Origin of the sequence: Mesorhizobium sp. M1409 (genome assembly GCF_040317535.1) — a bacterium.
GTDB lineage: Bacteria > Pseudomonadota > Alphaproteobacteria > Rhizobiales > Rhizobiaceae > Mesorhizobium.
On record NZ_JAMYKV010000023.1, the window covers coordinates 56,589 to 98,268 of the forward strand.

A 41,680-nucleotide genomic window follows, 5' to 3' on the forward strand; every position below is an offset into this window, starting at 1 on the left:
GCCTTCCGAGCCAGCCTGTCAGCATGGCCAGCGATATGGCGAAGACGCCATAGAGGAAGGAATAATTGTGCGCGACACGGAAGATCGACTGTTCGAAACCGGATTTGCGGATTTCGAGCTGCGCCGAGCTTTCCTTGATGAACAGGCCGCTCTTGAACAGGAAGGCGCGCGCCTTGTGGGTGCCGACCGGAACATTCGGCGCCAGCCTGACGGTGGCGCGAAACAGGTTCTGCGACAGGAATTGCACGCCGCCGACATTCTCGCTGTAGAGGCCGGTCGCCGACTTGCGCTCCCGCAATGCAGCGGTGAATTCCTCGATCGTCGCCGGGCTGTCGCCGGCATCGGCGGGCTGCATGTAGAGGTTGGAGGCGCCGAGCGACAGCTGCTTGTAGCTGTTGGGTTCGGTGATGTCCTGCAGCGGTCGCGTCGTCGCCACCGAATAGGACATCGGGACGTTCTCGAAGGTCTCGGAGTCCAGATTGACCCAGACGCCGAGCACTCGGTCCTTGCGGCGCACCACCACCGGTTTGGGCGGACCTTCGAGCACGACGATGACATCGTAACGGCCCTGGCGCGCGACGAATGGATCGGGATTTTCCAGCGAACCGAAGATGGTCAGGTCGGCGCCGGAAAAGCCGGCGGTGATCGAGACATTGTCGGTGGAGAGCCCGATCTGAATGCCTTCCGTCAGCGGGATCTGTGCCTTCGCCGGCATGGTGGCCGCAAGCAAAGACAGGAAAATGGCGGTTGCGAACGCGTTCGGAGCCCTCATCAGTTGAGGCCCGTGGCGGACAGCGAATAGAGATTGGGCGGGGTGACGAAAAGATCGATGGCCAATCGTATCGCCACCGCCAGCACCAGCAGCGCCAGCAAGGCCCTGAGCTGCTCGCCGCGCAGCCTCTGGCCGGCCTTGGCGCCATATTGCGCGCCGGCGACGCCGCCCGCCATCAGCAGGAAGGCCAGCACGACGTCGACCGTCTGGTTGGTGGTGGCATGGACGAGCGTCGTGTAGGCGGAGGTGAAGATGATCTGGAACAGCGAGGTGCCGATGACGACATTGGTCGGCACTTTCAGGAGGTAGATCAGCGCCGGCACCATGATGAAGCCGCCGCCGACGCCCATGATCGACGATAGGAAGCCAATGCCGGCGCCAAGGCCAAGCACCGGGATGACGCTGACGAACAGTTTTGATGCCCTGAAGCGCATCTTCAACGGCAAGCGATGGATCCAGTTGTGCTGTCCGGATTTCTTCAGCACCGGTGCCGCGCCGCTGCGCGTGGCGCGTAGCGCATTGACGCTTTCGACCAGCATCAGGCCGCCGACGGTGCCGAGCAGCACGACGTAAAGCAGCGAGATGAACAGATCGAGCTGGCCGAGGCGGCGCAGGAAGGCGAAGACGTAGATGCCGCCGGTGGAACCGATGATGCCGCCGGCCAGCAGCACGCCACCGAGCTTGAAGTCGAGCGTCCCCCGCTTCATGTGCGAAAGGACGCCGGAGACGGAGGAGGCGATGACCTGGTTGGCGCCGGTGGCGACCGCGATCGCGGGAGGTATGTTGTAGAAGATCAGCAGCGGCGTGATGAGGAAGCCGCCGCCGACGCCGAACATGCCCGACAGGAAACCCACCGCCGCACCCATGGCCAGCAGGACGAAGACGTTGACGGAAATTTCCGCGATCGGGAGATAGATGCCCACCCGTCAGTCTCGATCAGTTCTGCCTGTCGGTGAATGCAACCGTTGCGGGCATCTTGGCCCGACAAGCCAATTCGTTCTTGCGCCGGAGGTGCCGCGAAGTCAAACCACGCTACGCCGCCGAAACAAAAAACATCTCAATCAGTTAACAGGCAAATGTGTGGCAAGGGCGTCGTGGAAGCGACGCCTCTGCCGTTATTTGCGCGCCAGCAGCGCCTTGACCAGTTCTTCATCGACCTCGCCGGTCGCCGGCATCTTGTTGTCGGTCTGGAAAGCCATGATCGCGGTCTTCGTCTTCTGGCCCATCTTGCCGTCGGTGCCGCCGGCATCGTAGCCATTCTTGTTGAGAATGCGCTGGATGTTCTGGACGGCCTTCTTCATGTCGATACTGGCCGTCGTCTGCGGTGCGCCGTCCTGCCAGGATTCGGGAACGTCGGCCGAATTGGCCGCCGCGTCCAGCGGCTTGGGCTTCCACAGTTCGACTGCGGCGCGGGCGCGTTCGAGCTGCTCGGGCCGCAGCGCATTGGCGATCTCGTCACGCTTGGCCGCCGCATCCTTGTCGCCGGTCTTGGCGACGAGCGCGAACCATTTGTAGGACTCTTCGAGGTTCTGCTTCATGCCGACGCCCTTGGCGGTGAGGATGCCGAGATTGAACTGGCTGTCCTTGACGCCGACGTCGGCCGCCGCCTGGAACCAGTGCGCCGCCGATTCATTGTCGGTCACGCCGTCCGCGGCCATGGCGAACAGCACGGCCAGATTGTGCATGCCGCTGGCGTTGCCCTGCTCGGCGGAAAGCTGGTACCAGGTCTTCGCCTTCTTGATGTCGCGCGCGACACCGATGCCCTTTTCGTAGAAATTGCCAATGCGATATTCGGCCGGCGCGAAGCCGAGTTCCGCCGACTTCTCGTACCATTTGGCAGCTGCCGCCATGTCTTCCTTGACGCCGCGCGACTCGGCATAGCGCGAGCCGATCTCGAACAGCGCCTTGGCATCGCCACTGGCGGCGGCATCGCGCAAGGCGACCGGGCCGGCGTCAGCGGGAATGTCGATCTTGGCCGTGGTCGCCGCCGGCGAAGCATCCGTTGGCGGAACCGCGCCCGTGGTGTCCTTGGCGGCGGCCGGCTGGGCCGTCATCGGCTGGGTGCTTGTGTCGGCATCGCTCGTATCCGTGGCGGTTGAAACAGTGGGGCCCGGGGCAGTCGTGGCCGGCGCGGTCGAAGCTGTCGTGTCGGCCGTCGCCGCGTTGGCATCGGCGGGCGTAGCCGAAGCGACGGAGGCGGGAGCCGGCTCGGCTGCCGGCGCGGCATCCATCGACGGCTCGGCGCCCGGCGGCGTCGCCATCGTGCCTTGCGCCGCCATGTCGTCATTGATTGCCGGTTCGGACGGCTCGGCCTGTCTCACGGTACGATCCGGCGCGCTTTCCACTGCCGCGGGCTGAACGTCTGTCCGTGGCCGGCCAGCGGCGTCGAATGAGGCGGTTTTCACCGGCTGCGAGGCGACGATCGGCGCGACGTCGTTGCTCGCCACCTGGGCGGGATCGGCGAAGAAGGCCTTGCTCAGTTGCAAGGCGCCCAGCGCCAGCAATATCGCGGTTGTCCCCATCAGGATCGGCTTGCGCCGTGCCTTGAGCAGCTCGCCGATCCGCAGCGCCTTCACCGGTCCGGTTATTGTCGACTGGCGCTTCACCGCGTCGGCCTCGGCGGCGGCTGCCTGCGCCGCGCGCCGGGCCGCGGCGATGAAATCCGATTTCGCGGCATCGGTGTCGCTGGGCTTGGCCGGCTGGCCGCGCTCGTCGCGCACACGCTTCATGATGGCGTTGAGGTCAGGTGCGCCGGAGCCGGGCTCCAGCGGCCGGTTGGCCATTTTCGGATCGAGCGGCTCGTCGAGATCGACACTCGGTACAGGGGCACTCGGCGCCGAGCCGGCCAATGGCGGAATGTCCGCCTCCTTCTTGCCCTTGAATGCGCGGGCCAGGCCGCCGAACATTGATTTGCGGCCGCCCGCCTGTTCGCTTTTCTCGGCAATCGGGTCGGAGCCGAGCGCCGCCATGGCCGCAGCAGCGGCGGCCTCGGCGGGCGTGCGAGTGCCCAGGCCCAGGCCGCTGCGAGCGCCCGGCTCGTTGCGGGGGATCGCGGCGGCGCGGCCATCGAGATCGGCCATGTCCCCAGTCAATGGCAAGGGCTGATCGATATCCATCGACGGCGGCTCGACGGCCATCTTGGGTCGCCGGGCGCCGCGCCAGTTGCTCGGTTCGGCCGGTGCCGTATCCAGCAATTCGCTCATCGCCTCGATTGGCTCGCTGGGTTCCAGCGAACCCAGCCGGTCGACGATCTTGAGCAACGTGTCGTGGATGGCCTCGAACGTTCGCGAATTGCGCTCGTCGGAGCGGCGCGTCAGCGTTTCAAGCGTCTTCAAATCCTGTGCAAGGCCGGAAACGGCGGTCGTGTTGGCACTCGAACCGGCCAGCGATCGCACCGCGTTCTCGGCCGCTTCGCGCGCCGCGCCGAGGATGGAATCACGGGTTCCGGCCAGCGACTTCTCGATTTCGTTGAGGCGCGGGCTGATGTCCTCGAATTCCGGCAGCGGCGTGCTGGGCCTGGAAAGATGGGCGGACAGGCCGGCGACCTGCGCCTCCAGGCTGCGGATCAGCGCCGGATCGATGCCGGCCACCTGCGCGGCCGACGCATCCAGCCGGCTTGAAATGTCTTCGAGCCGGCTTTCCAGGCCGCGGATCGCCGCCTCGCCGGTGGGATCGGGAACACGCGTTTCCATGCGCTTGGCCAGCGCGGTGAAGCGGGCATCGATGGCATCCATGATGCCGGCGCTATCGATTTGCGGCATCCGCTGGTCAAGCCTGTCGGCAACCTCGTCAAGCCGGCGTTCGAGATCGCGAAACAGCATGTTGCCCTGTTCGATGGCGTCGCCCTGTCGGCGTTCCATCATGCCCGACAGCACGTCGAAGCGTTGCTCCAGCCCGTGGAAGATGTAGTCGGCGTCAGGCATGGCGGGCGCCTGGTCGATCTTGTCGGCGATGAGTGCGATCTGCTTGGCTAGGCGCTCCATTGCCTGCTCGGGCAGATTGGCACGGCCAGCGAGCTCGTCGACCCGGCTCGATAGGGTGCTCAGCCGGTCCATGACCGCGTTATCGGGCCGATCCTGCGCCACTTCCTCGATCTGCCGGGCAAGCGAGTCGATCCGCTTCTCGATGCGCTCGAAGGCCTCGTGGTCGAATGAATTGGCTTGCGCAGCGACCGTCGATGCAACGATGGCGCGGGAAATCTCGTCCAGCCGCTCGTCGATCATGCCAAGCGTGTCGCTGCCGCGATTGTCTTGCTGGCTGGCGAAGTGATCGACGGCGCCGGCAAGCGTGCGCACCTTTTCCTCCAGCGAGCGTAGCGACAGCGATTCCGGCAGGTTGTTGACGGCGTTGCTGATCTGCTCCAGCCGGTCGGTCAGCATCGACAGGCCTGGATCGTCCGAGCGCTTGCGCTGATCGGCGTCGACGCGGTCCTCGAAAGCCGTCCAGCGACGATCGAAATCGTCCCAGCGGCGGTCGACCTTCTGCACGCTCTCTTCACGTGCCAGCGTGTCGATCGCGGCTTTGACCTGTTCGAGCTCGAGTCGCAGCATGTTGACGCTTCTGTCGCCGCTCTTTTCGGCCAGCGTCTGGATGGCGCCGGAAAGCCGTTCGAATTCAAGGCCGAGTTCGGCGCTGCCCTTGGCCGAGGCGCCGGGCCTGGCGCCCGACTGGAAAGCCCGCTCGATGTCCTTGCGCAGTGCTTCGAATTCACGCTGCAGCCCGGCGGTCATCTGGTGGCGCAATTCCTCGCGCATGCCGCGCAACTCGCCGGCGATCTTGCCAACCATGGCAACGCCGTCTTCCTGACCGCGCACGCGATCGATGTCGCGGGCAATGGCCTGGTAATTCTGCCCGAAAGCGGCGGCTCCCTGCATCGGGGTCTTCGGGCGCGGCGCGGCCTGCGGATCCTCATACCAGCGCTGCTGGCTGGCGGGTCGGGCGGCGGGATAACGTGCATCGGCGCCATATTGACGGGGATCGGGACGTGCCATCGGGTCCTCGCGCGTCCGCTCCAGCCGCTGCTCCAGCGTTTCCAGCGACCGGTTCAACTGCTCAAGCGTGGTCTGCGGCCTGCGCTGCCTGCCGGCGTTGAGTGTGTCGAGATAGGACCGCTTGCTGTTCATAGGTGCGTCCGTCTTTCAGAATGGCTGGCTCGCGGCCAGTTCCCTCAAGTCCCTGTCGGAACGAGGCGACCGGCGGCTATGCCGCGGTGGAAGACGAGCTTCCCGGGTTCTCACCCGCGCTCCGAAAAACCGTGAAAAATTCGATACAGGATAAACACGGGTAGCCGACGCGCTCACATTTCCCCCAACGTGGTAAACAACGCGTTAACCAAACTTAAGAAATTGAAAGGATGTTGGCTCCGCCTGACGGTGCGGCATAAAGTTCGGACTCGGAACGCCCTTGCGCCATGAGGCGGCAATCGGTATAGAATTGACGTAAACGTAAAAGGCGCGTCGAGCGTGCTTTTTTGCGATTTGTTTGTTGAAACCACGACTGGAAGCAGGCCCCCGCTTCCAGTCAGGCGACACACGGTCTAGGACCGCGACGCCATCAGACGGGGAAAGCCAGTGACTATGAAGCTTATCTCGGCCGGCGAGACCGCGGCCAATACCAATATGTCCGTCGAAGCCGGCGAGGACCTTGTCCGCATCGGCGAGATGGCAAAAAAATACGGAGTGACACTGCGCACGCTGCGTTTCTACGAAGACAAGGGCCTGCTCAACCCGCGGCGTGACGGTTCGACCCGTCTCTACACGCGCCGCGACAAGGCTCGGCTGAAGCTGATCCTGCTTGGCCGCAAGGTCGGGTTCTCGCTGCGCGACGTCAAGCAGATGATGGATCTTTACGATCCGACCGGTTCAAACACCAAGCAGCTGCGGCTGGCGTTGGACAAATCGGAAAAGCAGCTTGCCCGCCTGCAGAAGCAACGAGCGCTGATTGACGACGCCATCAACGAGCTGAGCGGCTCGATGTCGGCAGTGCGCCGGATGCTGGCCGAGCGGTCCGCACCGCAGGCGAGCGCCGCCAGCTAAAGCAATTCCAGGAAAAGTGTGAATCGGTTTTCCCGGGAAAGCGCGTAGCGCTTTACCTTCGGAATTGCGTCAAGCTGGTAAGTCATCCGCCTGAATGTCTGATTATCAAAGCCGCGCGGCCCCGCCGCGCGGCTTTCGTTATCTTCGCAAGCGCTGCCATGCCGCTACGCTCATTGCTGCAATGAGCGGGAAATCTCGTCGCATCGAAAAAATTGACGTTTACGCAAACGTCAATTTTTGCTATCCCGCTCTCAACATCGGTCCGCATGCCGCCCCTGGCTGTCATCGGGGCGTTCGGACCGGGTTCGCAGGGTGGAGAAAACGCATGCCGACATACAGGGCTCCCGTCCAGGATACGCTGTTCGTGCTCAACGAGGTGCTGGGCTACCAGCGCTATTCGAACCTTCCCGGATTTTCCGACGCCACACCCGATGTGCTCGAGGCGATCCTCGCCGAAGGCGCCAAGCTCGCCGAAAACGTCATGCACCCGTTGAACCGTGTCGGCGACATGGAAGGCTGCGTTCGTCATGACGATGGTTCGGTGACGACGCCGAAGGGCTTCAAGGAGGCCTTCAACCAGTATCGCGAGGGCGGCTGGATGGGACTGGCCGCACCGGTCGAGTTCGGCGGCCAGGGCCTGCCCTACGCTGTACACACTGCAGTCTCCGAATACATGGTCTCGGCCAATATGTCGCTGATGATGTATCCGGGCCTGACGCAAGGCGCGATCGCGGCGATCATCACCCACGGCACCGACGAGCAGAAGGCCCAGTGGCTGCCCAGGATGATCGAAGGCGCCTGGACCGGCACAATGAACCTGACCGAGCCGCATTGCGGCACCGATCTCGGCCTGCTGCGCACCAAGGCGGTGCCGAACGGCAATGGCACCTACAAAATATCAGGCCAGAAAATCTTCATTTCCGCCGGCGAACACGACATGTCGGACAACATCGTCCATCTGGTGCTGGCCCGCATCGAGGGCGCGCCGGAAGGCGTCAAGGGCATCTCGCTGTTCATCGTGCCGAAGCTCATGCTCGACGCATCGGGCAATCCGGGCGCCAGGAACACCGTCTCCTGCGGCTCGATCGAGGAGAAGATGGGCATCCACGGCAATTCGACCTGCGTCATGAACTATGACGAGGCGCAAGGCACGCTGCTCGGCGAGGCCAATGGCGGCCTGAAGGCGATGTTCACGATGATGAACGAGGCGCGCCTCGGCGTCGGCCTGCAAGGGCTGTCGCTTTCTGAGATCGCCTACCAGAACGCTGTCGCCTACGCCAAGGACCGCCTGCAGGGCCGCTCGCTGTCGGGGCCGAAGGCGCCCGACAAAAAGGCCGACCCGATCATCGTCCACCCCGATATCCGCCGCAGCCTGATGACCATGAAGGCCTTTAACGAGGCCGGTCGCGCGCTGGCGCTGTGGACGGCGATCAAGTCCGATATCGCCCACCGCTCCGGTGACGACAAGGACCGCCAGGCAGCCGACGACTACACCGGCCTGATGACGCCGGTGATCAAGGGCGTGCTCACCGACAAGGGCTTCGACCACGCGGTGATGGCGCAGCAGGTGTTCGGCGGTCACGGCTACATCGAAGAGCATGGCATGAGCCAGTTCGTGCGCGATGCCCGCATCGCCATGATCTATGAAGGCGCCAACGGCATCCAGGCGCTCGACCTCGTCGGCCGCAAGCTCGGCCTGAATGGAGGCCGCGCCGTGCAGGCCTTCTTCAAGGAGGTCGGCGAATTCTGCGAGGAGAACCGCGCTAACGATAAGATGGCGCCGTTCACCAAGGCCTTGAAGAAGGGTCTCAACGATCTGCAGGCGGCGACCATGTGGCTGGTGCAGAATGGCATGGCCAAGCCCGACAATGCGGGCGCCGCCTCGACCGACTATATGCATCTCTTCGGCCTTGTCGCGCTCGGCTACATGTGGGCGCGGATGGCCAAGGCGGCTCTTGGTAAGACGGGCGCCAATGGCGTCCAATCCTCTTATGAAAACAACGTAGCCTTCTACGACAACAAGGTCGTGACGGGGCGCTTCTTCATGGAGCGGATCATGCCGGAGACATCAGCGCATCTCGCCCGCATTTCGAGCGGCGCCGACACGCTGATGGCACTGCCGTCGGAAGCGTTCTAAAGTTAGTTTCCCTCCCCGTGAGGGGAGAGTGGCCCGAAGGGCCGGGTGGGGTCCTGCGTAAAGCGCGCCGACCTCAACTCTGAAGATGCGCTCTGGGAGGAGTATCATACAGCATGACCAACCCAGCCGAAATCCTTGGCCTTCCCAAGCCCGCCTGGGCGGCGGACGAGGTCGGCATGCTCTACGACATGGCGCACCGCTTCATGTCGGAAGAGATCGCGCCGCGCTACGACGAGTTCGAAAAGAACGAGATGGTCGACCGCGAAAGCTGGCTGAAGGCCGGTGCGGCTGGCCTGCTCTGCGCCTCGATGCCGGAGGAATATGGCGGCTCTGGCGGTACCTTCGCGCATGAGAGTGCCATCATCGAGGCCATCGGCCATGTCGGTGTCGATGGTTTCGGCATCGGCCTGCACAATTCGATCGTCGCTCCTTACATCCTCCATTACGGCTCCGAAGAGCAGAAGAAGAAATGGCTGCCGAAGCTGGCGACAGGCGAACTGATCGGCGCCATCGCCATGACCGAGCCCGGCGCCGGCTCGGATCTGCAAGGCGTCAAAACGCGGGCCGAGAAGGATGGCAACCAGTACAAAGTCAACGGTTCCAAGACCTTCATCACCAACGGCCAGCTGGCAAACTTCATCATCATCGTCACCAAGACCGATCCGGAGAAGGGCGCCAAGGGCACCTCGCTGATCGTCGTCGAGACCGACGAGGTCGAAGGGTTCCAGCGTGGCCGCAACCTCGACAAGATCGGCTTGAAGGCCAACGACACATCGGAGCTGTTCTTCAACGACATGCGCGTGCCGACCTCCAATCTGCTCGGCCATGAAGAGGGGCAGGGCTTCGTCCAGCTGATGCAGCAATTGCCGCAGGAGCGGCTGCAGATCGGCACCGGCGCAATCGCCATGATCGAGCGGGCGCTGGCGCTGACCATCGACTACGTCAAGGAGCGCAAGGCGTTCGGCAAGGCGATCATCGATTTCCAGAACACCCAGTTCAAGCTGGCCGAGCTCAAGACCGAGGCCACCATTGGTCGTGTCTTTTATAACGACTGCGTCACTCGCCACATCAATGGCGGCCTCGATCCCGTGACCGCATCGATGGCCAAGTATTGGCTCAGCGACCTGCAGGGAAAAGTCGTCGACGAATGCCTTCAATTGCATGGCGGCTATGGCTACATGAATGAATATCCGATCGCCCGCATGTTCCGCGACGCCCGCGTCCAGCGCATCTACGGCGGCACCAACGAGATCATGAAATTGCTGATCGGACGCTCGCTCTGAGCAGCGTCGGATAAACCAAGGAGCAAGAGATGGCCGAAGCTTATGTCTATGACGCCGTGCGGACGCCGCGCGGCAGGGGCAAGAAGGACGGATCGCTGCACGAGGTGCCGGCGGTTCGGCTTGCCGCCAAGACGCTCGAAGCGCTGCGCGACCGCAATGGGTTGGACACCGGCACTGTCGACGACATCATCTTCGGCTGCGTCGATCCGGTCGGCGAGGCGGGCTCGGTCATCCCGCGCGCCGCCGCCTTCGAGGCCGGCTACGACACCAAGGCGCCCGGCATGCAGATCTCGCGCTTCTGCGCTTCCGGGCTCGATGCCATCAATTTCGGCGCCGCCAAGATCGCGCAGGGCGCCGACGAGATCGTCATCGCCGGTGGCGTCGAATCGATGTCGCGCGTCGGCATGGGTGCCTCCGGTGGCGCCTGGTTCATGGATCCTTCGGTCGGCCTGCCCGGCTGGTTCGTGCCGCAAGGCATCTCCGCCGACCTGATCGCCACCAAATACGGCTTCAGCAGAGACGACGTCGACGCCTATGCGGTCGAGAGCCAGAAGCGCGCCGCGAAATCCTGGGCCGACGGCCGCTTCAAGAAGTCCGTCATTCCGATCAAGGACCAGAACGGCCTGACCATCCTCGACCATGACGAGCATATGCGCCCGTCGACCGACATGCAGTCGCTGGCCTCGCTCAACCCGTCCTTCATCATGCCTGGCGAGATGGGCGGCTTCGATGCTGTCGCCGTGCAGAAGCATCCTGAGGTGGAAGAGGTCAACCACGTCCACCATGCCGGCAATTCATCCGGCATCGTCGACGGCGCGGCGGCCGTGCTGCTCGGTTCGAAGAAGGCCGGCAAGGCGATGGGCATCAAGCCGCGCGCCCGCATCCGCACCTTCGCCAACATCGGCTCCGAACCGGTGCTGATGCTGACCGGCCCGGTCGACGTCACCGAGAAGCTGTTGAAGCGCGCCAAGATGAAGCTGTCCGACATCGACCTGTTCGAGCTCAACGAGGCCTTCGCCTCGGTGGTGCTGCGCTACATGCAGGCGTTCGACATTCCGCATGACAAGATCAACGTCAATGGCGGCGCCATTGCCATGGGCCATCCGCTCGGCGCCACCGGTGCCATGATCTTGGGCACGGTGCTGGACGAACTCGAGCGCCGTGATTTGAACACCGCCTTGGTGACGCTGTGTATCGGTGCCGGCATGGGCACCGCAACGATCATCGAACGCGTCTGACGGGGAGAGAAACAATGAGCTACACTAATTTCACGGTCGACGTCGACGCCGACGGCATTGCGCTTGTCACCTGGGACATGCCTGGCCGATCGATGAATGTCTTCACCGAAGAAGCGATGCGGGAACTGAACGCCATCGTCGATCACGTGACGGGTGACGCCGCCATCAAGGGCGCGGTGATCACATCCGGCAAGGACACGTTCTCCGGCGGCGCCGACATCACCCTGCTGCAGAAGATGCTGACGACCTTCGCCGCTGAAAAGGGAAAGGACGCCGAAAAGGCCACCAAGGCGTTGTTCGACAATGCCGGCATCATGACCGGCCTGTTCCGCAAGCTGGAGACTTGCGGAAAGCCGTGGGTGTCGGCGATCAACGGCACCTGCATGGGCGGTGCCTTCGAACTGTCGCTGGCCTGCCACGGTCGCGTCGCCGCCGATAGCGACAAGGTGAAGATGGCGCTTCCCGAGGTGAAGATCGGCATCTTCCCGGGCGCCGGCGGCACCCAGCGCGTGCCGCGGCTGACCGATCAGCAGCAGGCGCTGCAGATGCTGACCTCCGGCCAGACGCTGTCGCCGCAAAAGGCCAAGTCGATGGGCCTGATCCATGAGATCGCGGAGCCGGCAAGGCTGGTCGATACCGCCAAGGCGATGATCAGGAATGGCCTTAAGCCGGTGGCGCCATGGGACGAGAAGGGCTTCAAGCTGCCCGGTGGCCAGATCTATTCGCCCGCCGGCTTCAATCTGTGGCCGCCGGCCATCGCGATACTGCGTCGCGAGACCTACGGCAACTATCCGGCCGCCGCCGCGATCCTCAAATGCGTCTATGAAGGCCTGCTGGTGCCGTTCGACACCGCCTTGCGCATCGAGCAGCGCTATTTCACCGAGATCATGCGGACCAGGGAAGCGGCGGCGATGATCCGCTCGCTGTTCGTGTCGCTGCAGGAACTGAACAAGGGCGCGCGCCGCCCGGCCGGCGTACCCGAAACCAAGTTCAAGAAGATCGGCATTCTCGGCGCCGGCTTCATGGGCGCCGGCATCGCCTATGTCACCGCCAAGGCCGGCATTCCGGTGGTGCTGCTCGATCGCGACATGGAGTCGGCCGCCAAGGGCAAGGCGCATTCCGACAACCTGATCTCGGATCAGGTGAAGAAGGGCCGCGCCAAGCCGGAGGACAAGGACAAATTGCTGTCGCTGATCACGCCGACGGCCAACTATGCCGACCTTGCCGGCTGCGATCTGGTTGTCGAGGCGGTGTTCGAGGATTCGGCCGTCAAGAAGAGCGCCACCGAACAGGCGGAAGCCGTGTTGAAACCATCGGCGATCTTTGCGTCGAACACCTCCACCATCCCGATCTCGGCGCTGGCCAAGAATTCGGCGCGGCCGAAGAATTTCATCGGCATCCACTTCTTCTCGCCAGTCGACAAGATGATGCTGGTCGAGATCATTTTGGGCAAGAAGACCGGCGACAAGGCGCTGGCCGCGGCGATCGACTTCGTCCGCGCCATCAAGAAGACGCCGATCGTCGTCAACGACACGCGCGGCTTCTACGTCAACCGCTGCGTGCTGCGCTACATGTCGGAAGCCTACAAGATGCTGATCGAAGGTGTCCCGGCGCCGATGATCGAGAATGCCGCGAAAGCCGCCGGCATGCCGGTCGGACCCCTGGCGCTGACCGACGAGACGGCCATCGACCTTGCCCAGAAAATCATGAAGCAGACCATCAGGGATCTCGGCGACAAGGCGGTCGATCCGAAGCAGATGGCGCTGATCAACACCATGGTCGACGATCACGGCCGCTTCGGGCGCAAGAACGGCAAGGGTTTCTACGATTATCCGGCGAAACCCGCCAAGAAGAAGCTGTGGCCGGGGCTCAAGGATCTCTATCCGCAGCTTGCGCCCGAGAAGGTCGACTATGAGGAGCTGCAGCAGCGGCTGCTGGTCACCATCGCGCTGGAAGCGGCCCGGGTGATGGAAGAGGGTATCGTCACCGACCCGCGCGAGGCCGATGTCGGCTCGATCCTGGCCTTCGGTTTCGCCCCTTACACCGGCGGCGCGCTGTCCTACATCGACGGCATCGGTGCCAAGGGGTTCGTCAAGATCGCCAAGGGCCTGCAGAAGAAATACGGCGCCGAGTTCAAGGTGCCCAAGCTGCTGCTCGACATGGCCGAGAAAGACGAGAGCTTCTACCAGCGCTTCGATCCCTATGCGAAGGGCGAGACCAGAAAGGCGGCATGAGGCAGCCCTGGACTGTGGACAAGAGGGTGGCTCGGGGTTAGAACGGAAAAGGTATTTTTTCCTGTTTGAAGGAGAGCAAGACATGCTCTCACATGACCGTGTCTGGGCCGCCATCGATGCTCTTGCCGAGCGCTATTCGCTTTCGGCCTCGGGTCTGGCCAAGCGCGCGGGGCTTGATTCCACTGCCTTCAACAAGTCGAAGCGTCTGTCGTCGGATGGTCGGCCACGCTGGCCTTCGACCGAATCGCTGGCCAAGATCATCGAGGCGACGGGCGCTTCGCTCGACGAATTCACCGGCCTGATCGAAGGCCGGGCCGGGATCCGTCATGGCGCCTCGATCGCCCGCGGAAGCTCCGTGCCGTTGCTCGGTTTTGCCCAGGCCGGCGCCGGCGGCTTCTTCGACGATGCCGGCTTTCCGGCCGGTCAGGGTTGGGATCTGGTCGAACTGCCGGCGCAATCGACGGAGAGCTCCTATGCGCTGCAGGTGCAGGGCGATTCCATGCTGCCGCTCTACCGCAATGGCGATATCCTCATCGTCGAACCGGGCGCGATCACCCGCAAGGGCGATCGCGTCGTCGTCAAAACCACTGCCGGCGAGGTCATGGCCAAGGTGCTCGAGCGCCAGACCGTTAAGTCGATCGCGCTGGTCTCGCTCAATCCCGATCATCCCGACCGCGATATTCCCATGCGCGATGTAGAATGGGTGGCGCGGATTGTGTGGGCAAGCCAGTAGGTCGGCTGGTGCGTCTCCTTCATATCGCCCTTTCGATTCTGATGGTCCCGGTAATGGCGGCCATGGTCGTCACGGGCGGCCGCACGCTGAATGGAAGCGACAGTGTGGTCACGGTGGACCAGCTCGATCCGGGCGCCGATACGATCGCGCGGGAGGACGCCGACATGGTGCCCGAAGAACCGGCCACATGGGCCATTTCAAATCCACAGCCGCCGAAGCCTGCGCCGCATTCGAGGGCGATCGATCCCGACCTCGTTGCGCCGCCTGAGCTTCCGGCCGAGGAACTGGAACGGGTCGAGCCGCGCGAGCCGCTGAGCAAGCTGGCGCTGGCCGTGCCGCCCAAGCCGAAAATGCCCGACGACTGGAACGGCACAAAGCTGTTCCAGCCGGTCGCGCCGGCCGCCGGCCTGATCGAAGCGAAGGGTTACTCGGTCGCGGTTTCCGGCATCGACATCGTCAGCCAGGACGAGATTTGCAGCGATGACGGCAAATCCTGGCCGTGCGGCGTCCGTGCGCGGACGGCGTTCCGCGCCTTCCTGCGCGGCCGCGCGGTGGCCTGCATCGTACCGCCCGAGGGCGGCCGCGACCTGATCGCCGCCGAATGCCGGATCGGCAAGCAGGATGTCGGCCAATGGCTGGTCGAAAACGGCTGGGCGCGCGCCGCCAATGGTGGCCCTTATGTCGAGGCCGGCGACAAGGCACGCACGGCGAAGAAGGGCATTTTCGGATCGGCGCCCGATCTGTCCGGCATGCCGGCAATGCCGGCCGCGCCAAGCCCGGCGCCTCAGGCGCCGAGTTCGATCCTGGAAGAGGTGGACGGCGTTCTCAAGCCAGCTGACCAGCCAGCGCCCGCTCAATAAGCGCCCGCGTTTCGGCAATGCCATAGAGCGCGACGAACGATCCGAAGCGCGGGCCGCGCTCCTGGCCGATCAGCACCTGGTAGATCATCTGGAAGAAGGCGCCCGATACGCCGGGGCCGCCTTCCGGGCTCTGCTTGGAATGGTCCTGATAACGTTCGATCCTGCGCGCGACGTTGAGCGAAGCGTTCTGGATCGCTTCGCCATTGGCGTCCGCCGGCAGCGCGCCAAGCGCCTCGTCGAGAGCTTGCAGTGCCTCGCGCTCGACCTCGTCGGCCGGCCGGAAGGTTTTCGTCGGCTTCACGAAATCGTCGAAATAGCGGATCGCGTGGCCCACCAGCCGGTCGAGCTCGGGATGCGTCTTTGGCGTCACCCCCACCGTATGGCGCGAGATGAAGCCCCACAGCACATCCTTGTTCTGCGCGTTGGAGGCGCTGACCAGGTTGAGCAGCAGCGAGAACGGCACCGGCATGTCGATGGCGGGCGGGTTGCCGTCATGCATATGCCAGACCGGATTGCCCAGCCGTTCCTTCCAGTCCTGCCGGGGATACGCGGTAAGGAAGGTGTAGTACTCGTCCACGGCCCGCGGGATGACGTCGAAATACAGCTTCTTGGCCTGCCGTGGCCGCTGGTACATGTAGAGCCCGAGGCTTTCGGTCGGCGCATAGGTCAGCCAATCGTCGATGGTCAGCCCGTTGCCCTTCGACTTCGAGATCTTCTGGCCGTTCTCGTCGAGGAACAGTTCGTAGACGAAATGCTCCGGCGCCCGTCCACCCAGAATGTTGCAGATGCGGTCGTAGACCACAGCATTCGTCTGGTGATCCTTGCCGAACATCTCGAAGTCGACGCCAAGCGCTGCCCAGCGCATGCCGAAATCCGGCTTCCACTGCAGCTTGACGCGGCCGCCGGTGATCGAAAGCGTGGTCTCCGTGCCTTCGTCGTCGAAGGTGATGGTGCCGGCCTTGGCGTCGACATGCTTCATCGGCACGTAAAGCACGCGGCCGCTCTTCGGCGAAATCGGCAGGAACGGGCTGTAGGTCGCCTGGCGCTCGGGGCCGAGCGTCGGCAGCATCACCGCCATGATCTGGTCATAGCGTTCGGCGGCGCGCAGCAGCATCGCGTCGAAACGGCCGGACTTGTAATATTGCGTCGCGCTGGCGAACTCGTAGTCGAAGCCGAACGTGTCGAGGAAGCGGCAAAGCATCGCGTTGTTGTGGTCGGCGAAGCTCGCATAGTCGCCGCCGAACGGATTGGGAACCGACGACAGCGGCTTGTGCAGATGCTGCTCGAGTGCGACGCGGTCCGGCACGCTGTCGGGTATCTTACGCATGCCGTCCATGTCGTCGGAAAAGCACAGCAGCTTGGTCGCAACCTTGTCCTGCGTCAGGACGCGGAACGCATGGCGCACCATAGACGTGCGCGCCACCTCGCCGAATGTGCCGATATGCGGCAGGCCGGATGGCCCGTAGCCGGTCTCGAACAAGATCGTTTGGGGAAAGTCGGCGCCTTTGTAGCGTTCGATTATCTTTTTGGCTTCCTCGAACGGCCACGCCTTGCTCTCGGCCGCGGCCGCCAGCACCTCGGGATTGAGATCGACGATGTTTGATCTCGCCATGTCACTGTTTTCCAAATCATTCGCCGGCCCAAATCATTCGAAGGCGGGGCCGGAGCAGGGTTTTTTCAACCGGTCTCTAGGCGTGCAGCGCCGGAGCGTCAACGCGTGCGGCGCTTTTTCCTTGCGGTGCGGAGAGTGCGTTCCTACCTTCGAAGCCCGGTTCAAGGAGAAAAAATTGCCGACGCCGCATGAAGCCCTGATCTACCTGATGGTCATCACCTCGGCCTCCGATCGCGACATGACCGATGTCGAACTGGCCAGGATCGGCGACGTTGTCCGCTCTTGGCCGGTGTTCGAGGATTTCAACCACGACCGGCTGGTCGGTGTCGCCCAGGCCTGCCAGAAGCGACTGCACGAAAAGGATGGGCTGAAAGGCGTTCTGGCTGAAGTCGCCGAGGCCCTGCCCGAGCGCTTGCGCGACACCGCCTACGCCGCGGCCTTCGAGGTGGCCGCCGTCGATCTCGAAATGCGCATGGAAGAAGTGCGGGTGCTGCAGCTGATCCGGCGTCAGCTCGATCTCGACACACTGACCGTCGCCGCCATCGGCCGTGCCGCCAAGGCGCGGCTGCGCACGCTCACCTGAATATCCGCAGCTCCCTAGCAAAACCTGACGGAGACCGGATCAAAAAAAATTAACCGGGAAATAGCGCAAATAAAATTCGGCGAACGTGCCTTTCATCGAAATCTCCTGCAGCGCGTAGTCGAACGCGGCGGCCAGTGCCGGATTGTCCGCCCGGGTTGCGATGGCCATGCCCGAGCCCAGATATTCAGGCGCTAGGTAAGGGCCGCCGGTAAAGCGGCAGCAGCCCGCTGAATCCGAGCCGCCCAGCCAGAAAGCCAGGCGCATGCCGTCGCCGAAGGCGGCGTCGAGCTTGCCGCCCTTGAGATCGGCATAGAGGTTTTCCGGCCTGTCGAAGGGGACGATCTGAACGGTGTTGAAATAGTCGCGCAGCATGCTCTCATGCGCCGAGCCGGCGACCACGCCGACACGCTTGCCGCGCAACTTGGCAAAGATCGGTTCGGCCAGCGCCTTGCTCTTCGGCATGATGAAGCGCGCCGGAAACTGCAGGTAGGAGCGCGAGAAGGCATAGGTCGCGCGCGATTCCGGCGTTGCGGCGATGCCGGCGATGATCGCCTCGCCTTCACCTTTCCGTAGCGCGCCTTCCAGCTCGGCCCAGGGCAAGGCCTGGATCTGGCATTTCTCGACAATGCCAAGCTCGGCGCAGATGGCACGTGCCAGATCGATGTGGAACCCGGACAGCTTTCCGGAGCCGTCGAGGAAATTGAAGGGCGGGAAATCGGTGGTCGTCAGGAATCTCAGCCGGGGCAGCGCCGAAAGGTCCGGCTTGGGCAGCCGCTCCTTGGCATCCCACAGAACCGGAACCTGAGGCGCCGCGGCGCGCGCGCCGTCGGCGAACGACAGCAATTCGATCAGCATCGCAAGGGCGAAGGATCTCCATTGGAACGCCAAGATAAAACTCCGCCGCGGTCGTGCTCGCACCGGTTTTCGTACGAAAATGGGACAGGCACAATGGTTTTTGATTTCAACACGCCGATTTCAGGATATGATTTAGCCGGTTTGCAAATCAGCTTTGGCCGCCTTGGTGAGAGGATCGAGGTCGGAGCCACAGAATAAGCATGCGGTTTGCAATCCGTGGTCGGTGGCGAAGTGTAACTCAGGCACGCATCATAGGCCGCAATGCATGAGGCAACATGGGGTTGATGTTGCGATGGGTCAGTTCGATCGCACGCTGGAATTCATAGACCAACTGCAGCACGCCGCGACGGCGGCGGCGGTCTGCGAAACGCTGCTGGGCATAACGTCGGATTTCGGTCTCACCGCACTGATGGCGGGAACCGTACCGCAGCCGGGCACGCCGGCCGGCCAGCAAAAGCAGCATGTGCTTCTCTGCGATTGGCCCGGCGAGTGGCTGGAGCGCTATGTCGCGCGCAACTATGTCGATCATGACCCGGTCGTCAGCCACATGAAACAGCTGCAGGCGCCCTTCCAGTGGCGCGAGGCCTCGCAGAGTATCCGCATAGACAAGAGCAGCGGCGAAGTGATGGGCGATGCCGGTGCCTTCAAACTGCGTGATGGACTGGCCTTCCCGCTGATCACGCTCGACGGCCAGATCGTCATGGTGTCGCTGGGCGGGGAGGCCGTGGAATTGTCCGCCGCCGAGTTCGGCCAGGTGTCGCTGGTGTCGACCTACGCGGTTGGCCGCGCCATGCAACTCCACACGATGGCGAGCAAGGCCATCGATCATATCGTGCTGACGCCGCGCGAGCGGGAATGCCTGCAATGGGCCGCCGTCGGCAAGTCCGAATGGGAGATTTCTCAAATCCTCGGCATCTCCGAACACACCTCGGAGAAACATCTTCTTAACGCCAAAAGCAAACTCGGTGCCGTCAACCGGGTGCAGGCCGTCGCGGAAGCGATACGGCGCGGCTACATTAGCTAGGTCGGCCGTGCCGACTTAGAAGTTCTTGCATACGCGATCACGCAATTTTCTCATCGAAGCACGGCCGTATCTTCCTCTGAACACAGGAGACGGCGGAATGCTATTTTCCCTTACAACCCAGGAATTGATGGAACGTCCCGATCTTTGGGAGGCCGTCCACCGGCTGCGCTACAAGATATTCGTCGAGGAGATGGGGTGGGACGATCTCCGGCGCCCCGACGGGCTCGAACTCGACCAGTTCGATCATGACGAGGCGGTGCATCAGATTGTCATCAGAGGTGACGAAGTCGCAGGCTATCAAAGGATGTTGCCGACCACGCGGCCACATCTGCTGACCGAGGTTTTGACCGACCTTTCCGAAGGAACGCCGCCATCGGGCCCAAACATCTGGGAATTGACCCGCTATGCGGTGGCTCCCGGTTTTCGCGATGGCCGCCGCGGCGTTTCAACCGTCGGCACCGAATTGATCGCCGGTTTCGTCGAGTGGGGGCTGAAGCGCGGCGTCGACAAGGTGATCATCGAATTCGAGCCGATGTGGGTGCTGCGCGCCTTGCAACTGCATTTCCTGGCGACCCCGCTGGGTTATCAGCGCACCTATGGCAACCAGCAGGTCGTGGCCACCCTGCTGACCTTCAACGAACACACCCTCGACGTGGTGCGCTCGCGCCGCAATCATTTTGCGCCCGTGCTGACCAGGGGTTACCCCGACATGCTCGGGCAAAGGCGTGCGTCATGAGATCGGAGACAGTCATGGGCACACACCCGCAACCTGAGCTTCGCAACCACACGCTGGTGGTCACCGTGTCGTCGAATGACGGCCGGCCGGTGCTGGACAGGAGAGCCTATGAAAGCCTAGCAAAGACCTTCCATGAAGCCGCCGACAATGAGGAGGTGCGCGTCGTCGTTTTGCGCGGCCTGGCAGGCTGTTTCTGTCTCGGCGGCGACTTCTCCGAATTCCTCGACGCCACCAAGCACCAGAAACTGATCGCCGCCGTCACCGACCTGTTCCGCACGCTGGCGACATTTCCAAAGCCCATCCTTGCCTGCGTCGACGGCGATGCCGTCGGGGTCGGCTGCACCATCCTGTTCCATTGCGACATGGTGATCGCATCCGATGAAAGCACGTTCCGGGTACCATTCGTCGATTTCGGCCTTGTGCCGGATGCGGCGACCAGCATCCTGGCGCCGCAGAAGCTCGGCTACGCCGGTGCTTTCCGCTTCTTCTGCCTCGGCGACACGCTTCGCGCCGAAGATGCCAGGGCGCTCGGCCTCATCGCCGAGATCGTGCCGGGCGGCAGCGTCGAGGAAGCGGCCCTCGGCCGGGCGAGACAGCTTGTCAAGAAGCCGGTCGCCGCCCTGCTGCAGACGCGCGGCCTGCTGAAGGGGGACACGCAGGCACTATGCGACCGCATCGACCAGGAGATTTCGCTTTTCCAGCAGGCGCTGCAGGACGACACGACCCTGCGGCGATTGCAGCGCATCGCCCGGCTGGCGGCTTGATGCATGTCGCTCAAAAGTGGCCCCGGTTTTGAGACAACGACATGCATGGAAACAAAGACCTAAAGCGCGGCGCATGAATCCGTTTCGACGCGACGCGCTTTAGGACAGACGAGGAAAAAAGCATCGCCGCGCGGCCTTGGCTGCGCGGCGCAAAATGCGTCAATCCTGGTTCCCAGGCCAGCCTATTCTTTCAAAAACGACGGCCCTTCGCCGATGATCTTCTTGTCCTCCTTGCCGATTACGTCGAGATCGCGCCCGTCATAGGGCAGCGACAACAGGATGCGCCGCATGACCGCCAGCCGCGCGCGCCGCTTGTCATTGGCCCGCACGATGATCCACGGTGCGAACTCCTTGTGAGTGTGCTCGAACATGGTATCGCGCACCTCTGTATAATCGTCCCACTTGGTAATGCCGGCAACGTCGATCGGCGAAAACTTCCAGCTCTTCAGCGGGCTGTAGCGGCGATCGTGGAAGCGCTCGAGCTGGGTTTCCCGGCCGATGTTCAGCCAGAACTTGAAGAAGTGGATGCCCTCGTTGGAGATCATCCGTTCGAAATGCGGCGTCTCGTCGAGAAACTGCTCGTGCTGCCGCGGCGTGCAGAAACCCATCACCGGCTCGACGCCGGCACGGTTGTACCAGGATCGGTCGAAGGTGACGAATTCGCCAGATGTCGGGAAATGATCGACATAGCGCTGGAAATACCATTGCCCCATCTCGGTCGGGGTCGGCTTGGTCAGCGCCACATTGCGTGCCGTGCGCGGGTTGAGGTACTGGCGCACCACGAAGATCGTGCCGCCCTTGCCGGCGGCGTCGCGGCCCTCGAACAGCGCCATCACCCGCTTGCCGGTCGACTGCAGCCAGGCCTGCGCCTTGACCAGCTCGATCTGCAATTTCTCGAGCGTCTCGTCATACTCGTCGCTTTTCATCTTCTTGTCGTAGGGATAGCCGCCGGCGGTCAGCTTGTTGTCCTCGACCCAGCCGGGAAGCACGGGATTTTCGATGTCGAACTCCCGCTCCTTGCCGTCGATCCTGATCTTCAGCGGGCCCGAAGTCGGCGCGGCGGGACTTTCCTTGGCATTTTTCATCGAGACGAACCCTTTTCAGCTTCCGGACTCATGCTATTGGGAGCCTCCGGAGCGGTCCAGCGGAAGTTTCCGCCGCCGCGCGACCGGCGAATGCATGTGGTGCGGGCGCGCGAGCGAATGGCTGACCTGGAACAGAAAGGGATGGCGCAAACGCTGGCCATCCGGCTGTGGAACAGCCGCTGGCTGCTTGCGGCCGCCGTCGTCGCTGTTCTGATCGCCTTTGCCTTTGCGGGTATTTCTGCCTACGCACTGTTGCCGGCGCTGCTCCTGCTGCTTGCGGCGGCAATGCTGCCGGCCGCCGGCGCGCGCCAATCCAGCGAGAGCGGCGCGGCCATCGAGGCGATCGGCTTGCAGCGGCTCTCCGGTGAATATCTTGCGGCCGCCGTTGCCGATCCGCTGATCATCTTCGACCGGACCGCCACCATCGTGCATGCCAATGCCGCCGCCTATGCCGCCTTCGGCGGGATCGCGCCCGGCATGTCGCTGTCATTGAAGTTCCGGGCGCCGGAAATGCAAGCTCTGCTGGACGGCGTGCTGTCGGGCGATGTCGCCTCCGATGTCGTCGACTACACGGAGAAGCTGCCGGTCGAACGGGCTTACCGGGTGAGCGCGTCCTCGGTCGGTCATGCGACCGATCTCTACGTGCTGGTATTCAAGGACCAGAGCGAAACGCGCAGGATCGACCGCATGCGCGCCGACTTCATCGCCAATGCCAGCCACGAACTGCGTACGCCGCTCGCCTCCATCGCCGGCTTCATCGAAACGCTGCGCGGGCCGGCCCGCAACGATCCGGCGGCGCGCGATCGGTTCCTGCAGATCATGGAGAGCCAGACCAGTCGCATGGCGCGTCTGATCGACGATTTGTTGTCGCTGTCGCGGCTCGAGATGAAGCCTTATCTGAAGCCGGGAACCGAGGTCGATCTGCGCGAGACACTCGACAGCGTCATTGATTCACTCGGACCGCTGGCCAGGGAAAACAGCGTTGCCATCGAGCGGGATTATGCCGATGGGCCGCTCGATGTGCCCGGCGATCGCGACGAGCTTTTCCAGGTTTTCGAGAACCTCCTGGAGAACGCCTGCAAATACGGGCAGTCGGGCGGGCGCGTGGTGGTGTCGATCGCGCACGGCGATGCCGGCTCGGAGCCCGGCATCGACGTGACCATCAGGGATTTTGGCCCCGGCATTCCCGAGGAGCACATTCCGCGCATCACCGAGCGCTTCTATCGCGTCGATGTCGAGACCAGCCGGACCCAGAAGGGCACAGGCCTTGGCCTGTCTATCGTCAAGCATATCCTGACGCGCCACAATGCCAGGCTTTCGATCAAGTCCGAGGTTGGCAAGGGCGCCGCCTTCTCGGTTCATTTGCCGACGCACTGATATCGCCCTAGTTTAGAGGCGACTGTTTCTTTTTTCTGTCATCCGGCTAGCGTATCAGCGGGGATTCGAGGAACGACTCAAAATCAAAACACTCCATGGGAAGGCGTATTGCCATGCAGTCCGTGCACATCGTCAGCGCCTACGACGACGAGCTGAAATATCTGTCGAAGCGCATCGCCGCGATGGGCGGCCATGCCGAGCGCATGGTCGAGCAGGCAATCGCCGCTTTGGTCAATGCCGATCCTAGCCTCGCCGAGAAGGTCATCCGCGACGATGCCGTGCTGGATGAAGGGCAACGCGAAATCGACGATAAGGCGATCATCATCATTGCAAGGCGTCAGCCGATGGCGACGGATTTGCGCGAGATCGTCGGGACCATTCGCATCTCCGCCGACCTCGAACGGGTTGGCGACCTCGCCAAGAACGTTGCCAAGCGGGTGGTCGCCGTCACCGACGGACGCCAGCCGACCAGCCTGTTCCGCGGCCTCGAGGCCCTGGCCAACCTGGCGCTGACCCAGCTCAAGGAAGTGCTCGACGTCTACGCATCCCGCTCGGTAGAGAAAATCGGCTTCGTGCGCGACCGCGACGACCAGATCGATGCCATGTACACATCGCTGTTTCGCGAATTGCTGACCTACATGATGGAAGATCCGCGCAACATCACGCCCTGCACGCACCTGCTGTTCTGCGCCAAGAACATCGAGCGTATCGGTGACCACGCCACCAACATCGCCGAGACCATCTACTATATCGTCACCGGCGAGCAGTTGCCGGCCGAGCGGCCGAAGGGCGACAAGACCGACAAGATCGGTCTTTCCGAGACGCTGCCGGTGAAGTGAACGGCCGCCTCTCGAACCGTCACCCGAATTAAGCTAAGCTTTCCGGGCTTGCCTCTATCCTCGTCCGTGGATTTGCTTCGGGAGGTCGTGATGGAAAATGTTCGGAACCTGACCCCGGCGTCTGCGCCGATATCCGGCATTATCGCTTGCGGCGTCTACACGGCCGGGCGTCGCATCGCCGACATTCCCATCGAGGAAGCCGGCGAATGGGCGAAAAAATCCGGTCATGTCGTCTGGATTGGCCTGCTCGAGCCCGACCGCAACCTGCTGCTTCGCGTCCAGGCGCAGTTTCACCTGCATGAGCTGGCGATCGAGGATGCCGAGCACCCGCACCAGCGGCCGAAGATCGAGCAATATGGCGATGCACTGTTCATTGTCGCCCGCACCGCGCAGCTGATCGACGGCCGGGTCACCTTCGGCGAGACCCATTTGTTCGTCGGCAGCGGCTACATTGTCAGCGTCAGGCACGGCCCTTCGACCTCCTATGCCGCCGTTCGTCAGCATTGGGAAAGCTGCCCGCATTCGCTGGCCAAGGGCGAGGATTTCGTCCTCTACGCCATTCTCGATTTCATCGTCGACAATTACATGCCGGTGCTCGAGCAGATCGAGGACGAGGTCGAGGCGATCGAGGACAAGGTCCTGATGAAGCCGATGACCGGCCCGGACATCGAGCGCCTCTATATGCTGCGCCGCGATCTTTTGCGCCTGCGCAATGCGGCGCTGCCGCTGGTCGAGGTCTGCCGCCGGCTGACCAGCGCCGAGCTGCCGCAGATCCATACGGCCATGCATCCGCTGTTCCGCGATGTGACCGATCACATCCGCACCGTCCAGGAAAAGATCGACAGCCTGCGCGAGGTGCTGGCGTTCGCTTTCGAAGCCAGCCTGCTGGTCGGCCAGAGCCAGGAGACGGCCAACACCAAGAAGCTCGCCTCCTGGGCCGCCATCCTGGCGGTGCCGACGGCACTCGCCGGCATCTACGGCATGAATTTCAGCGATATGCCGGAACTGAAGATGGAATACGGCTACCCGATGGTGCTGGCCACGATCGCGCTGATCTGCGCGTTTCTCTACTGGCGGTTTCGCAAGAATGGGTGGCTGTGAAAGAGAGCGAATAGCGAATAGGGAGTAGCGAATAGCGAATAGCGAACACAAAACGGCTTGCTTCCTGTCCCAGAAGCCAAGCCGTTTCTATTCGCTATTCGCTATTCGCTATTCGCTATTCGCTATTCGCTATTCGCTCAGCGACTCCGCCGCCGTTCCGATGCCGGCTGGAACGCCACGCGGGCGTGGTACTTGCAGTAGGGGCCGGTTTCGGCGGCGTCGTTGCCGCAGAAATGGAAGTCCTCCGAAAGCGGATCGCCGTTCGGCCATTTGCAGGTCCGCTCGGTCAGCTCGACGAGCTGCAGATGCCGTGAGATCGGCAGCACGACATTCTCGACCGGGCGGATGTAGTGGCGTGCCACCGGTTCGGCGTCGAACTGCGTCTGCAAGGCAGTCGCGCCGATCGATGTCGTGACATGGCGCGTGGCGGTTGCGGCGCGCGATACCGATTTCTGAACGGTCGATCCTTGCGCCGCCTTCTTCTGGCGTGCCGGCGTGGCGGTCGAGCGCCCGCGGCCCGACAGTTTCAGCCGGTGCACCTTGCCGATGACCGCGTTGCGGCTGACCCCCCCAAGCTGCGCAGCAATCTGGCTTGCGCTCAGACCCTCCGACCACAGTTTCCTGAGAAGTTCTACCCGCTCGTCAGTCCAGTTCATGAGACCGCGCTCCTGCTAAGCGTGCGGCAATCGGAATCCATTCCCAACCCGGCAATATTTGCCGGGGCAGACACCACATATATCTGGTGATTAGGTCCGCCGCACGAAATCTAGTTATTTCTCGTCTACAACTACTCTATGCGCTGACTCGGTGACAAGAGTCCCAAGTGCAACACGAATCGGTTTTTTCGGTTTTCCCCAACTTGCCCGGTCGCTTATGAGCCGGCGTCTCGTCAGAGGGCTTGCCGCGCGGCACTACGCGACGTTTTCGTTGACTTCATGGCCGAAAAACAGGATAAGCCGCAAAGGCCGCCGCTTTGGCGGCTTTTTTGATTTTCCGGTACCGGAGACGCATATAATGAGCGGTTCGGCGCTTTACGAGACCTTTGCTCGCGCACCCCTGGCCTTCGACCACGGGGAAGGCACCTGGCTGGTTACCGACAAAGGCGAGCGATATCTCGATTTCGCCGGCGGCATCGCCGTCAATTCACTGGGCCACAGCCATCCGCATCTGGTGGCCGCACTCACCGAGCAGGCCGCCAAGCTCTGGCATGTCTCCAATCTCTATGAGATTCCGGGGCAGAGCCGGCTCGGCGAGCGGCTGGTGGACGCCACTTTCGCCGACAAGGTGTTCTTCACCAATTCGGGCGCCGAGGCGCTGGAATGCGCGATCAAGACGGCGCGGCGCTACCAGTTCGTCAATGGACATCCCGAGCGCTTCCGCGTCATCACCTTCGAAGGCGCCTTCCATGGCCGCACGCTGGCGACCATCGCGGCTGGCGGCCAGCACAAATATCTCGAAGGCTTCGGCCCCAAGGTCGAAGGTTTCGATCAGGTCGGTTTCGACGACATCGACGCCGCCGAAAAGGCGATCACGCCGGAGACGGCCGCCATCCTGATCGAGCCGGTGCAGGGCGAGGGCGGTATCCGTCCGGTGCCGACGCAATCGCTGAAGCGGCTCAGGCAATTGTGCGAACAGCACGGCCTGCTGTTGATCTTCGACGAGGTCCAGTGCGGCATCGGCCGCACCGGCAAGCTGTTCGCGCACGAATGGTCAGGGGTTACGCCAGACATCATGGCGATCGCCAAGGGCATTGGCGGCGGCTTCCCGATGGGCGCCTGCCTTGCCACGGACGAAGCGGCCGTCGGCATGACCGCGGGCGTGCATGGGACCACGTTCGGCGGTAACCCGCTGGCCATGGCTGTCGGCAACGCCGTGCTAGATGTCGTGCTGGAAGACGGCTTCCTCGAAGACGTCCAGCGCAAGGCGCTGCTGATGAAGCAGGGTCTCGCGTCGGTCGCCGACGAGTTTCCCGAGGTCATCGAGGACATCAGGGGCACCGGGCTGATGCTAGGCCTCAAATGCGCCATGCCCAACACCAAGGTGAACATGGCATTGCGCGACCAGCACCTGCTGGCGGTTCCGGCCGGCGACAACGTCATTCGCCTGTTGCCGCCGCTCACCGTCACCGACGCCGAGATCCACGACGCGCTCAACCGCATCCGCGCCGGCGCCAAGGGCCTGGCGGAGGCGATCGCCTCCGCCGCCGCGAAGTAATCCCGGAACCATTGCTGATGTCAGTTCGCCATTTCACCGATCTTTCCGCCGTTTCCGAAGGCGATCTGCGTCTTATGCTGGACGATGCGGTGGTGCGAAAGGCCCGCCTCAAGGCCGGCGAGCGCAGCAAGCCGCTCGAAGGCAAGGTGCTGGCGATGATCTTCGACAAGCCGTCGACCCGCACGCGTGTGTCCTTCGACGTCGGTATGCGCCAGCTTGGCGGCGAGACCATCATGCTGACCGGCACCGAGATGCAGCTCGGCCGTTCCGAGACCATCGCCGACACCGCCAAGGTGTTGTCGCGTTATGTCGACGCGATCATGATCCGCACCACCTCGCATGAGCGGCTGCTGGAGCTGACCGAGAATGCCACCGTGCCGGTGATCAACGGACTGACCGACGACACCCATCCCTGCCAGCTTATGGCTGATATCATGACTTTCGAGGAGCATCGCGGTCCGGTCGCCGGCAAGACCATCGCCTGGACCGGCGACGGCAACAATGTGCTGCATTCCTTGCTCGAAGCCTCCGCACGGTTCCGCTTCAACCTCAACGTCGCCGTGCCCGAGGGCAGTGAGCCGGCGCAGAAGCATATCGACTGGTCGCAGGCGCATGGCGGCAAGCTGCATTTCACCCGCTCGCCCGAGGAAGCCGTCGATCAGGCCGACTGCATCGTCACCGATTGCTGGGTGTCGATGGGCCAGGAGCATCGTGCCCGCGGCCACAACGTGTTCTCGCCCTACCAGGTCAATGCCAAGCTGATGGCGAAGGCCAAGCCGGACGCGTTGTTCATGCACTGCCTGCCGGCGCATCGCGGCGAGGAAGTGACCGACGAGGTCATCGACGGGCCGCATTCGGTGGTCTTCGACGAGGCCGAGAACCGGCTCCATGCCCAGAAGGCCGTGCTCGCCTGGTGCCTCGGCGCTTGATCTATGTGAGCTTGATCTCTGGGGGTGTGATGCCTATTTGCGCCACATCACGCAAATCAAGCGCGTTTCGACGCATGCTCCCGAGAGGGCGGCATGGCCGCGCCCTGGAGCTTTGTTATGTTGGAAACCTATCGAGTGACTGAACATCACCCCAAACTCGGCGAATTCGGCTACGCCGGCGACGATCACGTCGTGCCCTTCGAGGTAGGCCCGCTCGACGTGCGCGGTCGCACCGTCCAGCTCGGACCGATGCTCGACGCCATCCTCGGCCGCCACGACTATCCCGAGCCGGTCGCCCGGCTGCTGGCGGAAGCCTGTGTGCTGACGGTGCTGCTCGGCACCTCGCTCAAGTTCGAGGGCAAGTTCATCCTGCAGACCCGCACCGACGGGCCTGTCGACATGCTGGTCGCGGATTTTTCCACGCCCTCGGCGCTGCGCGCCTATGCGCGTTTCGATGCCGACCGACTGGAAGCGCTGGTCGCGGCGGGCGAAACGTCCCAGCAGACCCTGCTCGGCACCGGCGTGCTGGCGCTGACCATCGACCAGGGCGCTCACACGCAGCGCTATCAGGGTATCGTCCAGCTCGATGGCGAGACGCTGGAAGATGCGGCACGCACCTATTTCCGTCAGTCGGAGCAGATTCCGACCGATCTCAGGCTGTCGGTGGCCAAGCTCTTGACGCCCGGCCCGGGCGGCGCCCGCGAGCAGTGGCGCGCCGGTGGCATCCTGGCGCAGTTCCTGCCGCAGTCGCCCGAGCGCATGCGCGTGCCGGACCTGCCGGGCGGCGATGGCGATCCGCGCGAGGAGATCCACGATCCCGACGACAATTCCTGGCTGGAGTTGCTGGCGCTGCTCGGCACCATCGAGCCGACCGAACTGATCGACCCGACGATCGGCGCCGAGCGGCTGCTCTACAGGCTGTTCCACGAGCATGGCGTGCGCGTCTTCGGCGGCGTTCCGGTCGCCGACCAGTGCTCGTGCTCCCGGGACAAGATCCGCGGCATCCTCGAGGGCTTTTCCGCCCAAGAGATCAAGGACAGCACCGAGGACGGCGGCATTCACGTCGCCTGCGAATTCTGCTCGAAGCAATATGACTTCGACCCGGCGGAATTTGCGGCTCAGTAAAGTGTCCCTTCCTTCTCCCCGTTTACGGGGAGAAGGTGCCCGAAGGGCGGATGAGGGGCAGCGCGAACTTCGGCGAATGGCCGCGCCGTCCACTCGGATGCCTTGTGCGTGGAAGACAATCTCATCAGCCCGGCGGCGCCCCTCTGCCGGGCATTTCTCCCCGTACAGAGACGGGGAGAAAGACGCTAATTCACCGTCCGCCGCTTCCCCGGCAGGTCGAGTGAAAATGCGGGGATGGCGATGTCGAACGTCTCGCCCCGCTGGTTGCGCATCGTGTAGTGCCCGACCATGATGCCGGAGGGTGTCGAGAGCGGGCAACCGGACGTGTACTGGTAGCTGTCGCCGGGATTGAGTTCGGGTTGGTCGCCGACGACGCCAGGGCCGCGTACCTCTTCGACCCTGCCGGTGCCATCGGTGATGTGCCAATAGCGCGACAACAGCTGGACGGAATCGTCCGACTGATTGTCGATCGTTATCTGATAGCCCCAGACATAGCGGTTCTCGGACGGATCCGAACGGTCCTCCAGATAGAACGGCCTGACCTGCACTTCGATGTTGCGCGTGACGGTGCTGTACATAAGCAGCTCCAAAACAATCCAGTATCTTTCGGCGCTCCTTGCAGGCTGGTCAACGGTGCGCGTCCTTTCATTGCCTACCGAACGGCAGGTGCCGGCAAAGAATGTCATTTAAGTGACACACGACAATGATGGTGTGCGCCGACCAGTGCCGCGCGACTCGGGCGCTCTGTCGAACTGTTGAAATCGGTCGTCATGCCAGCCAGATTGTTCTGGCGGACCGGTTTTCTGGAGTGACCGGATCTCGATGGAACTCACTCTCATAGCCGCCACGCTTTCAATTGCTCTTATCCTCTCAAATCTCGCCAGCATCGTGCTTGCCGCTTCGCGTCTGAAACGGCGCCGCATTATCGCGCCGCCGACCGGCAAGCCGCGGCCGGTGTCGATCATCGTGCCGTCGCGTGGCATTGAACCGTTCACGCACGAGACGCTGGAGCGCGCCTTCTCGCTTGATTGGCCGCGCTACGAGCTGATCTTCTGCGTCGCCCATGCCGACGATCCGGTAGTCAAACCGATAAACAGGGCGATTGCCCGGTTTCCCAAGGTGCCGGCCCGGCTGATGATCGGCGACGACCGCTTCAGCGCCAATCCGAAACTCAACAATTGCGTCAAGGGTTGGGAAGCGGCGCGGCACGACTGGGTCGTCCTGGCCGATTCCAACGTGTTGATGCCGAGAGACTACATCCAGCACCTGATGGCTGCATGGCGGCCCGACACCGGCCTTGTCTGTTCGACGCCGATCGGCTCGCGGCCGGCCGGCTTCTGGGCTGAAGTCGAATGCGCTTTCCTCAACACGCTGCAGGCGCGCTGGCAATATGCCGGCGAGGCGCTTGGCCTTGGCTTTGCCCAGGGCAAGAGCATGCTCTGGAACAAGCCGATGCTCGACGCCAATGGCGGCATCCGCGCGTTGGCCGCCGAGATCGCCGAGGACGCCGCCGCGACCAAGCTGGTCAACGGCCTCGGCCTGCGCGTCAATCTCGTCGCCGCGCCCTTCGAACAGCCGCTTGGCCGGCGCACGTTCGACGAGATCTGGTCACGTCAGGCCCGTTGGGCGCGCCTGCGCCGCGTCACCTTCCCGCTGTTCTTCGCACCCGAAATCCTGACTGGCGCGGCGGTGCCGCTGGTGCTGGCGCTGATTGCGGCGGCAAGCGCCGGCTTCAGCCTCTGGGCAACCGCCATTGCCGTGCTGGCGGCCTTCTACCTTCCCGAGTGCGCCCTGGCCTGGTCCAAGGGCTGGTACCTGTCGCGACGCATGGTTGCCGCGATCATGGCCCGCGACCTGATCCTGCCGGCGATGTGGGCACGCGGCTGGCTCGGCGGTGCCGTCGACTGGCGCGGCAACGCGATGACCATCGGGACCAAGGCGGCCGAGCTGGAAGAGACGCCGTCCGGCGCCTGAAAGCCAAAGCCCTCTTACGAGGCCTTCAGCGCCTGTTCGATATCCTCAAGCAGATCGTCGGTGTCTTCCAGGCCGACGGACAGTCTGAGCGTGCCCGGCCCGATGCCGAGCTCGGCACGCGCTTCGTCGCTCAGGTTCTTGTGCGTCGTCGTCGCCGGATGGGTGATCAGGCTCTTGGCGTCGCCGAGGTTGTTGGAGATCAGCACGATGTCGAGCGCGTTCTGCAAGGCGAAGGCCGCCTGCTTGCCGCCCTTGACGTCAAGGCAGATCAGCGTCGAGCCGCCCGACATCTGCTTCTTGACGATATCGGCCTGCGGGTGGTCGGCGCGGCCGGGATAGATGACGCGGGCAATTTCCGGCCGCTCGGCGAGGAAATCCGCGATCCGGCCCGCGCTTTCCGTCTGCTGGCGCACGCGCAGCGGCAGCGTTTCCAGCCCCTTCAGCAGCGTCCAGGCGTTGAAGGGCGACAGGCTGGGCCCGGTGTGGCGGAAATAATCGTGCAGGTTCTCGTCGATCCACTTCTTGTCCGACAGGATGACGCCGCCGAGACAGCGCCCCTGGCCGTCAATGTGCTTGGTCGCCGAATAGACGACGATGTGGGCGCCGAGTTGCAGCGGCTTCTGCTGCAAGGGCGTGGCGAAGACATTGTCGACGATCAGCCTGGCGCCGATCGAATTGGCGAGCGAGGCAACCGCGGCGATGTCGACCACTTCCAGCGTCGGGTTGGTCGGGCTTTCCAGGAAGAACAGCTTGGTGTTCGGCTTGACCGCCTTTTCCCAATTGGCGATGTCGGTGCCGTCGACCAGCGTCGCCTCGATGCCGTATCTTGGCGCCAGCGTCTCGACCACCCAGCGGCAGGAGCCGAACAGCGCGCGCGCCGCCACGATATGGTCGCCGGCCTTGGCGCTGCACAGCAGCGCTGCCGTCACCGCGGCCATGCCGGAGGCGGTGGCGCGGGCGTCCTCGGCACCTTCGAGCGCGCACATGCGCTTTTCGAACATGTCGACGGTCGGATTGGCGTAGCGCGAATAGATGAAGCCCGGCTCCTCGCCCTTGAAACGGGCTTCGGCGGCCTGCGCCGTTTCATAGACGTAGCCCTGGGTGAGGTAAATCGCTTCCGACGTTTCGCCGAAACCGGAACGCAGCGTTCCGCTGTGCACGAGTGCCGTTTGAGGCTTCCAGTTGCGCTTGTTGGTGCTCATCGCTCTTCTTCCAGACACAAAAAAACCGGCCGCGAAAGTCGCAACCGGTCCATACGGCCTTGCGGCCCGACGGTCCTTTAGCGACTTGTTTAACGTGGCTGCAAGCCGACCGGCCAAATCACCACGGGATAACGACCCTTTAGACCCGCGCCACGCTTGCGTCAATTGCCGGCTTGATTAAGAGGTTTGTACCAGCGGCGTTGCAGCGGAGCCGGCTTTGCGGCAAACAGGCATTCTTCCAGATCAGGACATTTCGGCGCTCTTCCAGTCCGGCGCGCTGAAGTCGGCACGTGCGCTCGATGCCGACCAGATCCAGCCGGCCAGCCTCGATCTCCGGCTCGGCGACAAGGCCTGGCGGGTGCGTGCCTCCTTCCTGCCGGGCCCCAACCACAAGGTCTCGGAAAAGCTCGACCGGCTGAAGCTGCACGAGATCAATCTGGCCGAGGGCGCGGTGCTGGAGACCGGCTGCGTCTATATCGTGCCCTTGCTCGAAAGCCTGGCATTGCCGGCGGACATTTCGGCCTCGGCCAATCCCAAGAGCTCGACCGGGCGGCTCGACATCTTCACCCGCGTCATGACCGATCGCGGCCACGAGTTCGACAAGATCGCCGCCGGCTATCATGGTCCGCTCTATCTGGAGGTCAGCCCGCGCACCTTCCCGATCGTCGCGCGCACCGGTTCGCGACTGTCGCAGATCCGTTTCCGCACCGGCAATGCGCTGCTGTCGGAAGCCGAACTTCACCAGTTGCATCGCGCGCAGATCCTGGTTGCCACCGAGCCGCCCAACATTTCCGGCGGCGGCATCGCGCTGTCGATCGACCTCAACGGCGATCGAAACGGCCTTGTCGGCTACCGCGGCAAGCATCACACCGGTCTCATCGACGTCGACAAGCGCGCCGCGCAGGAGGTCGTCGACTTCTGGGAGCCGATCCACAAGAGCGGCGCTGGCGAACTGGTGCTCGACCCCGATGAATTCTATATTCTTGTGAGCCAGGAAGCGGTGCATGTGCCGCCGCTCTACGCCGCCGAGATGACGCCCTTCGATCCGCTGGTCGGTGAATTCCGCGTCCACTATGCCGGCTTCTTCGATCCGGGCTTCGGCCACTCGGCGTCCGGTGGCACCGGCAGCCGGGCGGTGCTGGAAGTGCGCAGCCACGAAGTGCCGTTCATCCTCGACCATGGCCAGATCGTCGGCCGGCTGGTCTACGAGCACATGCTGAAGCGGCCACGGGCACTCTATGGCACCGATCTCGGCTCCAACTACCAGGCGCAGGGTTTGAAGCTGTCCAAGCATTTCCGCCCCGCGCGCTGAACCCCCATTGCCAGCTGGCAAAATACTTGCCTGCGCCGGCTCGCCATGCTTGGCTGCCTTTCTGGTCGTCAGGCTGGCGGCGTTCAAGGGGAACCAAGAAAATGCAGATTTCGAAACGGATCATATCGGCGGCGGGCGCTGCCATGCTGGTGATGGCGGCCAGCTCTCTGTCGGTGCAGGCAGCTGAGAAAATCAAGATAGGCACCGAGGGCGCCTATCCGCCATTCAATACCATTACAGCGGACGGCAAGGTCGAAGGCTTCGATATCGACATCGCCAACGCGCTGTGCGCGCAGATGAAGGTCGAGTGCGAAATCGTTACCCAGGACTGGGACGGCATCATTCCCGCCCTGCAGGCGAAGAAGTTCGACGCCATCATCGCCTCGATGAGCATCACCGAGGAGCGCAAGAAGCAGGTCGCTTTCACCAACAAATATTATACGACACCGCTCGCTCTGGTGGCGCCGAAGGACAGCGATCTCACCTCGACCGAACCGGCGGCCCTTGCAGGCAAGACGGTCGGCGCCCAGGCCTCGACCACGCAGGCCGACTATGCCCAGAATACCTATGGCAAGGCGGGCGCCGAGGCAAAACTCTACCCGACCCAGGAAGAAGCGATCACCGACCTGACCAACGGCCGGCTAGACGCCGTGATCTCGGACAAGTTCGTGCTGATGGATTGGTTGAAGAAGGCAAGCGACGGCTGCTGCAAACTGGTCGGTGACGTCAAGGGCACGGAGACACAAGCCGGCATTGCCGTCCGCCTGGAAGACACGGCATTGCGCGACAAGCTCAATGCGGCCATCGACGCGATCGTCGCCGACGGCACCTACAAGAAGATCCAGGCCAAGTATTTCGACTTCGATATTTATTGAGACGTCGAAGCTGCCGATCTCCTCCCCTTGGGGGGAGATCACCCTTTCAAAGCGCCTTCACCGCCACCTTCACCGGCTGCTCGATCTCGAGCGGATTGCGCAGCGGCAGGCCGAAATCCTTGGCCTCGATCTCGAACACGTCGCCGGCTTCAGTACTGATGCCGTCGGCGAAGGACAGCGTCGCCGTGCCGAACATGTGCACATGCACGTCGCCCGGCTGGCGGAAAGCCGCATATTTGAAGTGGTGATGTTCGAGATTGGCGATGGTGTGCGACATGTTCGCTTCGCCGGACAGGAACGGCTTTTCCCACAGCACGTCGTTGTCGCGCAAGATGCGCGAGGTGCCTCTGATATCGGACGGCAGGTCGCCGATCAGGATCTCCGGCCCGAACGAAGCGTTGCGCAGCTTGGAATGGGCGAGGAACAGATAATTCACGCGTTCGGTGACGTGGTCGGAAAACTCGTTCGACAGGGTGAAGCCGACGCGGAACGGTGCGCCGTCATCGCCGATGACGTAGATGCCGGCCACCTCGGGCTCTTCGCCGGCGTCCTTGGCGAAAGCCGGTGACAAGAGCGCCGCACCTGGCGCCACCGCCATCGTGCCGTTGCCCTTGTAGAACCATTCCGGCTGCACGCCGATCTGGCCTTTCGCGGGCTTGCCGCCCTCCAGCCCCATGCGGAACATCTTCATGGAATCGGTCAGCTGCTCCTCGCCGTCGGCGCTGAGCTTCTTGTGCATGGAATCGCGTGTCGCGGCTGAGCCGAGATGCGTCAGTCCGGTGCCGGTCAGGTGCAGATGCGCCGGGTCGGGATGGTTGATCGGCGACAGCAGCCGTCCTTTCTTGTAGGCCGCCTCGAGATCGACCGTTTCGCCAAGCCCCTTGCGTTCGATCAGCGCGACGAGACCGACGCCGGTACGCGCGGCCTCCATCGCCAGCGAGTAGACGCTGCGGGCGCCGTTGATGATCCGGGTCTTGCCGCCGTTGCGGGCAACGACACGGATGGTCTCGGCGTCATCGAGAATCTGGGAGATCAGCATGATGAATCCTCTCTCATTTGTCTTGGCCCGGTTGCCGTTTGGCAAACCCTAACCCGCGCGGCTCGGACCTCGCCGCGCCACGGGTTGAACTCGTCGTCCGGATTGCGCCCGCGAGCTTGGTCCCCGAGGGACTTCTTGACGCCGGCGGGTTGCCGGCAGCATCGCGATCTAGACCCGTATGCTTTCCTCGTTGCCTCGCTGGCCCGTCAAACCTTGTTCTTGTTGTAGACGTCGAAGATCACGGCGCCGAGCAGCACCAGGCCTTTGACGACCTGCTGCCAGTCGACATTGACGCCCATGATCGACATGCCGTTGTTCATCACGCCCATGATGAAGCCGCCGACCACCGCGCCGATGACCTGACCGACGCCGCCCATCGCCGAGGCGCCGCCGATGAAGACGGCGGCAATCACATCGAGTTCGCTACCGAGGCCGGCAGCCGGCACCGCCTGTCCCAGCCGCGCCGCGATGATCAGGCCGCCAAGTGCCGACAGCACGCCCATATTGACGAACACCATCAGCGTCAGCCGTTCTGTCTTGATGCCTGACAGCTGCGCGGCCTTGGCGTTGCCGCCCATCGCATAGATGCGGCGGCCGATGGTCATGCGCTTGGTGACGAAGACGAACAGCGAGATCAGCACGCCCATGACGAGCAGCACCACCGGCAGGCCCCTGTAGCTGGCGAACTGGTAGACCAGGAACAGCGCCAGCGCGCTACCCACCAGCGTCTTGATGACGAACAGGGGAAAGGGCTCGGCCTCATAGCCATGGCGTTCGCGTTTGCGTCGTGTCCTCAGCCCGAAATAGGCGTAGGCCAGCACAGCGATCAGGCCCAGCACGATCGTCGTCATGTGCAGCGTCAGGCCGCTGCCGATAATGGTCTTGCCGGCCGCGTTCACCGTCGGCGGGATGAGCGTCAGTGGCCCGATGACATCCGGGATGAAGCCCGAGCTGAGGGCCTTGAAGCCGTCGGGAAGTGGTCCCACCGAGGATCCGCCGCCCAGCAGCGCCTGGCAGATGCCGCGGAAGATCAGCATGCCGGCCAGCGTGACGATGAAGCTCGGTATTCGGTGATAAGCAATCCAGTAGCCTTGCGCCGCGCCGATCGCGCCACCCACGATGAGGCAGATGATCGACACCACCAGCGGATTGCTGAACGGCCCGAGCGGCCAGATGACCATCATCATCGCCGCCAATGCGCCGATGAAGCCGGCGACGGAGCCGACGCTGAGATCGATATGGCCGGAGACGATCACCAGCAGCATGCCCAGCGCCATCACGATGATGAACGAGTTCTGCTGCACCAGATTGCTCAGGTTCACCGGTTTGAACAGCGTTCCGGAGGTGGTGAACTGGAAGAACACCATGATGGCGATCAGCGCCAGTATCAGGCCGTATTCGCGCAGGTTCGTCGTCAGCGCCGAGACGGCGATACGTGGACGCTGCGGCACGTCTTCGGCGACTTTGCTCTGCGGGGCGGGGGCGCTTTCGGTGCTCATGCTGCTTTTCCTTCTCCCCGGACGATGGCGCGCATTATTTTTTCCTGGCTGGCGTCCGCCGCGGGCATTTCGCCGACAATGCGGCCTTCGTTCATGACGTAGATGCGGTCGGTGATGCCGAGCAGTTCTGGCATTTCCGACGAGATGACCACGATCGCCTTACCTTCGGCGGCGAGGCGGGCGATGATCGTGTAGATTTCGTATTTGGCGCCAACGTCGATGCCGCGCGTCGGCTCGTCGAGAATCAGCACGTCCGGGTCGGCGAATAGCCATTTCGACAGCACCACCTTCTGCTGGTTGCCGCCGGAAAGATTGCCGGTCATCTGATAGACACTCGAAGCGCGGATATTGGTCTTCTTGCGATAGTCGTTGGCGACGGAGAGCTCGCGCATGTCGTCGATCACGCTATGGCGCGACACGCCGCCCAGATTGGCCAGCGTGATGTTGTGCTTGATATGGTCGATGAGGTTGAGGCCGTAGGTCTTGCGGTCCTCGGTGACGTAGGCAATTCCGTGTTCGACTGCCCGGCTCACCGAGGAGACATCGATCGGCTTGCCCTTGAGCAGCACCTCGCCAGTGATATGGCGGCCATAGGAGCGGCCGAACAGGCTCATCGCGAATTCGGTGCGGCCGGCGCCCATCAGTCCGGCAATGCCGACCACTTCGCCCTTGCGCACATTGATGTCGATGCCCTTGATCACCTGCCGGTCGGCATGGAGCGGGTGATAGACCGACCAGTTCCTCACTTCGAACACGACCTCGCCGATGTCAGGCTCGCGCGGCGGATAGCGGTCGTCGAGCGACCGGCCCACCATAGAGGTGATGATGCGGTCTTCCGAGATGTCCTTCTTGGCCAGTGTCTCGATGGTGCGCCCGTCGCGGATGACGGTGACCTTGTCGGCGACCCGATTCACCTCGTTGAGCTTGTGCGAGATCAGGATCGAGGTCATGCCTTGCCGTTTGAATTCGAGCAGAAGGTCGAGCAGCGCCTGGCTGTCCTTTTCGCTGAGCGATGCCGTCGGCTCGTCGAGGATCAGCAGCTTGACTTCCTTGCTCAGCGCCTTGGCGATCTCGACCAATTGCTGCTTGCCGACACCGATATTGGTGATCAGCGTCTTGGGGTCCTCCTTGAGGCCCACCTTCTTCAACAGGGCGCTGGTGCGCGCCTCGTTGGCATTCCAGTCGATGACGCCATATCTGGCGTGCTCGTTGCCGAGGAAAATGTTTTCGGCGATCGACAGCATCGGCACCAGGGCAAGCTCCTGGTGGATGATGACGATGCCCTTGTGTTCGCTGTCGTGGATGCCTTTGAAATGGCATTCCTGGCCATTGAAGATGATCTGGCCGTCATAGGTGCCTGTGGGATAGACGCCCGACAGCACCTTCATCAGCGTCGACTTGCCGGCGCCGTTCTCGCCGACCACGGCATGGATCTCGCCTTCCTCCACGCTAAGGTTGACGTTCGACAGCGCCTTCACGCCGGGGAACGTCTTGGTGATGTCGCGCATCTCCAAAATCGTCGAGACCATGGGGACTACCGCTCCTTGAGAGCTCGGCAAACACTGCCGGCGAGGTCGGTAAACAATACCGGGCTCGCTGGTTAACGAAAAGGGGTCCTGCGTTGCGCAGGACCCCTGATTTTGTAACCGGGGTTACTTCAGTTCGTCGGCCTTGATGTAGCCGGAGTCGACGACCAGTGCCTGGTAGTTCGACTTGTCGACGTCATGCGGCGTCAAGAGGATCGAGGGGACGACCTTGACGTCGTTGTTGTAGGTCTTTTCATCAAGGCCGTCCGGCTTGCCGCCCGAGAGCACCTTGTCGACGAGCTCGACGGTGGCCTTGGCCAGTTCACGGGTGTCCTTGAACACGGTCGAGTACTGCTCGCCCGAGATGATCAGCTTGACCGAGGCGGTCTCGGCATCCTGGCCGGTCACGATCGGCCAGGGCTGTGCGTCCGTGCCGTAGCCGACGGCGCGCAGCGAGGCGGTGATGCCGCGCGACAGGCCATCATAGGGCGACAGAACGCCATCGACGCGGCTGCCGTCCGAATAGTTGGCCGACAGCAGATTGTCCATGCGCGCCTGGGCGGTGGCGGCGAGCCAGCGCAGCGTGCCGACCTTGTCCATGCCGGTCTGGCCGGACTTGATCTTGATCGAGCCGTCGTCGATCAGCGGCTGCAGAACGGAGATAGCACCGTTGTAGAAGAAGAAGGCGTTGTTGTCGTCGGGCGAGCCGCCGAACAGTTCGACGTTCCACGGCTTGGTGTTCGGGAAACGCTCCTTGAGGCCCTTGACCAGCGAATTCGCCTGGATGACGCCGACGCCGAAATTGTCGAAGGTGGTGTAGTAATCGACATTGGCGGTCTTCTTGATCAGGCGGTCATAGGCGACGACGACGACGCCCGCGTCAGCGGCCTTCTGCAGCGCATCCGACAGGGTGGTGCCGTCGATCGAGGCGATGATCAGCGCCTTTGGGCCCTTGGTGATTTCGTTTTCCAGCTGGCTGAGCTGGTTGGGGATGTCGTCCTGCGCGTATTGCAGGTCGACGGTGTAGCCGAGAGCCTCGAGCTGGGACTTGACGGCGTCGCCGTCGTTGATCCAGCGCTGCGAGGTCTTGGTCGGCATCAGCACGCCGACAAGACCCTTGTCGGCTGCGTGCGCCGAGTAGGTCATGGCAGCGATGCCAAGGGCCGCGACGGCGGCCAATGTCTTGATGATCTTCACTTTTACTCTCCCTGGTTGATGGACGCGGCACCCCGGGGGTCGCGGGCCGCGCAATCGTGCAGAAGTGCCAAGGCACTGCTGCCGTCATATCGATCTCCGGTATCCTCCCATGGCCCCGAAGCGCTGATTTCAATCGATACGATTTTACTCGTCATCGACCGTCACGTCTCGGAACGCGCGAAGGGTGTGATCCTTTGCCATAACTGTCAAATGCGATCTTTGATGGTTGCTATATCGCGTTTGGTATGTGCTATGAGGCGAAATGGACCGGCGCGACCACCGGCGGCGGTAAGGGGAAGTAAGGGAAAGGCGATGGCCGCGCTACGCAATTCTAGTTCGATTTCAAACCGTTACAGCGAAATTCCGGGCGATGGCGAAACCCTGCTGCGCAGCGGTCTCAGTCTGCGTCATATGCGCATGATCGTCGCGCTTGACGACCATGGCCGCGTCAGCGCGGCGGCCCAGGTCATGAACATTTCGCAGCCGGCGGCCTCGCGCATGATCGGCGAGATGGAGGCGGTGCTCGAGGTCAAGCTGTGTGAAAGGCTGCCGCGCGGCATCACGTTGACCCCCTATGGGAAGGCGTTGGCAAGGCGCGCGCGCTCGATCCTGCTGGAGATGCGCGAGGTTGACCGCGAGATTTCCGAGCTCAAGTCGGGCAAGGGCGGTTCGGTGTTCCTGGGTGCGGTGACGGCGCCCGCGATCGAACTGGCAGTGCCGGCAATCCGCGAAATCCGCCGCATCTATCCGCGCATCGAGATCACCATGCAGGTCGAGACCTCCAACGTGCTGGCGCGCGAGCTGATCGCCACGCGCCATGATTTCATCATCGCGCGCATCCCGGACGATCTCAATCCGCGGCTGTTCGAGTCGCGCGTCATCGGTGTCGAGAAGGCCTGCCTGATCGTGCGACGGGGCCACCCCCTCACCAAGGGCAAGGCGGTGCGGCTGGAGGACACCGCCGCCTATGACTGGGTTTTCCAGTCGGGCGGCTCGCCCTTGCGCCAGGCGATGGAGAGCAATTTCCTCAACCGCAACATCGCTTTGCCGGACCGGATCCTCAACACCAGCTCACTGCTCCTGACGCTGGTCATGGTCGCGCAGTCCGATGCCATTGCGCCGGTCTCGGTCCAGGTGGCGAAATTCATCCAGAATCCCGACGGGCTGGCCGGTGCCATCGACGTCGTCCAGACCGAATTCGACATCGAGGTCAGGCCCTACAGCCTGATCACGGTCAGGAACCGCGTGCTGTCGCCGGCCGCCAAGATGCTGCACGACTTCATCTTGCGCGAGGTGGGATGATTGCTGGAGCGGGTAGCGGGAATCGAACCCGCGCGTTCAGCTTGGGAAGCTGACAAGCTACCATTACATCATACCCGCACGTCTCCTCGTTACCATGAGGGTTAGCCTTCGGGCAATCGCAAAGCGGTCCGTTCCAGGGCAATCGGGTGAGTTAACGCGTGACAAGGGGTTTAGGAGCTGAATCTGTCGAGAGCATCTGATTCTTTGGAGGATGCTTT

The 41,680-nt window shown here is 63.0% G+C and carries 34 protein-coding genes, 1 tRNA gene and 1 riboswitch (1 of these 36 running past the window's edge); of the genes, 21 read left to right on the plus strand and 14 right to left on the minus strand.

What is annotated here, in order from left to right:
- The 3 genes from NKG99_RS18795 to NKG99_RS18805 all read right to left on the minus strand — a co-directional run.
- Positions 1-772, minus strand: partial view of a TIGR02186 family protein gene (locus tag NKG99_RS18795; protein ID WP_352870182.1) — the 5' portion only. Its footprint begins 20 nt before the window's first position; only the first 772 of its 792 coding nucleotides appear in the window; the start codon lies at positions 770-772; the stop codon falls past the left edge of the window.
- Complete coding sequence (locus NKG99_RS18800) at positions 772-1,695, minus strand: sulfite exporter TauE/SafE family protein (RefSeq protein ID WP_352870183.1); 924 nt, start codon at positions 1,693-1,695, stop codon at positions 772-774. Before NKG99_RS18800 ends, NKG99_RS18795 begins: the two co-directional genes overlap by 1 nt.
- Before the next feature lie 192 nt (positions 1,696-1,887).
- Entirely contained in the window at positions 1,888-5,895 is a 4,008-nt protein-coding gene (locus tag NKG99_RS18805; RefSeq protein ID WP_352870184.1) for a peptidoglycan-binding protein, read from the minus strand.
- Positions 5,896-6,348: 453 nt separating this feature from the next.
- On the opposite strand from NKG99_RS18805, the gene NKG99_RS18810 reads away from it, so the two are divergent.
- From NKG99_RS18810 to NKG99_RS18840, 7 genes are all read left to right on the plus strand, one after another.
- Entirely contained in the window at positions 6,349-6,807 is a 459-nt protein-coding gene (locus tag NKG99_RS18810; RefSeq protein WP_352870213.1) for a MerR family transcriptional regulator, read from the plus strand.
- Between the two features lie 325 nt (positions 6,808-7,132).
- A complete protein-coding gene (locus tag NKG99_RS18815) occupies positions 7,133-8,944 on the plus strand; it encodes an acyl-CoA dehydrogenase (protein ID WP_352870185.1) in 1,812 nt (603 codons plus the stop codon).
- Between the two features lie 113 nt (positions 8,945-9,057).
- Entirely contained in the window at positions 9,058-10,227 is a 1,170-nt protein-coding gene (locus NKG99_RS18820) for an acyl-CoA dehydrogenase family protein (RefSeq protein ID WP_352870186.1), read from the plus strand.
- A gap of 29 nt (positions 10,228-10,256) precedes the next feature.
- On the plus strand, positions 10,257-11,465 hold the full coding sequence (locus tag NKG99_RS18825; protein ID WP_352870187.1) for an acetyl-CoA C-acetyltransferase: 1,209 nt from the start codon (positions 10,257-10,259) through the stop codon (positions 11,463-11,465).
- A 14-nt stretch (positions 11,466-11,479) separates the two neighbouring features.
- Complete coding sequence (locus NKG99_RS18830; RefSeq protein ID WP_352870188.1) at positions 11,480-13,699, plus strand: 3-hydroxyacyl-CoA dehydrogenase NAD-binding domain-containing protein; 2,220 nt, start codon at positions 11,480-11,482, stop codon at positions 13,697-13,699.
- 82 nt (positions 13,700-13,781) lie between these two features.
- Positions 13,782-14,432 carry a S24 family peptidase gene (locus tag NKG99_RS18835; RefSeq protein WP_352870189.1) on the plus strand — a complete coding sequence of 217 codons (651 nt, stop codon included), beginning with the start codon at positions 13,782-13,784 and terminating at the stop codon, positions 14,430-14,432.
- An 8-nt stretch (positions 14,433-14,440) separates the two neighbouring features.
- On the plus strand, positions 14,441-15,292 hold the full coding sequence (locus NKG99_RS18840) for a thermonuclease family protein (RefSeq protein WP_352870190.1): 852 nt from the start codon (positions 14,441-14,443) through the stop codon (positions 15,290-15,292).
- Here NKG99_RS18840 and NKG99_RS18845 read toward each other — a convergent pair.
- The gene (locus NKG99_RS18845; RefSeq protein WP_352870191.1) at positions 15,258-16,904 is read right to left on the minus strand and encodes a lysine--tRNA ligase; all 1,647 of its coding nucleotides are present in this window, start codon (positions 16,902-16,904) and stop codon (positions 15,258-15,260) included. The genes NKG99_RS18840 and NKG99_RS18845 overlap by 35 nt on opposite strands.
- Positions 16,905-17,079: 175 nt before the next feature.
- On the opposite strand from NKG99_RS18845, the gene NKG99_RS18850 reads away from it, so the two are divergent.
- Complete coding sequence (locus NKG99_RS18850) at positions 17,080-17,487, plus strand: tellurite resistance TerB family protein (protein ID WP_352870192.1); 408 nt, start codon at positions 17,080-17,082, stop codon at positions 17,485-17,487.
- Between the two features lie 39 nt (positions 17,488-17,526).
- Here NKG99_RS18850 and NKG99_RS18855 read toward each other — a convergent pair whose 3' ends face one another.
- On the minus strand, positions 17,527-18,375 hold the full coding sequence (locus NKG99_RS18855) for an ABC transporter substrate-binding protein (protein ID WP_352870193.1): 849 nt from the start codon (positions 18,373-18,375) through the stop codon (positions 17,527-17,529).
- A gap of 259 nt (positions 18,376-18,634) precedes the next feature.
- On the opposite strand from NKG99_RS18855, the gene NKG99_RS18860 reads away from it, so the two are divergent.
- The 3 genes from NKG99_RS18860 (at position 18,635) to NKG99_RS18870 (ending at position 20,866) form a co-directional block, all read left to right on the plus strand.
- Entirely contained in the window at positions 18,635-19,366 is a 732-nt protein-coding gene (locus NKG99_RS18860) for a helix-turn-helix transcriptional regulator (RefSeq protein WP_352870194.1), read from the plus strand.
- Between the two features lie 97 nt (positions 19,367-19,463).
- On the plus strand, positions 19,464-20,102 hold the full coding sequence (locus NKG99_RS18865; RefSeq protein ID WP_352870195.1) for an acyl-homoserine-lactone synthase: 639 nt from the start codon (positions 19,464-19,466) through the stop codon (positions 20,100-20,102).
- On the plus strand, positions 20,099-20,866 hold the full coding sequence (locus tag NKG99_RS18870) for an enoyl-CoA hydratase-related protein (protein WP_352870196.1): 768 nt from the start codon (positions 20,099-20,101) through the stop codon (positions 20,864-20,866). Before NKG99_RS18865 ends, NKG99_RS18870 begins: the two co-directional genes overlap by 4 nt.
- Before the next feature lie 182 nt (positions 20,867-21,048).
- Here NKG99_RS18870 and ppk2 read toward each other — a convergent pair whose 3' ends face one another.
- Complete coding sequence (ppk2, locus tag NKG99_RS18875) at positions 21,049-21,951, minus strand: polyphosphate kinase 2 (protein WP_352870197.1); 903 nt, start codon at positions 21,949-21,951, stop codon at positions 21,049-21,051.
- Between the two features lie 117 nt (positions 21,952-22,068).
- On the opposite strand from ppk2, the gene NKG99_RS18880 reads away from it, so the two are divergent.
- The 3 genes from NKG99_RS18880 to NKG99_RS18890 all read left to right on the plus strand — a co-directional run bounded on the left by NKG99_RS18880 (position 22,069) and on the right by NKG99_RS18890 (position 25,268).
- Positions 22,069-23,328: an ATP-binding protein gene (locus tag NKG99_RS18880; RefSeq protein WP_352870198.1), complete on the plus strand. Its 1,260-nt coding sequence runs from the start codon at positions 22,069-22,071 to the stop codon at positions 23,326-23,328.
- Between the two features lie 113 nt (positions 23,329-23,441).
- Positions 23,442-24,167: a phosphate signaling complex protein PhoU gene (gene phoU / locus NKG99_RS18885; RefSeq protein ID WP_352870199.1), complete on the plus strand. Its 726-nt coding sequence runs from the start codon at positions 23,442-23,444 to the stop codon at positions 24,165-24,167.
- Positions 24,168-24,257: 90 nt separating this feature from the next.
- Positions 24,258-25,268 (plus strand): magnesium and cobalt transport protein CorA, encoded by a 1,011-nt coding sequence (locus tag NKG99_RS18890; protein ID WP_352870200.1) that lies wholly within the window; start codon positions 24,258-24,260, stop codon positions 25,266-25,268.
- Between the two features lie 137 nt (positions 25,269-25,405).
- Here NKG99_RS18890 and NKG99_RS18895 read toward each other — a convergent pair whose 3' ends face one another.
- Positions 25,406-25,924 carry a GcrA family cell cycle regulator gene (locus tag NKG99_RS18895; RefSeq protein WP_056588322.1) on the minus strand — a complete coding sequence of 173 codons (519 nt, stop codon included), beginning with the start codon at positions 25,922-25,924 and terminating at the stop codon, positions 25,406-25,408.
- A 358-nt stretch (positions 25,925-26,282) separates the two neighbouring features.
- Here NKG99_RS18895 and NKG99_RS18900 point away from each other — a divergent pair, with 358 nt between their 5' ends.
- The 3 genes from NKG99_RS18900 (at position 26,283) to NKG99_RS18910 (ending at position 29,536) form a co-directional block, all read left to right on the plus strand.
- Complete coding sequence (locus NKG99_RS18900) at positions 26,283-27,482, plus strand: aspartate aminotransferase family protein (protein WP_352870201.1); 1,200 nt, start codon at positions 26,283-26,285, stop codon at positions 27,480-27,482.
- 17 nt (positions 27,483-27,499) lie between these two features.
- Positions 27,500-28,411, plus strand: coding sequence for an ornithine carbamoyltransferase (argF, locus tag NKG99_RS18905; RefSeq protein ID WP_352870202.1), 912 nt, complete (start codon positions 27,500-27,502; stop codon positions 28,409-28,411).
- Positions 28,412-28,504: 93 nt separating this feature from the next.
- Positions 28,505-29,536, plus strand: coding sequence for an Hsp33 family molecular chaperone (locus NKG99_RS18910; RefSeq protein ID WP_352870203.1), 1,032 nt, complete (start codon positions 28,505-28,507; stop codon positions 29,534-29,536).
- Positions 29,537-29,721: 185 nt separating this feature from the next.
- Here NKG99_RS18910 and apaG read toward each other — a convergent pair whose 3' ends face one another.
- Positions 29,722-30,114: a Co2+/Mg2+ efflux facilitator ApaG/CorD gene (gene apaG / locus NKG99_RS18915; protein WP_352870204.1), complete on the minus strand. Its 393-nt coding sequence runs from the start codon at positions 30,112-30,114 to the stop codon at positions 29,722-29,724.
- 244 nt (positions 30,115-30,358) lie between these two features.
- Between apaG and NKG99_RS18920 the strand changes: the two genes are divergently transcribed.
- Positions 30,359-31,510 carry a ceramide glucosyltransferase gene (locus NKG99_RS18920; protein WP_352870205.1) on the plus strand — a complete coding sequence of 384 codons (1,152 nt, stop codon included), beginning with the start codon at positions 30,359-30,361 and terminating at the stop codon, positions 31,508-31,510.
- A gap of 14 nt (positions 31,511-31,524) precedes the next feature.
- On the opposite strand, the gene NKG99_RS18925 is transcribed toward NKG99_RS18920, so the two are convergent.
- On the minus strand, positions 31,525-32,712 hold the full coding sequence (locus NKG99_RS18925) for an O-succinylhomoserine sulfhydrylase (RefSeq protein WP_352870206.1): 1,188 nt from the start codon (positions 32,710-32,712) through the stop codon (positions 31,525-31,527).
- 57 nt (positions 32,713-32,769) lie between these two features.
- Positions 32,770-32,847, minus strand: a riboswitch (SAM riboswitch).
- 82 nt (positions 32,848-32,929) lie between these two features.
- Between NKG99_RS18925 and NKG99_RS18930 the strand changes: the two genes are divergently transcribed.
- Positions 32,930-34,024, plus strand: coding sequence for a 2'-deoxycytidine 5'-triphosphate deaminase (locus NKG99_RS18930; RefSeq protein WP_352870207.1), 1,095 nt, complete (start codon positions 32,930-32,932; stop codon positions 34,022-34,024).
- Between the two features lie 101 nt (positions 34,025-34,125).
- Positions 34,126-34,899 carry an ABC transporter substrate-binding protein gene (locus NKG99_RS18935; RefSeq protein WP_352870208.1) on the plus strand — a complete coding sequence of 258 codons (774 nt, stop codon included), beginning with the start codon at positions 34,126-34,128 and terminating at the stop codon, positions 34,897-34,899.
- A gap of 46 nt (positions 34,900-34,945) precedes the next feature.
- Here NKG99_RS18935 and araD1 read toward each other — a convergent pair whose 3' ends face one another.
- The 4 genes from araD1 to chvE all read right to left on the minus strand — a co-directional run bounded on the left by araD1 (position 34,946) and on the right by chvE (position 40,160).
- Complete coding sequence (gene araD1 / locus NKG99_RS18940) at positions 34,946-35,938, minus strand: AraD1 family protein (protein WP_352870209.1); 993 nt, start codon at positions 35,936-35,938, stop codon at positions 34,946-34,948.
- 206 nt (positions 35,939-36,144) lie between these two features.
- The gene (mmsB, locus tag NKG99_RS18945) at positions 36,145-37,437 is read right to left on the minus strand and encodes a multiple monosaccharide ABC transporter permease (RefSeq protein ID WP_352870210.1); all 1,293 of its coding nucleotides are present in this window, start codon (positions 37,435-37,437) and stop codon (positions 36,145-36,147) included.
- Complete coding sequence (mmsA, locus tag NKG99_RS18950; protein ID WP_352870211.1) at positions 37,434-38,966, minus strand: multiple monosaccharide ABC transporter ATP-binding protein; 1,533 nt, start codon at positions 38,964-38,966, stop codon at positions 37,434-37,436. The genes mmsB and mmsA overlap by 4 nt, the downstream gene beginning before the upstream one ends.
- Before the next feature lie 123 nt (positions 38,967-39,089).
- Complete coding sequence (gene chvE, locus NKG99_RS18955; protein ID WP_142868326.1) at positions 39,090-40,160, minus strand: multiple monosaccharide ABC transporter substrate-binding protein; 1,071 nt, start codon at positions 40,158-40,160, stop codon at positions 39,090-39,092.
- Between the two features lie 312 nt (positions 40,161-40,472).
- On the opposite strand from chvE, the gene NKG99_RS18960 reads away from it, so the two are divergent.
- A complete protein-coding gene (locus NKG99_RS18960; protein WP_352870212.1) occupies positions 40,473-41,462 on the plus strand; it encodes a LysR family transcriptional regulator in 990 nt (329 codons plus the stop codon).
- A gap of 4 nt (positions 41,463-41,466) precedes the next feature.
- Here NKG99_RS18960 and NKG99_RS18965 read toward each other — a convergent pair.
- Positions 41,467-41,540: transfer RNA gene (locus NKG99_RS18965), tRNA-Gly, on the minus strand.
- Between the last annotated feature and the right edge of the window lie 140 nt (positions 41,541-41,680).

Bases quoted from the DNA above. Each gene is read 5' to 3' on its own strand.
- NKG99_RS18910 (WP_352870203.1), top strand. From the start codon at position 28,505: ATGGCCGCGCCCTGGAGCTTTGTTATGTTGGAAACCTATCGAGTGACT.
- NKG99_RS18835 (WP_352870189.1), top strand. From the start codon at position 13,782: ATGCTCTCACATGACCGTGTCTGGGCCGCCATCGATGCTCTTGCCGAG.
- NKG99_RS18805 (WP_352870184.1), bottom strand. From the start codon at position 5,895: ATGAACAGCAAGCGGTCCTATCTCGACACACTCAACGCCGGCAGGCAG.
- NKG99_RS18935 (WP_352870208.1), top strand. From the start codon at position 34,126: ATGCAGATTTCGAAACGGATCATATCGGCGGCGGGCGCTGCCATGCTG.
- NKG99_RS18920 (WP_352870205.1), top strand. From the start codon at position 30,359: ATGGAACTCACTCTCATAGCCGCCACGCTTTCAATTGCTCTTATCCTC.
- argF (WP_352870202.1), top strand. From the start codon at position 27,500: ATGTCAGTTCGCCATTTCACCGATCTTTCCGCCGTTTCCGAAGGCGAT.
- mmsA (WP_352870211.1), bottom strand. From the start codon at position 38,966: ATGGTCTCGACGATTTTGGAGATGCGCGACATCACCAAGACGTTCCCC.
- NKG99_RS18890 (WP_352870200.1), top strand. From the start codon at position 24,258: ATGGAAAATGTTCGGAACCTGACCCCGGCGTCTGCGCCGATATCCGGC.
- NKG99_RS18815 (WP_352870185.1), top strand. From the start codon at position 7,133: ATGCCGACATACAGGGCTCCCGTCCAGGATACGCTGTTCGTGCTCAAC.
- NKG99_RS18830 (WP_352870188.1), top strand. From the start codon at position 11,480: ATGAGCTACACTAATTTCACGGTCGACGTCGACGCCGACGGCATTGCG.
- NKG99_RS18845 (WP_352870191.1), bottom strand. From the start codon at position 16,904: ATGGCGAGATCAAACATCGTCGATCTCAATCCCGAGGTGCTGGCGGCC.
- NKG99_RS18925 (WP_352870206.1), bottom strand. From the start codon at position 32,712: ATGAGCACCAACAAGCGCAACTGGAAGCCTCAAACGGCACTCGTGCAC.
- araD1 (WP_352870209.1), bottom strand. From the start codon at position 35,938: ATGCTGATCTCCCAGATTCTCGATGACGCCGAGACCATCCGTGTCGTT.
- apaG (WP_352870204.1), bottom strand. From the start codon at position 30,114: ATGTACAGCACCGTCACGCGCAACATCGAAGTGCAGGTCAGGCCGTTC.
- NKG99_RS18825 (WP_352870187.1), top strand. From the start codon at position 10,257: ATGGCCGAAGCTTATGTCTATGACGCCGTGCGGACGCCGCGCGGCAGG.
- NKG99_RS18860 (WP_352870194.1), top strand. From the start codon at position 18,635: ATGGGTCAGTTCGATCGCACGCTGGAATTCATAGACCAACTGCAGCAC.
- NKG99_RS18880 (WP_352870198.1), top strand. From the start codon at position 22,069: ATGGCTGACCTGGAACAGAAAGGGATGGCGCAAACGCTGGCCATCCGG.
- ppk2 (WP_352870197.1), bottom strand. From the start codon at position 21,951: ATGAAAAATGCCAAGGAAAGTCCCGCCGCGCCGACTTCGGGCCCGCTG.
- NKG99_RS18900 (WP_352870201.1), top strand. From the start codon at position 26,283: ATGAGCGGTTCGGCGCTTTACGAGACCTTTGCTCGCGCACCCCTGGCC.
- NKG99_RS18820 (WP_352870186.1), top strand. From the start codon at position 9,058: ATGACCAACCCAGCCGAAATCCTTGGCCTTCCCAAGCCCGCCTGGGCG.
- NKG99_RS18870 (WP_352870196.1), top strand. From the start codon at position 20,099: ATGAGATCGGAGACAGTCATGGGCACACACCCGCAACCTGAGCTTCGC.
- mmsB (WP_352870210.1), bottom strand. From the start codon at position 37,437: ATGAGCACCGAAAGCGCCCCCGCCCCGCAGAGCAAAGTCGCCGAAGAC.
- NKG99_RS18895 (WP_056588322.1), bottom strand. From the start codon at position 25,924: ATGAACTGGACTGACGAGCGGGTAGAACTTCTCAGGAAACTGTGGTCG.
- NKG99_RS18960 (WP_352870212.1), top strand. From the start codon at position 40,473: ATGGCCGCGCTACGCAATTCTAGTTCGATTTCAAACCGTTACAGCGAA.
- NKG99_RS18810 (WP_352870213.1), top strand. From the start codon at position 6,349: ATGAAGCTTATCTCGGCCGGCGAGACCGCGGCCAATACCAATATGTCC.
- NKG99_RS18865 (WP_352870195.1), top strand. From the start codon at position 19,464: ATGCTATTTTCCCTTACAACCCAGGAATTGATGGAACGTCCCGATCTT.
- phoU (WP_352870199.1), top strand. From the start codon at position 23,442: ATGCAGTCCGTGCACATCGTCAGCGCCTACGACGACGAGCTGAAATAT.